This window comes from Quyinboa sediminis (genome assembly GCF_042219855.1).
In the GTDB taxonomy this organism is placed as follows: domain Bacteria; phylum Bacteroidota; class Bacteroidia; order Bacteroidales; family UBA5342; genus JBHJHP01.
Genome location: NZ_JBHJHP010000006.1, coordinates 1 through 45,927 on the forward strand (window position 1 = coordinate 1; position 45,927 = coordinate 45,927).

Consider the following 45,927-nt stretch of genomic DNA (forward strand, 5'->3'; position numbering starts at 1 on the left):
TCTTCAATACATTGCTTCGCAACACTCAGCAAGCTGTAAGTATTGATTACCAGAAATTTAGTTTAAAGATTATCTACCCGGTCACTGAGTAGAATCTGAGATTCGTATCGAAGTGACCATTCTTTTTCTTTCTTCAATACAATGCTTCGCAGCACTGAGCAAGCTGTAAGTATTGATTACCAGAAATTTAGTTTAAAGATTATCTACCCGGTCACTGAGTAGAATCTGAGATTCATATCGAAGTGACCATTCTTAAGCAGCTAGTTCCTAAAACATTAATGAATAAAAGCGGTTTAATTTTTCATCCAGTTCGCTTACACTTGTATAGATGCCACCTCTAAAAAATTCTTTACCATCGAGGAATAACAACATTGTTGGCGATGACAGAACGTTGAATTCTGCAACATACTCAGGGTAATCTGCAATGTCGAGCACATGAAACCGGATGTTTTCGTATTTTGATTCCAGCAGTTCCTGAACCTTAACGCGCAAGACCTTACACGGTTGACAGGTTTCATTTTTAAAATAGAGTAACACTGCCGGGTGTTCTCTCAGTTCTTTTTTTATATCAGTCCGCATTTATTTTACTCTGTTTACAGTAAAGTCAATAAAATCTTTTAAAGCCGTTTTAATTTCACTGTCAGGATAGGTGTCAAGAATAGAATGTGCTTTCCCAATCTCCTTTTCAATAGCATTTTCAGCATATTCAATTCCTCCTTCAAGCACCGCAAATCGGGTTACTTCTTTCATTTTCCGGGTACTGTTATTATACCGTTTAATGCTTTTTATGATCCGTTTTTTGGTGTGGTCGTTCGCCTTGTTCAGGGCATAAATCAGAGGAAGTGTTATCTTTTTCTCTTTCAGATCATTACCTATAGGTTTTCCTATTATACCTTTGGTTTGATAATCAAAAATGTCATCCCTGATCTGGAAAGCCACACCCAGAGCCATACCAATATCTTCAATTTTTTTTATATCCTCTTTCGAAGCATTAACCGAAATGGCTCCTGCCTTGGCACAACTTGAAAATAATATGGCAGTTTTCATCCGGATAATATCATAATACTCCTCTTCTGTAATGTCCAGCGTTTTTGTCTTTTCCATCTGAAGAATTTCCCCTTTGCTCAGCGTTTTACTGAGATCGGACATAATATAGAGAAAATCGTAATTGTGCGTATCTACTGAAAGCGTTAATGATGTTGACAGAAGATAGTCACCCATTAAAATGGCGTTTTTATTATTCCATATAGCATTGATAGAAAGAAGTCCGCGACGTTCATGGGTCTCATCTATCACATCATCATGAATTAATGATGCATTGTGAAGCATTTCAAGAGAGGCTGCAGCACGGGTGGTATTTATGTTGGGCTCATCGAATAAGCGAGCTGCAAGAAATACGAGTGTAGGCCGCATCAGCTTACCTTTTTGTTTAAGGATATATTTGTTAATGGCCTGAATACGTTTATAGTTATCCTGAAGAATGTCTTTGTAAAATTCTGAAAAGGCATCCAGGTCTTTCTGTATCGGTTGTTTTATTTTTTCGAGTTGATCCATCCTGATTGGTTCAAAATAAAGCCCAAAGGTATAAAATATACACAACACAATAACAGCATAATAGTTTTGTTGATTGCTGAAACATATACATTTAAGCTTTTTTAAAAAGATAACATATGGTAAAATATTGATATGAAAATATTTATTTGCGTTTTATCAAATATTAATATATTTGCATAATAGTAAATACCCCTCAAATATGATAGAAGAAAAAGACAGTATTAAAGGGTTGGACCATATTGAGCTGGAAAGGATGGCTGATACACTGAAAGTGATTGCACATCCTGTCAGGATATCAATATTAGGACTTCTGGAAGATGGTTCAAGACTGACCGTAACTGAAATTTACCAAAAGCTGGATATTGAGCAGGCTCCTGCATCTCATCATCTGGGTTTGTTAAAGTCACGCGGTTTATTGCGGAGTCAGCGTGAAGGTAAAAGCAACTTCTATTACGTTGACAGGGAGGCTGTTAGCGAGGTAATGTGCTGTTTTAAACGCTGTACCAGCTCACTCTGATAAACTTTTTTAAACCTGTTCTGTTTATCAGAAAAAAATAACATGGCAAAAATACGTGTAACAAAAGAGTTCCGGTGGGAAATGGCGCATGCCTTATGGAACTATGATGGATTGTGTAAAAATATTCACGGACATTCTTACATACTTTATGTAACTGTAATTGGTGAACCTTTGATGGATAAATCAGACGTAAAAGACGGCATGGTGATTGACTTTGGAGATTTGAGCCGTATTGTAAAAAAGGAGATCGTCAATAAAATGGATCATTCCGTTGTGTTAAACAAAGATGTTCCGGATAAAAGTTTTTTAGATGTTGAACAGATGTATGACCGTTTATTTTTAACAGATTATCAGCCAACCTGTGAAAATATGGTGATTGATTTTGCGGAACGGATAAAGCCGCATTTGCCTTCCGGGGTTGAGTTATTTTCAGTGAAATTATACGAAACAGCTAAGTCGTTCGCCGAATGGAATATGAACGACAACTAGCTCTAATTAAACTCAATATATATTCAAAAAGCGCCTTTATGGCGCTTTTTTTGGTACTCAGGGTTTCATTTTAAGTGAAGCCCCGGCTTAGATGAAATGAAATTATTTCCTTACCTTGGTCAACATTCCAAAATTGAGAAGCCATGGCAGAAAAAAAACTGTTTCTTTTAGATGCATATGCCCTGATATTCAGAGCTTATTATGCCTTTATTAGAAATCCCCGGGTTACAACCAAAGGTCTCAATACCTCCGCAATATTCGGTTTCACCAATACCCTGGATGAATTAATCAGAAAAGAAGATCCGGCTTACATTGGTGTTGTCTTTGATCCGCCCGGCCCTAATTTCAGGCATGAGATGTATGAAGAATACAAAGCAAACCGCGATGCCACACCGGAAGATATTAAGTTAGCTGTACCGTATATCAAGCAGATTCTGGATGCCTATAAAATACCGGTTATTGAAGTGAAAGGGTTTGAGGCAGATGACGTTATCGGAACACTTGCCAATAAAGCATCAAAAGATGGATTTGATGTGTTTATGATGACACCGGATAAGGATTTTGGACAGTTGGTGCATGATAATGTGCGCATGTACAAACCGGCTAAATCGGGGGCAGATGCGGAAGTCTGGGGAGTTGATGAGGTAAGGGAGCGCTTTAATCTGACTGATCCAAAGCAGGTCATTGATATCCTTGCCCTGATGGGAGATGCTGCTGATAATATTCCCGGTTGTCCCGGCATCGGAGAAAAAACAGCCATGAAGCTGGTAAGTCAGTTCGGATCGGTCGATGGCATATATGACAATATTGATCAACTGAAAGGCAAGCAAAAAGAGAATCTTGAGAACTTTAAGGAACAGGTGTATCTTTCACGCGACCTGGCCGTGATAAAGACCGATGTTCCTGTGGATTTTGATCCGGATAAGTTGATAAAAGAAGACTTTGACCGCCAAAAACTGGCAGAATTGTTTGAGGAACTGGAGTTCAGAACAATGAAAAACCGGATTATTGGTGAACAACAAAAGGATCCGGTTCAGGGAACACTGTTTGGAACTGATGATACAGAAGTGAGTGTTTCTGTTGATATGCCTGAAACCGGGCGGGAAAATATTCTCACCCGCAAACATAAATATATCCTGGTTGATGATGATATGAAACGGGCCTCTTTAAGGGCAGAACTGGCTACCAAAAAAGAGTATTGTTTTGATACCGAAACAACCGGACTTGATCCTCTCGAAGCTGAACTGGTCGGGATGGCTTTTTCATATTCCGATGGCCTGGCCTTTTATGTACCGGTTCCTGCGGATCACAAAGAAGCTACAAATCTAGTTCAGGAATTTAAAGCCGTTTTTTCTGACCCAAAGATTTTAAAGATTGGTCAGAATATAAAGTATGATATTCTGGTTATGCATAAATACGGAATCGAGATAGCCGGACCAGTGTTTGATACGATGATTGCGCATTACCTGATTCAACCGGAACTGAAACATAACCTGGATGAACTGGCGATTCAGTATCTGAATTACGATACGGTTAAAACAGAGGAACTGATCGGTAAAAAAGGGAAGAACCAGCTTACCATGCGGGATGTTGCTGTGGAAGAGGTGAAAGATTATGCAGGTGAGGATGCAGAGGTAACATTCCGTTTAAAACCTTTTCTGCAGAAGGGACTTGAGGAAGAGAAAATTACATCGCTGTTTTATGATCTGGAAATGCCATTGCTGAAGGTTTTGGTTAAAATGGAGGTTGCAGGTGTTAAACTGGATGTGGATGCGCTTAAAGCCTATTCCCTCCAACTGAATGAAATGATTGAGAAACTGGAGAAAGAGATCATCGAAATGGCCGGAATGGAGTTCAATGTTTCATCACCGAAGCAGGTCGGTGAGGTTTTGTTTGAACACCTCAGAATTGATGATAAAGCGAAGAAGACAAAATCGGGACAATATTCCACCTCGGAAGATGTACTGGTAAAATTACGTAACCGGCATGAAATAGTGGATAAGATACTGGAATACAGAGGACTTAAAAAACTTTTAAATACCTATGTTGACGCCCTTCCGGAACTGATAAATTCGCGCACGGGTAAAATCCACACCTCGTTTAACCAGGCCATTGCGGCAACCGGAAGGTTAAGTTCCACGAATCCCAATCTGCAGAATATTCCGATCAGGGATGAGGCCGGAAGAGAACTGCGCAAAGCATTTGTGGCATCTGATACCGATCATCTGTTCTTTTCTGCGGATTATTCACAGGTGGAATTACGGCTCATGGCGCATATGAGTAAAGATAAGAATATGCTGGATGCATTTAATCAGGGCGAAGATATTCATGCTGCTACAGCAGCAAAAATTTACGGGATCCCACTGTCTGAAGTTGATTCAGATATGCGTAGAAAAGCAAAAACCGCGAACTTTGGTATTATTTACGGTATTTCAGCTTTTGGCCTGTCTGAACGGTTAAATATTCCACGAAGTGAAGCCAAACAACTGATAGACGGCTATTTTGAAACGTATCCGCAGATAAAGGCTTTTATGGACAGCAGTATAAAGGATGCAAGAGATAAAGGATATGTAACCACGATTCTGGGTCGCCGGAGATATTTACCGGATATTAATTCACGAAATGGAATGATCCGGGGTATGGCAGAACGCAATGCGATAAATGCACCAATACAGGGATCTGCGGCGGATATCATTAAACTGGCTATGGTTAAAATTCAGGAGCGGTTCGATGTAGAAAATTTGCAGTCAAAGATGGTATTGCAGGTCCATGATGAACTGAATTTCGATGTGCTGAAATCTGAGTTGGATACGGTAAAGAACATCGTAGTGCAGGAAATGGAAAATGCATATAAGCTGAATGTGCCGCTAACTGTGGACAGCGGTAGCGGAGAAAACTGGTTGGAAGCGCATTAAGTTGAAAAACTAATAATGATTCATTTCTGTCCAGCGACATGATTCCGGATACTTGCGATATATGTTCTGAATAGATATTTTTGTATCTGTACATAAGAGTAATAATTCAAATAACCTGAATGGCTAAGAAATCTACGGAAGGAAAAGAGATGTCATTCCTCGATCATCTGGAGGAGTTACGCTGGCATATCATCCGAAGCCTCGGTGCTTTGGTGGTTTTTGCCATCCTCGCGTTTTTGTTTAAAAATATCATTTTCGATAACATCATTCTGGCTCCCAAAATGCCTGAGTTCTGGACCAACCGGATGATGGCCAGGGCCGCTGATTTTCTGCATATTCCGGCATTGAAGATAAATCAGGATCCGTTTCAGATTATTAATATCAGTATGGCCGGGCAATTTACCACGCATATTAAGGTATCGCTTTCTGTAGGCCTTATTCTTGGTTTTCCATACCTGATTTATGAACTGTGGAAATTTATCAGTCCGGCCTTGTACGAAAATGAACGTAAAAACTCCCGGGGAGGATTGTTTTACACCTCGTTGCTCTTCTTCATGGGTGTACTGTTTGGCTATTATCTAATTGTACCGCTTTCCGTACATTTTTTGGGAGGGTATCATGTCAGCGACCAGGTGCTGAATCAGATAAATCTGCAATCATATATAGGTACGGTAACTTCTGTTGTACTTGCTGCCGGAATAATATTTGAGCTTCCGGTTCTGATTTACTTCCTCAGCAAAATTGGCCTGGTTACGCCCAAATGGCTGAAAAAATACCGCCGGCACGCGGTGGTAGTCACACTACTGGTTTCGGCCATTATAACGCCACCCGATATTTTCAGTCAGATATTGGTTTGTTTACCGCTTATTGTCCTTTACGAGGCCGGAATTGTCATTTCACGAAGGGTAAATAAAAAACGGGAAGCCATCTGATATGTCCACGTTTTGAAGAATAATCCATGAATTTTATGCTTAGGGCACGGAAATTCCGCGAAGTGAACACATAACAGACCATTCGGTCATTTAGGAAAAAATTGCTATTTTTAAATATCAATTTACTCACTATGATTAAAGCACTAGGTTTATGGAGCCCGGTCATTGTTCCTTTTATTATTTCCGGGATTTTGCTTTTCAGTTCTGAAAGGCAGAATAAACCCAAGCTTTATCTGGTAGGGTATATGTGGCTCATTACCTTTATTTTTCTGGCTAATCTGTTTTATTTTGAGCACAATTACAATGTGTACAGTTGGTTGCACAGCCTGCATATTGCTACTGTCCTGGCCATCTATCCCGGCGCCTATATTTACATCAAGCTGCTGGTTGAACCCAATTATCCTTTAAGAAAACTGATCCCGCATTTTATGCCATCCCTCTTCTTTCTTCTGGCTTCCGGATTAATTTTTTATCCGGTATTAAATATGCAGGAAAGGGAACTGTTTTTAACCCAGTACAGGTACCATCCTGACTTTGAATATCCGGCATTGCGTATTTTATATTATGTGAGAATTTCCAATATACTGTTTCTTTTTATACAGGTTTTGTATTATCCCTTTATAACATATTTCACATTGAAGAACCACAGAAAACGCCTTACGGATTTGTTTTCCAATCCCGAAAAGTTTCAACTGAACTGGTTGGGGATTTTTAATGGTTTACTTGCGCTCTCGGCATTGATAAGTGTATTTATCTATACAGTTAATCCTGTAAAACTTTTTGGTGATGACCGCTACCTCGCATATCCTTTGCTAACTGTTGCCATAATGCTGTGGTACCTTGGAATTATGGGTAATAACCAGGCGCAGCTCCCAGTTCCGGGAGATGATCAAACCCCTGAAGATCCGGTAAAGGATATGGTGCCGGAGGATGCCAATACCTTGAAATCAAAACTTATTACCTATTTTGATGAACAGAATCCATTCCTGAATCCGGAACTGAAAATATGGGATGTGGCAAGAGAACTCGGAACCAACCGAACCTATATCTCCCAGACCATTAACCAGGAGTTTGATCAGAATTTTTCCTCCTTTGTCAATTCATACAGGATAAAGGAAGCCAGAAAACTTATTGACAGCCATCCGGATCTGTCACTTTCGGATGTGGCAGTTCAAACCGGTTTTGGTTCGGTGCTGACCTTGTCCCGTACCTTTGAGGAGATGTATCAGGTAAAACTTTCAGACTACAAAAAAGCATTGGTAAGCGTATGATTTTTACCTTTTGAAACCAAGTTTTTATCTTTTGAATGATACATAATATGGCGGTAAGGTAACTTTGAGTGCAAAGTTTAATCCCACTGTCATGAATAAAAAACTTTTCTTATTGGTCTTACTGTGCGCAGTAGGCATTTTCGCATTACAAGCACAATATAATTTTGTTGTGCAGAACGGATCCGCTTCTGTTTATAACACGCTTCAGGAAGCTTACGACAATGCCGGTGCCGGCGATACCCTTTATCTGCCCGGGGGCTCTTTTAATTTTCCGTCTGTGGATAAACCGTTGGTTTGGATTGGTGTTGGTTACCATCCTGACTCTACGGCAGCTACCTATTTCACCAGGATCAATACACCCGCATACTTTTCCGGTAATTGCGATAACACCTATATAACCGGAATGCATTTTATGAGTAATGTCACCTTCGGTACCAACGGACAGGATGTTACGGACGTTACCATATTCCGATGCAGAATATCCGGATCACTCACATTGAAGTACAACAATAATGTTGAAGTGCTGCTGAACGACAAAGTGAGTGAGTGTATTATTGATGGAAGCATTGATGCAGGAACCGGAAGCAATGTAATTATAGAGAAAACAATTCTGAGGGGAACAATGGGCCATTTTCGTAACAGCTATATGAATCACAATATTTTTACATTCGGAGCCAGAAATTCCGGAAGTGGCTATTCATATTTGCTTTACTATTCTGAAAACTGTCAGGTTAAAAATTCTGTGATAAATTATTACTCATATATTAACTGGCGTGCCGATGTTTATGGAAGTTTCAATAACAATTTTCTTAATAATATTTTCGCCGGAAACATAACTTTTCCGGATGGATCCAATACGGGTTCAGCGAATCTGTCAGGAGTTGATCTAACCACCGTATTTGAAACCATTGATGGCAACTTTCAGGATTTTTCATACCTGCATAACTTTCATTTAAAGGCTGGAAGCCCGGCTATAGGAGCTGCGACAAATGGTGCAGATATTGGCATTTTCGGACATGATGTACCATTTAAGGAGGGTGGCCTTCCTGTTACACCGCATATCAGAATGGTTACAGTGGATGATGAAACTTCAAATGGTTTATTACCGGTTTCTGTTTCTGTTGGTGCACAGGAGAATTAATGTTTTGCGTCATGAAAAATTTTCTGATAGCAATATTATGGTGCATTACCAGCATTCTCCCGGCTCAGGTTAATTTAGTCAAAGGGGAATACTGGTTCGATACCGACAGATCTGTTTTATATCCTGTAACAATGACAGATGCACCTGAAATGGTTATGTTCAGTGACATTGATGTAGATGCTTTATTCAATGGATTACATTCAATTTCGGTTCGCTTTATGGATGATAACAGCATCTGGAGTAGTCCGTTTACCAGATTCTTTGTAAAATATATGGAAAACGGATCAGCAGTAAACAGTGCAATCAAAGGATATGAATACTGGTTTGAAAACGACTATGACAAGCGTCAGTATTATGCATTGTCCGGTTCTGAAGTGTTTTCGCTGGAAGAAAACATCGATATGTCTTCTCTGTTCCAGGGTTTACATATCATTCATATCCGCTTTCTTGATAGCAGGGGAAAATGGAGTTCTGTTGTAAGTCGGTTTGTGGTGAAAACGGCTGTGCAAAATCCGCAGCCAGAAAATGAAATTAATCAAATTGAATATTGGTTTGACGACAGAATAGAGGATAAAACAGTGGGTATAACCCATCAACCGGACATCTATTTCACTAATCAGTTTGATGTATCTTCACTTTATGAAGGCTTGCATAGTTTTCACTTCAGGGTGAAAGATAAACGGAATAGTTATAGTTCTGTCGTCAGCCGCTTTTTTGTGATTGCAGCCTTAGATTCATCCCTGGAGAATCGCATCGTTTCTTACAGATACTGGTTGAGTGATTCGGTGATGTACACAAGTGATTTAAACCCGGTAGGACCAGATTTGGCCTTTCTGGATTCCCTTAATTTCAGGCAATTTTCAAAAGGAGATTATATTGTAAATCTACAGTTTAAGGATTCCAGGGGATTCTGGAGCGGTACCGTTTCAGATACAATTTCAAAGCTTAGTTATCCATTTGCTGATCTTCGGTTTATGAACAGGGAGATGTGTCTGGGCGATACGTTAAAAGGTCGTGTACTGACCGTTGATGCGGATTCTGTAATGCTGGATTTTGGTGATGGTATAACTGATACCGGAACGGTAATTAGACACCTCTACAGCAGGGATGGAACTTATAATGTTTTTGTTCAGCTGAAAGATACATCCGGGAATATTACAATGAGTTATCCCGCAGAAGAAGCTGTCACCGTGCACCCGTTGCCTGGACTAAGCCTGATGGATACCGTTGTTCTAATAGATGAGGAAACAGAAATATTGGACGCTGGATCTGGCCTTGTAAGCTATATATGGAATGGAGAAGAAGGCACACAGACCTTTGAAGTTACAGGTGATGAATTTGGTTTGGGCGAGCATTACGTAATGCTTAAAGTTGAGGATATTAATGGATGTATCCAATCTGATACGATTGTTATTCGTGTTTCAACTACTGAAAGTTCAGATGCGTTATCAGCATTTAAGCTGAAAGTTTATCCTAATCCCACGGTAGATTACATTTCGGTTAGCTGGGAAGATCCTTCTATTCAAAGGTTTAATGTTCGTTTTGTTGATATGACCGGTAAAGTTGTAACCGGTTCAAAAGAGATAAATCCGGGTGAACGGATTGCTGTTGGGCATTTATCCTCAGGTCCCTACCTGATGGTTCTTTACATTAATCAACGCATCATTTCAGTGCCAATAGTGATCCGGAACTGAGGAAATCCGGGTTTATTCATGACAGTAAGGGCATTCCAAACGAGGAATGCCCTTTTGTTTTGGTTTCGTTCAGCATATTCTCAAATTTACCTTTTGTTATGCCCATCTTTTTCTACATTTGTAAAAACCAATATAAAATTGAATAAAACAGGGAAAAAAATAATTATTCTGGGTACATCGCATCCATTCAGGGGAGGACTTGCAGCATATAATGAACGATTGGCAAGAGAATTTATTAAAGAGGGAAACCAGGTTAGTGTTTACACCTTTAAACTCCAGTATCCCGGTTTTTTATTTCCGGGAAAGACACAGTATGCTGACTGGGAAGCACCAAAAGATCTGAATATAAAGATTGCCGTTAATTCTATAAATCCTTTCAACTGGCTGAAGATAGGCAGAGAAATAAAAAAACAGAAACCGGATGTTTTGCTCATTAAGTACTGGCTCCCGTTTATGGCTCCGTGTTTTGGAACCATTGCCCGTCTTTCAAAAAAGAATGGTGTAACAAAAGTCATATCTATTCTTGACAATATTATACCTCACGAAAAAAGGCCGGGTGATACCTTATTCAGCAAATATTTTGTTAAACCGGTTGATGGATTTGTGGCCATGTCTGATGCTGTAATGAATGACCTGGGTCAATTTGATACGGTAAAACCGCGCACTTTCTGTCCCCATCCTTTATTTGATAATTTTGGGGAACTGATAGGTAAACAGGATGCTGTTAAACAGCTTGGACTGGACCCGGATAATAACTATCTGTTATTTTTTGGTTTTATCAGGGCATATAAAGGACTGGATCTTATTATTGAAGCGATGTCGGATGACCGGATAAGGAAAATGCCGGTGAAACTGGTTGTTGCCGGAGAATTTTATGAAGATGGTGAAAAATACAAACAACAGATTTCTGATCTTAATTTGTCGGATCGGGTTGTTTTAAAGACTGATTTTATACCGGATTCCGAAGTTGGAGGGTATTTCTGTGCTGCTGATCTGGTCGTTCAACCTTACAAAAGTGCTACACAGAGTGGCGTAACACAAATTGGATATCATTTTGAGAAACCAATGCTGGTTACAGATGTAGGCGGTTTAAAAGAAATTATCCCAGATGGAAAGGTTGGATATGTTGTGACTCCGGATCAAAAAGCTATTGCTGATTCTATTGTGGATTTTTATGAGAACCAGAGGGAAAAATCGTTTATTCTGAATGCGAAAAAGGAAAAACAAAAATATTTGTGGAGCCGCATGACAACGGCTATTTATGAACTTTACGAAAAGGTAAAACCATGATCATACGAAGTAAAGCGCCATTGAGAATTGGTCTGGCTGGCGGAGGTACGGATGTATCTCCATATTCAGAATTGTACGGTGGAGCCATTCTTAACGGCACTGTTTCAATGTATGCATATGCAACAATTGAACCCCGAACTGATGGACAGATAGTGTTCGATGCCGTTGACAGAGGAGTGAGGATAGCGTTTAATGCAGAAAAGGAACTTGGACTGAATGGAGAGCTTGATCTTTTAAAGGGGATATATAACAGAATAGTGAAGGATTTTACAAAGGAACCTCTCTCGTTTACACTCTCAACATTTGTGGACGCTCCTCCGGGTTCCGGTCTGGGAACTTCTTCTACCCTGGTCACCGCAATTGTAGGTGCATTTGCAGAATGGCTGGCATTGCCGCTGGGAGAATATGATGTGGCCAAACTGGCTTATGATATAGAGCGTGTAGACCTCTTGATGGCAGGCGGAAAACAGGACCAGTATGCTGCTACTTTCGGAGGAATTAATTTTATGGAGTTCGGTTCAGACGGGAAAGTCATTGTTAATCCTCTTCGGATCAAAACAAAAATACTGAATGAACTGGCTTATAATATCGTTTTATACTATACCGAAACCAGCCGTCTTTCTTCAAAAATTATTGAAACACAGCAACAGAATGTAAACAGTAATAATGTGCGTTCAATTGAAGCGATGCATGCTTTAAAACAGGTTGCTGTAGAGATGAAGGAGACCTTGTTAAAAGGTAATCTGGATAAGATAGGCATGTTACTGGATAAAAGCTGGCAGTACAAAAAACAGATGGCAATTGGTATTTCAAATCCTCTGATTGACGATATTTATAAAACGGCGATGAAGGCCGGCGCTACAGGAGGGAAAATATCCGGTGCCGGAGGAGGCGGTTTTATGTTTTTTTACTGTCCCGGAAACACTCGTCATGCCGTTATTGACGCTTTAAGTAAATTTGGCGGACAGGCCAAACGGTATCAGTTCACGAAAAACGGTATGGTATCCTGGACCATTTAAAATGAAAACAAAAGAAGCAATCATATTAGCCGGAGGATTGGGTACACGTTTAAAAAGTGTAATATCTGATATTCCCAAACCTATGGCTGAAGTTGCAGGGAAACCATTTCTGGAGTATATATTCATGTATGTTAAACGCTATAAAATTGAACGGATTGTTCTATCCGTAGGATACAGATACGAAGTGATCAAAGCATATTTCGGAACTTCTTTTTTAGATATGGAGTTGGTTTATGCCATTGAGGATGAGCCTTTGGGGACAGGAGGTGGAATACAAAATGCATTAAAAAAGGTAACGTCAGAATCTGTTTTTTTAATAAACGGGGATACCTTTTTTAACGTTGACCTGGGAAAACTGGAATCTTATTTTACCAGCCAGGATTTTGATCTCTGTTTTGCGCTCCGTCCGATGAAAAACTTTGACCGGTATGGCGAAGTCGTTGTTGGAGAAGACCGGGTTGTGGATTTCAATGAAAAACGTTTGGTTAAAGAGGGACTGATCAATGGCGGTGTCTATCTGTTAAGGGCGGATATTTTTGAAAAAACAGGATTGTCCGGGAAGTTTTCTTTTGAAACAGACTACCTTGCTGAATATAAAGATGTGCATAAGTTCGGGTACATCATCAACAATACATATTTTATAGATATTGGAATTCCTGAAGATTATAACAGAGCGCATCAGGAGATACCCCGGCTTTTTTAAAATAAAACACAGGGATATAACGTTTTAAATTCATTATGCACAAAATTGTTTTTGCAACCAATAATCAACATAAGTTAACCGAGGTTAAAGCACTGTTAGGAGACAAGTTTGATCTGGTCGGGCTGGATGATATAGGATGTACTGAAGAAATTCCGGAAACCGCGGATACACTGGAAGGAAACGCGTTAATCAAAGCCCGTTATGTAGCTGACAGGTATGGACTCGATTGTTTTGCAGATGACACCGGACTGGAAGTTCCGGCATTGAATAATGCACCTGGAGTATATTCAGCAAGGTATGCAGGTCCGCAGAAGAGTGCGGATGATAATGTAGCAAAACTTTTACGGGAGTTAAACGGACTGCATAACAGAAAAGCACATTTCAGAACCGTTATAGCGCTGATCATTGAAGGTAAAGAACATCTCTTCGAAGGCGTTGTCGATGGGTATATCACAAAAGAAAGACATGGTTCAGAAGGATTTGGGTATGATCCTGTTTTTCTTCCGGATGGAAAAGACAAAACTTTTGCTGAAATGTTGCTGACCGAAAAAAATACCATCAGTCACAGGGCAAGAGCGGTGAGTAAACTCGTTAATTTTTTGAATAAATTACAATAAACAATGAACCGGATTTCCATATCAATTATCCTCTTTTGGTTTAATGTTTTGTGTTGGTCACAGATTCCTACAGGCACATGGACAACACATTACTCTTACGATGAAGGAACTTCTGTTACCAGGGCAAAAGACAGGATTTTTGCTGTTGGATCAGGCTTTTTGTTTTCTTACGGGCTTAATGATAATGCCATAACCACGTACTCAAAAATAAACGGACTAAATGATGTTGGCATCGTAAAAGTAAAATACGATGATGCACAGGATGTTTTGTTTATTGGATATGAAAATGGGAATATTGATTTACTTTATGGAGATAAAATTGTTAATATACAGGATATTAAGCTTGCCAGTATTAACGGGAGTAAAAACATTAATAATGTAACGTTTGACAATAATATTGCCTATATTTCTTCTGATGTTGGAGTGGTCGTTCTCGATCTTCAACATAAAGAAGTCGTTGAAACCTACATTCTTAGTGATGGTTCATCACAAAATCCGGCCAATGGGGTTGCTGTTAAAAACGGGAATATTTATGTGGCAACGGATAATGGCATATACATGTGTAATCTGGATAATCCCAATATCCTTGACTTTGGGAAATGGAAGCTGGAAATGATGTTCCCTGAGTATAACAGAAGATATGCAGAAATCGTAAACTTCAAAAACAATCTTGTTGCCGTCAGAGCAGACAGTGAGACTTCTGCTTATACCGCCTATGTACTTAAGACTGATGGCACCATTAAAACCATATTAAGCGGAGGAAATAACTTTAGAAACATTAGTTTAAATGATAGTGTATTTATTGCGGTAGCATCGTATAAAGTTTATATTTTCAGTGAAGAATTAAATTTAGTTGATAACATATCGTCATACAATTTTGAAAATATGCTGTATGACGGGTTAAATAGTTTAGCCTCTTTCGATGCCGTAAGAACAGATGAAAATACCTATTTTGTATCTGATCTCAGATCAGGACTGGTAAAATATTCAAAAGCAGATTACAGTGAAATGCTCAAGCCGGACGGACCGGCTTCAAATACCATCTGGAACATGAATATTAATGATGGCATTGTCAGAATGGTACATGGAGCATTGGATGGGTCATCAAATAACTATATTCGACCTGCGGAAGCTTCTGTAATCAATACGGATGGTTCATGGACAATTATTAATAAATATACTGTTCCGGAAATAGGTAACAACGCAATTGATTTTGTTAGCATTGCTTCTGATCCTTTTAATCCGGATAAGTTTTATGTAGGATCTTTTAATTATGGACTATATGAGTTTGAAGGTGGTAGTTTTCTGGAAAGGTATACCGACGCAAACAGTCCGATAACCAACATCATTCCTGGTAAAGTGTTCTACAGGGTCCACAGTCTGGTATTTGATGATAATGGAACGCTGTGGATGAGCAATTCTGAAGTACATAATTCAATTCTAACTCTTTCTCAGGATGGTGTTTGGAATACGTTTAATTATCCTCCGATAGATGATGCCGGCTCGGATAGAAAAGTGGCACTTGGGAATATGATAATAGCTCAGAACGGCACGAAGTGGCTGGTTGTTCCAAGGGCTGATGGCGGTATATTTGCGTTTAACGAAAATGGAACCCTTGACAACAGTGCTGACGATAATTACCGTATGTTAAGCGTTAACATGGATATAGAAGGTAAAGAATTTGCAATTGCAGTTGCCTGTATTGCTGAAGATAAGGATGGTTCCATATGGTTTGGTACAAATAACGGTTTAGGGGTTTATTCCGCGCCGGAGAATGTATTTGACGGAGATGCATTTTTACCTTCACGCATTAAACTACCCCGGGAAAATGATGAGGATGATGCCGCAGATTACCTTCTTGACAGTGAAGTGGTGAAGGCAATAGCAGTAGACGGAGGAAACCGTAAATGGTTAGGGACAGGTTCTTCCGGGCTTTTTCTTGTATCTCCGGATGGATTAACAACGATACATCACTTTACTAAAACCAACAGTCCGTTGCCGTCAAATTCCATCAGTTCAATTGCTATAGATCCGGAGTCGGGAGAAGTATTTATTGGAACCGGTGCCGGACTCGTTTCTTTCGGTGGTGATGCAACTGCTGGAAACAGTGACTTTTCGGATATAAAAGCTTTTCCAAACCCTGTTCGTGAGAATTTTACAGGTGTTGTAACTATCTCCGGACTTGTGGAGGAAACAATCGTAAAAATTACGGATATTTCAGGAAATCTGGTTTTTGAAACCGTATCAAATGGGGGATCAGTTTCATGGAACAGGAAGAATATGTTTGGTGAATATGTCGGGACAGGAGTCTACATGATCTTCTGCGCTACCAAGGATGGAGAACAGTCTGCCATTACAAAACTGCTGGTTATCAATTCAAAACAATAAGTATGAATTATCTCGACATTATTATTCTGCTTCCTTTGGTATACGGAGTATTCAGAGGTTTCCGAAAGGGGTTTGCAATTGAACTTGCTACATTGGCCGCTTTGATTCTTGGAATCTGGGGGGCATACAAATTCTCGTATATTACCACCATTTTTCTTCGCGATAAATTTGATATGACCGGCGATTACCTGCCATATGTCTCATTTTTCCTTACATTTATTTTGATTGTATTTCTGGTTAACCTGTTGGGAAAGATGCTGGATAACCTCTTAAAAGCAGTTTCTCTTGGTTTTATTAACAGACTTGCCGGTGCCGTACTCGGTTTTGCAAAACTGGCTGTTGTTACCTGTCTGCTGGTCTTTCTGGCGCATAAACTGGATGACAGGACCGGTATGATTCCCGAAAAGGATAAGGCGGGAAGTTTGCTCTATGAGAGAGCTTATGAATTGACTCTATCGGTTCTTCCTTACATTGATATCAAAAAGCTGGAAGAAAAAATTAACCAAAAGAAGACCGGTGATAAACCGGAGAAAATCGCCAGAATCCTTTAAAATTTATATTTTACCCCAACAAGAACATTAAATCCGAATGAAGGATAACCGTTCCAGTAATAGTAATTGGATGACAGAATATTATTCAGATTTAGCGATGCAGACAGGCGGTTATTGTACTGGTACTCTCCTGATAAAGACAGATCATAGACCGCTTTAAGGTCATTTGTCGCTGTAATCAGGCCATCCTGTATCAATGTTTTACGTTTGGAAAAGGTGGTGAAATCAACATTCACATTGACGTTTCTGTAAGGTATAAAACTTCCGTAAACTTTAATTTCATAATCCGGTAAATGCCATGCATTTTCAAGGTTATCCATCGCATAGTTGTAATATGCACCACTCACACCGAAGCTGTATCTGTCGTTGCCGGCATAATCAATGGCAGCTTTTACTGTGAGTACATTCATATCGTCATAAATGGCTGTGAACTGATTGGCATATGCGTCAGATGTGAACTGATTCACAGAATCCCTGTAGAATTTATTGATGTAAAACGGATTGTTTTTCACGATAGAAAAATTGACACTTCCGTTAAAAACAATTTTGGGAGTCAGCTGTCCGGTTAATCCTGCCTCCAGTGAGAGAGGAATTTTTGTTGGCATGACATTAAGCTCTGGCGTCATGAATGGATTCATTTGCACGCTGTTTCTGTAATCGTTTAACCGGTAGTTTCCGCTTGCCATCAAATGTGCGGTGAAAAGTTTCTCAATCAGGTTGAAATTAAAATCAATATCCGGTGTGACCAGATAGTCTGTCTTTTCCTTGTTAATATTGAAAAATGCATTGAGTCCAAGTTTCAGGTTCCATGTATTCCGGTTCAACTTGTAGTATGGACTGAAATCAATAAATGTAAAGTTATTGAAGTCAAGGAAAAGAGCTGTGTCCGGCACATTATACATCCCATACTGCGCATGCAGTGCTCCACCAACCAGGTTATCTCCGACAGGCTTCTCAAAAAAACCTTTTAAACCAATTACATCCTCTTTCATGTCCATACGGGTAAAAAAGTGATCGTAATAGAGTACTGCCTTGTATGCTGTTTCATCGTAAATTGAGGGATTGGTTGCAAACACGAAATTAGCTTTAAAAGATGCATATCCGGGTTTTGTTGTGCCATGTATATCCCTGTTGTTTATGGCTACATTATTGGTGTCATTCAGCGCATAATACGTCATGGAAGTATCCATGTTAATGGTCTGATATCCATAATACCTGTAATTGTGGTTGCTGAAACCGATGTCAGCTTTCAGATAAGTGCCCCAAAACTGATGTTTGTAAGATAACAACAGATTGTTTTTAACAAAAGTGGCATCATTTTTACTACCATCCTGCAGCTTTACCTTTCCGAATGATGAACGGTTGCTGGCCAGAAACGATAAACTGTGCTTGTCTGAATGAAAGGCATTGTAGAAAAGTTCTCCGAAGAGCGAGCTGTAATTACCACCTCCCAGGGTAATATAATTCTGATCATAATCCCTTTTGGGTTCTGAGGCCAGTGAAGCAGGTGTTAACGGAATAATCTCAAAACTGGTTTCAAGCGGGTGCGTGAAAAAACTGTAAGAAAATGACGGTGTTTTTATCTCCGGTTTCTGAATTTCCGGGATCAGATTAATTTTATTGGCATCGGATATCGTTGGATTATATTCCCTTACAACCACAACATTTTTGTTGATGGTCGTATCGGTCTGTGCCCAGGTTGTAAATCCGGCTGCGGAAATCAGTAATGCGAATATTATATTCCTTTTCATGTTGTTATCTTTTCAGTCAGTTTTCAGTTATCGAATGGAATCACTTTGTAATTTTTTAATGGAATCTACCCGTTGAAAGTAAGTTTTCAGAGTATCCCGTTTTTCCATTTCCTTGCGTTTCTCAATGGCTTCTATTTCCCTTAATTTTGTTTCTACCATTGGTTTTATGTCATCATTGTTATTCTGATAATTTTCTTTCACGCTCAACAGGTACTGTTTGGCCTGGAATGCATCATCACGCTGAATGTAAATGTCTGAAAGCAAAATAAACGCTTTGGCTAACCAATACTGGTGTGGTGTATTGGTATTGATAAATTCAAATATCTCTTTTTCAGCTCCCTTTTCATCCCCCTGTTCATAAAGCATTCTTGCAATTTCATATTTTGCTTCTGCACCTTCTTTCGATCTTGTGTCCTGAGCCAGAATTCTGAAAGCTGTCATTGCGGCTTCCTTATTACCCAGTTGCATATATGATTTGGCCTTTTTGTAGGTCGCTTCGCGTTTTAACTCAGGTTCAAGTACCGGTTCCTTAAGCAAATTATCTGCTGCAAGAATGGTTGCTCCTGCGTTATTCAGATTGTACTGGCAGCGTAAAATTCCGACTTTTGCGGCCTTGATATTTTCCTTCATCTGTGCCTGTTCTTCCAGGTCGGTATAGTATTCCAGGGCTTCCTGATAATTATTCTTTTCAAACAGCAAGGTGGATAATGCCGTTAAAGCCTGTTCCGTAAAGGTATTTCTGGGCTGCGAAACAACGAATTTTAAATCTGTAATTGCAGCATCCTTATCGCCAAGTCTCAGGTTACAGTCAGCCTTATAATAGTGTGCTGTCAGCTGGTATGCACCGTGTGGAAACTTCTCGAGGTAATTTTCGAAATACCGTCTGGAATCGTTTATATTTCCTGACATGTACAGCTTTTCTGCTGCAGCAAATGTCAATGAATCTTCTTCGCTGTTTTTAAGTGTGGCAAAACCGCCGACTTCCTTTGTATAATCAACATATTTGTCCACTTCGTTTTTCTCTACAGAAATATTTTTTAAGGCTGCAAGTGCCGTTCTTGATTCTTCTGTTCCGGGGTATTTCTGAACCACTTCCTTATAAATCGAAGTTGCCCTGTCCACATCCTGAATATTATAATATACAAGAGCCATATTTACCATGGCCTGACTTGCAAAACTGCTGTTCGGGTATTTCTGAATCAATGCATTGTATGAACCAATTGCATTTTGCGGATCATCTAACACGACCCATGTTTTTGCCATTTCAAACCATGCATCATCAATAAAACGGGATGTTGGAAATCCGGAAATCAGACTTTTAAGGTCCGTAATTTTCTTATTATAGTTTTTCTGCAAACCTTCACTGTACGCCTTTTTAAACAGGCCATAGTCTGCATTACTGCCTCCGTTTTGATAGGCTGCCTGGAAATAGGTTATCGCATCACGGAAGTCGCGTTTCAGATAATAACAGTCGCCAACCCGGTTGTTTGCATCCGTAATAAGATTCGGATCCTTGACTTTTGCCAGGGACAGAAATTTTCGGAACCAGTTAATCGAAGCGCTGTAATTTTTCTTTTTAAAGAAGGCATAACCCATATTATAATGCGCCATATCGAAGACATCCTTGCTGTAGGCTCCAGGAAGGATAATAAATTTATTGTAATCGCTGAGCGCCTTGTCGTAGTCCCCCATTCTGTAATATGTTTCGCCACGCCAGTAGTATGACAGAGCCTTGATGTCCTGATCAAACTGTGAATTATCAATCGCAGTATTGAAATAGGGAATGGCTTCGTTGTACCTGTTGTCAGTAAACAGTTCAATGGCGCGGTAATACGATACCCGTTGCAGGGCCTTTAGAACTTTCGGGTTACGGGTCCGGATCTTCATAATGGACTGGTAAGCCCTTTCATAGTTTTGCGTGGTCATAAATACGTTAGAGAGCATGTTGTAAACTTCATCTCTGTATTTTGAGTCCGGGAATTCCTCCAGAAACTTCTCGAAAGCTGTGATGGTTTCATTAAAAGGAGAGAAAGCCGTTTCATAAGTCAGTTTCGAATAGTTGTATAAGGCTTCTTCCTGAAGAGACTTGTCAAACGCCATACGAGATGCTGCTTCAAACGCCATGCGTGCAGCATTTTTATCGTCCAGCTTCAGATAACAGTCGCCCAGATAACCGTAAGCACTTTGTGTCAGTTCATCTTCAACGGTTGCTATTTGCGAAAATGTTTCTGCTGCCTTTTCATATTGTTTGGTATTGTAATATGCTACCCCTAAATGATAAATGTCCGGTCGTGATATCGAAGGTGTTTCTTCCAGATACCGTTCCAGGAAAGCTATGGATTTTTCATATTCCTGACGGGCATAATAGGCATCGCCCACAATTCGGGCAATTTCTCCGGTACGGTTATTTACGGTTCCACTTATCAGTGCTGATCCATACTTTATAACTTTGTCGTATTCCTTATTCTGGTGATAAAGCTGAACCAGGTAATACGGAATAACATCAGAATACTGGGGTGAATTTTCCAGCATCAGGAAGTTATCCAGGGCTGTATTGTAGTTTCCTTCTTCGTACTGAATATGCGCATAGTAATAAATGGCTGCTTCCCGGTACAGGTTTTTTTCTTCTTTGACCTCATAAAAAAGGTTTTCGGCCTCTTTAAACTCCCCCTGTTTAAAATAGCAGTAGCCCTTTTTGAACTGATATTCTTTCAGTTGATTTTTGCTGAGCTGGTTGGTTTTGACTTTGCCATAAAGATTACCGGCATATCTGAAGTTTTTCTGGTCGTATTTGAAATTTGCCAGGATAAAAATGGCCTGGTTTCCAAAGTAACTGTCAGGATGGTTATTGATGAACCGTGAAAGTTCTGTCTCCGCTGTTTTATCCTCCAGTCTTAAAGAAGATACGATGCGGTAAAAGTCTGCTTCTATGCGTTTCCCTTCTGATTCCGGTGTGTTGTTCAGAAACAGGGTAAAGTTATCTTTTGCTGCGGCATACTGGTGTTCATCGAAAAACTCCTTTCCTCTTTCAAACCAGTTTTGAATGTCGGTTTCAGAAACGGACTCCTGAGCAAATAAAATGACGGATGAAAAAAGGAAGATTATACTTAAAACTGCGGTTCTCATATTAATTACATTGGGTTTACGATTGGCGCGAAATTACTAATTTCCCAGTAATCAGAACGAAAGATGCATTCAGATATTGTAAACAAGTTCTCCCAAAACAGAAATAGTTACCGGGTGAATATTTACAATATGGTTATATTCATCCGGGGATTAAATTAATAATTATTGAGAAATCTCCCGTCCGTCAATTGACGGACACCCTCTTTTGAAAAAGAGGGACACTCTACATGTAAATTCCAATGTATCAATGTCTTTCTTGCACAAAGGAGGTGTAGTAGTAGTAATATTATGACGGTGGATTTGATTGGGAGCGCAACTCTGAGTAGCTCTATAACTAATTTATCCTTTGTAAATAGGTAACTTCACAATCTTTGCCTTCAATGCTTTATTTCTGACCCGGATATAAATCTCCGAATCAATTTTACTGTAGGGCGTGGCTATATATCCCAGACCAATGCCCTGTTTCAACATGGGTGACATGGTGCCGGAGGTGACTTCTCCGATAACATCTCCGTCAGCATTTTCAATAGCATAACCATGTCTTGGAATACCACGGTCTTCAAGGATAAAACCCCGTAATCTTCTTGATGGTCCGTTTTCTTTTTGTTCAAGAAGAAGCTCTTTGTCGATAAAATCCTTGGTGTCAGTAAATTTTGTGATCCATCCCAAACCGGCTTCAATAGGAGAGGTAGAATCGTTTATGTCATTACCATACAGGCAAAACCCCATTTCAAGGCGCAGGGTGTCCCTGGCACCCAGACCAATAGGTTTAATATCCGCTTCTTTGCCTGCTTCAAAAATCGCATTCCATATATTTACTCCGTCTTCATTATAAAAATAAAGTTCAAATCCACCGGCACCGGTATACCCTGTATTGGAGATGATAACCTCGGGCACTCCTGCAAATTCTCCGGTTGTAAAGCTGTAATAAGGTATTTCACTCAGATTTACATCCGTAAGTTTCTGAAGAACTTCCCTGGCTTTCGGGCCCTGTACAGCCAACTGTGCAATACTGTCCGATGCATTTTCCAGTTCGGCTCCCATAGTATTATGTTTTATACACCAGTCCCAGTCTTTTTTTATGTTGGCTGCATTTACTACCAGCATGTATTTCTCAACCTCATAGCAATATACCAGCAGGTCGTCAACTATACCACCATCTCCGTTTGGAAAGCAACTGTACTGTGCCTTCCCCGGAATGAGCAATGAAACATCATTGCTTGTGATATGCTGTAAAAAACGGAGGGCGTTAGGGCCTTTTACCCAGAACTCTCCCATATGACTTACATCAAACACCCCAACTCCGGTTCGCACCGTAACGTGTTCATCGTTAATTCCAGTATATTCAATGGGCATATTATAGCCGGCAAATTCATGCATTTTGGCACCCAGATCAATGTGATGTCGGGTGAATGGTGTTGTTTTCATTCAATAAGATTTTTTTGTGACGATATCGATAATTTCTATGATCACCTTCACTGCTTTTTCCATAGAGCTGACGGGGACATATTCAAACCGCCCGTGAAAATTATGTCCGCCTGCAAAGATATTCGGGCAGGGAAGCTCCATATATGAGAGACGAGCTCCGTCAGTACCACCACGAATAGGTTTTATGTTTGGCGTTACCTCACAATTTTTCATGGCCTGTTCTGCGATATCCACGATATGCATGACCGGTTCAATTTTTTCGCGCATGTTATAGTACTGATCCTTCATCTCAATGGTGCAGGTTCCTTCGCCAAACTCATTGTTTATTTTGTTGGTCATGTGGATCAGTTCTTTTTTGCGCTCTTCGAACCTTGGGCGGCTGTGATCGCGAACGATATACTGAAGTGTGGTTTTTTCCACATCGCCTTCCATAGACATAAGATGAAAGAATCCTTCATAATCTTCGGTGTGTTCCGGTGTCTGAAATCTTGGCATTAAGGTGATGAACTGGTTGGCAATCCGGATGGAATTCCGCATTTTGTGCTTGGCATATCCCGGATGAACATTGCGGCCTTTAAAATGAATCTTGGCAAAGGCGGCATTAAAATTCTCAAATTCAAGTTCTCCGATTTCACCTCCGTCCATGGTGTAAGCCCATTCTGCTCCGAATTTTTTCACATCAAAATGATCTGCCCCGGCACCGATTTCTTCGTCGGGTGTAAAGCCAATACGAATTTTCCCATGCTTTATTTCGGGATGTTGTATCAGGTATTCCATGGCCGTTACAATTTCAGCCAGCCCGGCTTTATCGTCCGCACCCAATAAGGTTTTTCCATTTGTGACGACAATGTCTTCTCCGATATACTGCAGGATTTCCGGAAAATCTTCAGGTGACAGAATAACATTGTCTTCGGCGTTCAATACAATTTCTTTTCCATCGTATTTGCTTACAACACGGGGTGAAACCTTTTTGCCACTCATGTCCGGACTGGTGTCCATGTGGGCGATAAATCCAATAACCGGAATGTCATCCCCTGCGTTTGAGGGCAGGGTTGCCATCACATATCCGTTTTCATCAATAGAAACTTCATCCAGTCCTATCCTGTTGAGCTCAGCAACCAGCTTTTCCGCAAAAAGCATTTGTCCCGGTGTACTTGGGGTTAAACCTGTCTCATAGTCTGACTGAGTATCTTGTTTTACATATGTAAGAAATCGTTCTAATACCTGGCTCATAATTCTGAATTTTGCTCAAACTTACAATTTAATTCCAAAAAATTAAATGATCTATTTCAGCAGTTAGACAATATTAAGGGATTCCGGTATAAAGTTATTATTTTTGAGTTCAAATAAACACAATGAAGAAACTTGCTTTACACTGGCAGATTTTAATTGCACTTGTGCTTGCAATTCTTTTTGGTATTTTTTTACCGGAACAGGTTTCCTACATCTCATGGATGGGGGATGTTTTTTTAAGAGGTTTGAAAATGGTGATCATTCCCCTGATCCTTTCATCAATTATCACCGGTGTGGCTGGTATCGGAAATTCGGCTAATCTGGGAAGAGTAGGTGGAAAGACCATGGGGTACTATCTTTTAACCAGTACCATTGCCATTGTTACCGGGTTGTTTTTGGTAAATATAATTAAACCCGGCGTGGATTCAGGGATTGAACTGAATTCATCTGTAAATTCTATTCTGAATCAGCATGATTCAATTGGACAGACCCTTATAAAAATTATACCTGAGAATATTTTTCAATCCTTTGCCAGTGGTGATATGCTTGGAATAATATTTTTTGCGCTGTTGTTTGGATTCTTTCTCACAAAAATTAAAGCAGAATACCGGGAGCCCACTCTTAAGGTCGTGAATGGAGTGTTTGAGGTTATGATGAAGATCACGATGTTTATTATACGCTTTACACCGCTGGGCATACTGGGGCTCGTAGCTGGTGTTGTCGCTGATCAAAAAAATATTATGGATGTGGCAACAGGATTAGGAAGTTATTTTCTTACCGTTTTGATTGCCCTGGTGATTCATGGCACTGTAACCTTATTGTTGATTACCTATTTTGTAGGCAGGGTTAATCCCTTTAAACATTTCAGGGCAATGTCAACACCCTTACTGACCGCATTCTCTACCAGCAGTTCCAGTGCTACACTGCCATTAACCATGGAAGCTGTTGAGAATAACGGTGGAGTTTCGCAAAAAATATCTTCATTTACACTGCCGCTGGGAGCTACAATAAACATGGATGGAACGGCACTATATGAATGTGTGGCAGTTATATTTATTGCCCAGATATACGGCATGGAACTGAGTATCGTTAATCAGGTGATGATTGTGTTATTATCTCTCCTGGCATCTATCGGTGCAGCCGGTATACCGATGGCAGGACTTGTGACGATCACCATTATTCTTTCCTATCTGGGATTGCCCCTTGAAGCCGTTGGTTTAATTTTAGCCGTTGACCGCCCGCTGGATATGCTGAGAACAACCGTTAATGTATGGAGTGATTCCTGTGGTGCTGTCACGATTGCGAAGAGTGAAGGCGAAAAATTAAAGTATTAATTTTATTGAATTAGTCTGTTTTAAAACAACTTTGTTTAAAAAATTCATTACTCAGGGTTACAATTTGCTTTAAAAATCGTTACTTTTGTCCATTAATTTAATTCAGTTTAAAAATGAATAGTAAAGAAGTAAAGACAAAGGACGCTGTAAAACAGATCTTTACTGAATATCTTAAGAAAAAAGGTCATCGTAAAACACCTGAGAGATATGCTATTTTGGATAAGGTGTATTCTCATGAAGGCCATTTTGATATTGAGTCGCTCTATATTTACATGAAGAACAAAAATTACCGGGTTAGCAGAGCAACGCTTTACAATACAATTGATTTACTGCTGGATTGTAAACTCGTTGTCAAGCACCAGTTTGGGAAGAATATGGCTCAATATGAAAAGGCCTATAATATTGATCCTCATGACCATTTAATCTGTACAAATTGCGGATCTATAAAAGAACTGAAGGATCCTGAACTGCAGAAACAAATTACAAACAGATCGATTGACGATTTTCAGGTTTCACACTACTCGCTTTATATTTACGGGCTGTGTAAAGACTGTGCCGGGAAAAGTTGATAATTGTTAGCAATTATTCATTTCTTTTATCCACCATCTCATTGATTTATTCTATTTTTGAGAGTCGAAGCGGCATCTCACGGGATGATTATGTCTTTTGCGGATGTCTTCCATTTTTTGTTGTTTGATAAATATAAAAAACGAAAAGTATAATGAAAGTTGATGTTCTTTTAGGTCTGCAATGGGGTGATGAAGGTAAAGGTAAGGTAGTTGATGTTTTAACGCCCAAATACGATATCGTTGCACGTTTTCAGGGAGGACCTAATGCAGGTCATACGCTTGAATTTGATCACAGAAAATATGTGTTGCATACGATCCCTTCCGGAATTTTTCAGGGAGACAAGGTCAATATTATTGGTAATGGTGTCGTGATTGATCCTGCAATTTTTAAGCAGGAAATTGATGAGCTAAAGGCAAATGGACACGAAATTAAATCAAAACTTTTCATTTCAAAAAAGGCACATCTTATTCTGCCTACCCACAGGCTTCTTGATGCCGCGTACGAAAAAGCAAAGGGGAAGGACAAGATCGGTTCCACACTTAAAGGTATAGGCCCGACTTATACAGACAAGGTTAGCAGAAACGGACTCCGCGTAGGTGATATTTTTATCAACTTCGAAGAGAAATACAGCCGTTTAAAACAACGTCATATTGAAATTTTAAAAACGTACTTATACGATTATAGTTCTGAGCTTGAAAAATATGAAGCCGAATGGAGGAAGGGGATTGAGTTGATAAGTGCTTGCAATGTAGTTGACAGTGAGCAGTTTATTAATGATAATATCTTGTTGAAAAAATCTGTTTTGGCTGAAGGAGCCCAGGGAACTCTTCTTGATATTGATTTTGGTTCCTATCCGTTTGTAACGTCTTCAAATACGGTCTGTGCAGGTGCTTGTACAGGGCTGGGCGTAGCTCCGAATAAGATCGGAGAGGTTTTCGGTATTTTTAAGGCATACTGTACCCGGGTTGGAAGCGGACCATTTCCTACTGAATTGTTTGATGAAACAGGACAGATGTTACGTGACAAAGGCCACGAATACGGTGCAACAACCGGAAGACCAAGACGCTGTGGCTGGCTCGATCTTGTTGCACTCAGGTATAGTGTTATGATTAACGGTGTAACACAGCTTATCATGATGAAGAGTGATGTAATGGATGCTTTTGAGAATATAAAGATTGCTGTAGCCTATGAGCAGGACAACCAGGAGATCAAACACTTTCCCTATGAACTTACTGATGATGTAAAACCTGTTTTTAAGAATTTTAACGGTTGGCAAACCGATATGACCAAAATGACGGAAGAATCACAATTTCCTCTTCAATTTCAGGAATATCTGACGTTCATAGAAAATTACGTTGGGGTACCAATTAACATTGTTTCGGTAGGGCCCGACAGGAGTCAAACAATTGTACGATAGTGAATTGAGAGTTTTTATTTAAAATCATTATTAATAAAAGCACAAATCGCTGTTAACCTTCGATTAACAAATACCGCATTAAATTGAAAATATTAACAAAATTATAACATTCAATCCATAAAATAGTTATACTTTTGTCCCAGAGCATTTTTAACAAATGTTTACAGTTTGTTTGTTGGCCACTGAAAATTGAGAATTGAAATTTGTAGTATGCAGGATTTTACGCGCAGATTTTACATATTCAGTGGGTACAGAAAGGTCGTATTGATTGGGTTGCTTTTGACATTTATTCCTTCAATTAATACTTTTTCTCAGTCCAATGTTAGTCAGGAATCGTCAGATATTATCATTTATGGTGACGTCAGGATTTTTATTGACACATTGGAACAGCTTACTACCCATGGGTCATTGACTGGAATTAACGGTGCCGTGATAGAAAATCAGGGTTCGCTGGTGTTTGATATCAATGACGATTACCAGTCTGTTTATAATTATTCATCGGATAATTTCTTCACAGGTAACGGTAATTACTATTTTAGTGGTAATGCCGATTTCTATACCGGAGGTGATTTTGAAAACGCATTTTATAATTTATGGTTGAATAAAACAGAAGGTTCAAATCTTTTCCTGGAAAGTAATCTGAATGTTCGCAACAGGCTCTACCTTGAATCGGGTCATGTTGTAACCGGTGATAACAACCACATTGAAATAAGCAGCAGGGACAGCAGTTCTATCCATGTTGCAAATTTTGCCAGTATGGCAAACCAGTCTTATATTGAAGGAAATCTGAGAAGACATATTACATCAGGTACTGGTTACCATTTTCCTGTTGGACTGACCAATACCTATTATCCGGTAAGGATTGCAAATAGCATGGAAGGGGTGGAGTACCTTGATGTAACGTTTAGCGACCTTGTTCCTTTAACCGGAAAAGTTGACATACAGCAAGCCTTATATAACTTTAACGCATTAAACCAAACCGGAGCCTGGAAAATTACCGGTAATGCCAATCCTTCATCAGGCACGATGGATATTACAGCGTTTATTTTCGATTATATTGAGAAGCCACAGTTTGAAACCAATATGTTCGGTTTGGTTTATAACCGTGATCCGAAAGGCTATGAAGATGACTGGACACTTGAAGGTAAATTTGCACTTCCCGGATCATTGCCACGATTGGCAGAATCAGATTCAGCACAGTTGACTGGTACGAATAAAATGGGTTACTATACAATTGCTGTAGCCGATATAACCAAACTCATCAACTTTATCTCTCCGGGAGGAGACAGAGAAACCAGATTCATCATTCCATCTATAGAAAGGTATGAAAGCACAGAGCTTATTGTTTACAACGCGATGGGAAGGGAGATATTTAACGCGAAACCTTACAATAACGATCTCGACATGAAAGACTTTAAAGATGGTACTTATTACTACATCTTTAAATTTAACCGGAATGGAAAGCCGGGGGTCATCCAGTCGTTTATCGACGTGAAAAGAGTCTACTAGTGTAATGAAGAAACTACTATTAACCATATCACTTGTCATTTGCAGCCTGCTAGGATCTCTTGCCCAGACTCCACTGCAGTTTACACAGGTATTTAAAACACTTGAGTTTGTAAATCCTGCATATTCGGCATTTGAAGGATCCCTTTCCGGTAAAATGATGTACCGCTCCCAGTGGGCCGGGATGGACGGTGCGCCAAAAACAATGGGATTTACAGCCTATTCACCGCTTAGTAATTATAAACTGGGAGTCGGAATACAGGGGATAAATGTCAGTTCAGGAAATATGAACCTCAGTAATCTGGCAGCCACTTTTAATGTTGATTTAAGGGTTAATGAAACAGATTTCCTTGCTTTCGGCTTACAGGCTGGTGGCGAATACAGCTTTTTTGACAGGGATAAACTGATTAGTTATTACGATATCGATGCAACCAGCATCGGTGGTATGGGGTATGCGGCAATTGATCAGTACAGTTTTTTTAATCCCACATTCGGAACCGGTATAATCTATTACAATCCTAAGTTTTATGCCGGAATCAGTTCGTTTATGATGATCAACCAGAATAAGTTTGTTGCACAGGATTTTTACCAGGGCAGCTACCTTATGGCTGGTTTAACTCAGAATATAGGTTTAGACTGGTATTTAAAAGAGACGATGATGTACAAGTGGTTATACCGCGACCGTAACATCGGAGAACTCGGATTATACCTTATGTATAAAGATCTTTTCTGGGTAGGGACAAGTCACCGTTATCTTGAGTCTCAGTCTGTGATTATGGATGTCAAGCTTACGGAGACTCTGCGTATCGGTATGAGTTATGATATTCAGTTATCGCAACTAAAACGCTATACCTACGGTAGTTTTGAATTCAGACTGGAATACAGGGGATTCAGCAAATACCGCTATATGAACAGCAGGAAAAAACGATTTAATGAATTTTAAATTTGAGTAGCATGGGAAAAAAGACCTTTACTTTTTTTCTTTACATAGTATTATTCATAACTGTTGCCCAGGCTCAGGAGAAATATGTACAACGTGCAATGAAGTACGTTGAAAAAGGGAATGTAGAAAAAGCAAAAGCAATACTTAACCGTATTGACCTGGAGAACTCAGAATCGTATATAACGGATTACTATCTTGTAAAAGGTTACGTATACGATGCTGAAGATAAGGTTGACAGTGCAATGATTTGCTACCAGAAGGTTCTTGATAGCAGAAACATGAATGATATTCCCAATAAAGTAATTGTGGACTATGCTACATCACTTTATAACGGTGGTCGCTACGATGAAGCCATTGCATTTATTAATAAAGCAGATGAAGACCTCAATGATACGAAGTATCCGGTAATTCTTGACCGGATCAAAGAGAAAGCCGGCTGGGCCATCGACAACATGTATAATTATTCCTCAACACTGGGAAGAGATTCTATTGTTGACGTGGCTTTAGGATCCAATAAACTTGTTATTGATGTACCTCGTTTTGGTGCTGCATTTTATAATGACAGTCTGGTTTTTGCTTCATATACAAATTATAAAAAACCGGACAGATTGCAGGAGGAGGCCAATGAATATAACCAGATTCTTCAGGATTACCAGAGAACAAACACGGATCTTTATATTGCTTCGCTCAACGATGATTTTGAAAGCAGAAAATTATTTGCAAAAGATATTGCCTCGCTTGAAAACGAAGGCGCTCTGACATTCAGTAAAGATAATACTCAAATGTACTATACGCGTAATGTGTATAAAAAGGGTAAGGATCGGTATATGATCTATTTCGCCAAAAAAATTGGAAAGGACTGGGTTGATCAGGGACCACTGAATTTTAATTCCGAAGACTTTAATACCATGCAACCGGCCTATTCCCCTGATGGGAAAGGCATATATTTCGTATCGAATAATCCGGGTGGTTATGGAGGTTACGATATCTATTTTGCCGAAGGTTCAGGTGCAAACTTTAAAAAGCCAGTAAACCTGGGGCCTACCATTAACAGTGCAGATAATGAGATTTTTCCTTATATGCAGAATGATACCGTTATGATTTATTCATCTAACGGTCTGCTTGGTTTTGGTGGTTACGATATTTACTGGGTCGATTTGAACTCAAAAAACAGAATACCAAGAAACCTGTTACAACCGATCAACTCAAACAGCGATGATTATTGTATTGTAGGAAACAGGAATAATCCTGAACAGATGTTATTCTTTTCTGACAGGGATTTATCCATGGGAAATCTGGCGATGAACGTTCCGCATGATGATGTTTCGGGTGAAGCACTGTCTTTTAAAATCAGTTTGTTGCCTCCCGGAAAAAAACTGACGGATGAACAACGGCAATTGCTTGCATCAGAAAACAGTTTGTTAAAAGATAAAGTAAAGGATAACGGATCTAAAAATGGTTCTGAAACCAGCGTTGCTGATGCTTCAGAACTGTTTGTTTTACTGGATGGAAACGGAGAGCCTTTGCTTGATGAAAGTGGTTTCCCGTTAATAGTGCCCAATGGAGTTTATAAATTAGGTGAAGACGGAAAAACTGTTGTTGATGCAAATGGGAATAAGATTCTCGGATATGATGGAAAACCGATCAGAACATTTGAAGGTGCTGTGGCATATAATGAGTCCGGAAATCTGATAACCGCTGATGCATCAGACTTTTTCGATTCTGTTATTGATCCATCTTATTTGAGTGCCGGTAATTTAGTGTTGCTTGATGAAAACGGAAAACCTGTAAATGATATTAATGGCAATCCGATTATCCTTTCTGACGGGACATACGCTGTAGGAAAAGATGGTCACACATTGCTTGATAATAATGGATACCCGGTTCTGGGAGCCGATGGTAAACCGGTATCTTTACCGAATGATGCTGTAGCATTAAACGATGATAAAACCATTGTAACAGCTGATGCATCTCAGTTCTTCGGAAAAGGCGATCAGGGCTTACCGGTTACAGAAACTTCCGGATTTGCAAGCCTTTATTTCGACCTGAACAGCAGCAGCCTGTCTGACGAAGCCAAGCAAAACCTGATGATGGTGGCAGAATACCTGAAGGCTAAAAAGGCAATGAAACTTGTAATATCCGGTAATGCCGGACTCCGGGGAAATGAATCCTATAACCTTGTAATATCAGCATACCGCGCATATCAGGCTTATGAGTTCATGACAGAAACACTCGGTTTATCAGACCAGAGCATTCTGCTGGAAGCAAATGGTAAATACTTCCCGACAGTAAAAACATTTGATATAGAAAAAGGGCTTGAAAACAGAAGAGTGGATCTGAAAGCACAGTGGGCTGAACCAAATAAAGGATTAAAAGTGCGGTTTAAAATTACAAGTAAACCCCGGGAAGAACTGTTGACAAACCTGATGGATCTCTATCTGGAACAGCATCCTGATGTGGATTACCTTTACCGCGTGAAAAACAATGAGGGCTTATTCAGAGTAGCGATGAATCATAGTCTGGATACATCAGCTCTGAAACAGATAAACCATTTGGGAAAAAGGGATTACCTGCTGAGTAAGGAAGTGATTTTCGTGAAAGAGCATAGTGAAGCATTAAAAGATATGGTATTTGATGTAAGGGTTAAAACACTGTATTACGTACCAAAAGACGTGGATGTTCAGGTTATTGCTGACAAGTTTAATGTGAGTGCAGATGAATTGAAACGCATTAATAAATTGAAGGATGGTGAGCAGATTAAAGCAAGATCCAGACTGATAATACCTATTAATAATTGAATAACAGAAAAAGAAGATATATGAAACGGCTGGTTTTTATATTGTTTGCATTGCTACCTGTTTTAACTGCTTTCGGTCAGGAAGGTGTTTTAATCGGGAAAAAAGAAGGAACTCCCAATAAGTATGCAAAACTTGAGATTTACTCCACAAACAGTGGTTTGCTGGTTCCAAGAATGACAACCGAAGAGCGTCTGGCTATCAATCCCGATGAATCTGCTTTGAGTTTGCTGGTTTTTGATACAACGGATAGCACATACTTTTTTTATAACGGTGCTGAATGGGAAAAGATGAGTGCCAACAGGGACATCGTTCTTTTAACCAGTCAGATGGATACTCTGCGTATACGCCTGGAAGAATCACTGGATAGTTTAGGAACCTTATTGATTGATACACTGGAATCACGATTGCCCAGAGCTGAAATGGTGGATTCAATGAGTCAGCTCAATGCCAGCGGAGATAATAATGGTGATGTAACGGTAGTGGAAGATAACGGTGAAGGATACCGGGAGACATTTGTCTGGTCAGATACAAACGGTGACGGGGTTGCTGATACCTGGGTTGGAGTTACAATTCGTCCAAGAGCTTCAGGTTATGCTGTTTACTGGTTTCAGGATGATGGGGTTAATTCACTGAATTCTGCAGATTTCACCTCAGATAAAGAAGTAGCAACCGGGTCCGATAATTTCAGCGGTTCCGGTTATGCCATTGCAAAACCATATGACGGATATTATGTACTTGCTTTCCCATCCGTATGGGGAAGACCGGAATTTTATCTGAATGGAAATGCGGTTTTTGACGGTATTTCAAAACAGTTGGTGGTTATCGATGGCGTACAATACCAGGCATGGTCATTATATGTTCGGATACCGACCACATATACCGGTCCCGATCTGGTATTAACAGCAGTTAAGTAAAGAATTTAGAAGATTAATGAAATAAGTATATCATGAAAAAATGTAGCGTTTTATTGCTCCTTTTTCTCCTGTCGACATTCGCAACTTTCGCTCAGGAAACCTATTTAAATACTACACTCCGTAAGCAGGCGTGGAGTGATTTACCGGTAATTTATGTGAACGAGGCAAAAGGTGGTTTACAGACCTTACAGATCGATCTTGATGGTCTGGCAGCATCTGAAGTGAACGACACACTGAATGCCCTGATTTTACCAAATTTCAGGGAGGAAGGAATGGTAGTGGTGGTCACTGACGGAACCGGAAATTCACGGTTTTTCCAATTGCTTTTACCGGATAGCTGGCGAGAAGTATTTATTATAACAAGCTGGCAGTCAGGTGTTAATTATATTCCGGGTCAACCCATATTGCATAACGGAAACCTGTTTATTGCAAAAGATACAGTGTCAGGAGTGGAACCATTGGTTGATACCAACTGGAAAGCATCATGGGCCAACCTTGGTGGTCTGGATTCCACAGATCTGGATTTTGCTTTGAAGAATCTCGGTAATCTTGAGGATGTTGCGATTAATCAGGATTTAACGCCGAATCAGACCGATACGCTGGATCTGGGTTCAGCACTTGAACGATGGAGCAATTTTTACCTGGCAGATACTTTGTTTTTAGGTCAGGATACTGCAGCTGATATCGCTGTGATTTCTGACTGGACTGAAGGAGATACACTGAACAGCACTACGTTAAGTTCAGTCGGATATACTCATAAAGCCATTAAAGAAGGTGGTAACGAAGTGGCATTCCTTTACGGAGCCAAACCTGTTACACGTACCGGTTTACCCGGTGTAACCGGACAATCGATGGATGTCAATAACCTGGAGGATTTTCTGAAGAAAATATTTTTCCCGGTGACCAGTCCCAAAATCCTGTCATACAATTACAATGGAGTGGTGACTGCCGGCAACTATTCATACCAGAATGAGGATGCACAGGGATTATTAGCCGATGTGGTGGGATCAATAAATGTTCCTTTTTCAACCTGGAGTGTGAATGGTTTTGATTTTAATTATGAAGTGGAAAACAGAAGTGTACGTCCAACAGATTCCAGTGAAGATACACCGATTGACAGCGTGGTTATCTATAGTGGTTCTACCCGTCTGGATCAGAATGTCCATGGTGTGCTGGATGCTACAGTGACAGGTTCATTTAATTTTGACCGCAATGCATTTGTAGTTGATACAAACAGTATAAGTACGAATGTATTAACATTAACGGTTTACGATGCATACCCCAATGCTGTTCCACTGAACCTGAATGTAAGCTTTCAGCCTGCTTTGGGTGTACTGGTAAATTCTGCGGAAGTAACAGCTAACGGAGCAACTGCCAGGTATACAACAGCAGAAGGTAACGGTGCGGTGGCTACACCCTATTTAGTTGAGCGTACCGGTGCTGATATTGACCTGGATCTTTACTGGACTTTTAATGAAAGAGATGATGCAGGTCAGATTACTGATGTTGAATTTGAAACAAATGGCGGGCCATCCACACCGGCTACGATTTCAGGAACGAATATTACCACACAACGTGAAAACCTGATCATACCAAACGATCATTTAACAGCTTTCCGTTACAGGGTACGTGCCCGTGGTGCTGTGGCTAACGATTTCAGTCCGTATACCAACACTGTGTATTACCAGTTGATGGACGGAAGTTATGCCGGATTTCTACCATCAGATGTACTGCCAACCGAAGCACAGGTTGAAGGTTTACAGGACAAGCGCATGAACAATTCACAATACTATGAGCCACTTAACGGTATAACCTTAACGAACGGAACCGGAGGTTCTGGTTTCTTTGCCTGGGCTATTCCTACCTATGTGGATGGCGCTCAACCGGCACCAACAACGTTTGCAGCACCAACACCTTTTTACGAAGCTGCCGGTACCTGGTATATCAACGGTAACGTCAATACCTATTTTGTGAAGTTAATTCCATCAGGTGGAGGAAACGGATCATGGTACTGGGTGTGTGTTTACAAGGCTTCTGTTGCTAACGGAGGTAACATCAAAGTAAAATTACAATAATAATCATAAACGAATGACGATCATGAAACAAATGAATTTAAAGAATAAGCTGCGGTTATTTACAGCCATATTCGTCATCCTGTTTTCTTTAAACGGAAATGCACAGGTGGTAATGCCTGACCAGTTACAACCCGGTGACTCATGGGGGCTTATTGATGTCAATAACCTCTATGGTGGTTTTATGCAGGTTGCAGATTACAATGCTTTATTAAACATTGATGTGCAGTTTGTAAAAAAAGGCATGGTAGTAATCGTTTATGACTACGATGGAATAAATGCAAATGGTATCGATACACGTTCTTTCATGTTCCTTCCCGCAGCCGGAACCTGGAATTACACATCGCCATTTGATATTCCCGCAGCGAATCAAAACGATGTTGTGGCTCCTGAAAACTGGGTGGAAGTCAGTATTCGCCCGGTAGCCGGTGTAAGCCAGATTGATACTGTATCTGTCAAAGCACTGATTTTTGATGGCGATACAATAAGAGGGTTTAGTACAGATCCCAGCTTTGCAAATGCAACAGATTCTCTTTTCCCTTCACAGCTGGCGGTTTCATTATATGTTGATTCTTTGATGACGGACCTGAAGCAGTATGGCGTTTTTGATACAATTGTTGTTGATACGGCATTCATTAATGGTTTGGCTGTTAACTATTTTTCTCTGAATAACAGATATATCACAGATATTTCAAATGACTCAACCTTAACGGGTGCAGACTCGTTAAAGCTGATTACAGAATACTCGGTTCAGACAAGGATCGATTCTGTTCTGGCGTACGTAAACGGACAGTTTTCCGCTCTGAGCCAGAATATGATTGAAGATACACAGGATGGAGAATCCATGGTAAAAGTTACGGACGGAGATTCTGTTATTGTACGTGTAGCTAACGATACAGCTATAGTGGTGGATCAGAACCGTAATGTCACCTTCAATAACTCCAACCTGATTATTAATGGCGATTCTTTAAATGCTGTAGCAGATAAGGGTGAAACTTTTGCAAATGAAGCTGATTCCGCCAAAGCGGTGACTTCACTGGCTACGGTAGACAGCATGATCGTTGAGGGTGGTAACAATATCAATTTTGCATTCGGAACCAAAACCATTACCCGCGCCGGTTGGGATGGCGTTACAGGGGCACAGATGAATGTGGATAATCTGGAAGACTTTCTTAAAAAACTCTTCTTTCCTGTTTCCTCTCCCCTGATTCAGTTTTTTGGAATCAATGGTGAAAGCAATACTGCATTGTATTCCTACCAGACCGAAGATGCCGTTTCTAAAGTGGTTACGAACCATGTTGGAACAGCAACCGTACCCTACAGTAACTGGAATGGGGCCACCAACTATACCCTGGGTTACAATGTATATAACAGAAGTGTGAATGACGAAAGTGACGATACTGCTCTTGATAGTATTGTATGGTTACTGAACGGTGTTAGACAGGGAGTGGTTGCTGTTGGGAACCTGAATTCAAATAACTCCGGAACACTTACACTGAATAAAGCGGACTTAAATGTCAATGCTACCGGAACCAGCACCAATAATCTTGAAGTAAAAGCTTATGATGCTTATCCTAACATGAGCTCAATCAGCTGGATTTTAAATACAAGTGCTGCTCTTCAGTCGCTGGTTCAGAACAACATAACAATTACACATCCGGCATCGGAAGGGAGTAATCCATATCTGATTGAACGGAACGGTGCAACCCAGACATTTACAGTTTCTTACAATGTGGATGCAAGAGATGAAACGGTTACCGATGTTGTTTATACTCCTTACGGAGGTATTACTGCACCAACCAATGAAACAGGTCTTACAATTACCGGAAACGGTGTGGCAAGAACAACAACCATTGATGTGGCTAACACAAACCTGAGTGTTGTTCAGTTAGGAGTTCAGGTTCGCGGCAATATTTATAACACTGCAAGTGCAGAACAGCGTTCGCCAACAATTCAACTGGCCGACAGAGGTTATGTTGGTTACCTGACAAACGCACAGCGTCTTGATATTTCAAATCAGGGTGCAACAATAGCAGCGTTCTCAAATGCAAGCTGTTTGATGAATTACCAGTTTAAAACCACAAATGGTGTGACATTAGCAAACGGAACCGGAGAAACGGCTTATCTGTGCTTTGCCTTACCTGTTTCCAAAGAGTCAACAGGAAAATCATATAAAATTCAGACTTATGACCTCGGGGTATGGAGTGATGTAACCACAGGTCAGGTTGTGTATGACATAACTACAAACGGTGCTACTGTTTCGTATTATGTGGTTTATATTAATTCAGGAACTGCTAATACCAGCGATGGAGGAACTGTGCAGGCAAGAATAATTGAAAATTAATAGTTGAAATAAAAATATTTTGGAGATGAAAACTTTTAAAACCGGATTAATAACAAAATGTCTGCTCTTTATAGGGTTAGTCTTTTTGCCGGCCTTAACGAATGGCCAGATTAAGCTGTCGCAATCGATGAGCCCGGGAGGTACTTTTGGTTTGGTTGATGTGAACGAACTGAAAGGGGGTTTCATGATGGTTGATAACCTGGAACAAAGGGATTCAATTTTTATGAACCGTACCAAAAGAGGTTTAATGGTCGTTGTTATTGATGCCAATGATGTTCAGGTCGGGGATCAGACAAAAACATACATGTTTCTGCCTTCCGAAAATCCGGCTGACTACAGCGACGGGGGTAAGATCTGGAATACATATGATGAATATTCTGTTCATATGGTGAGCCAGTTCATGAGCAAATACAGTCTTAATCCCTGGGTTGAAGTTTCCCTGGGTTTAAAAGATCCTGATGGTCCTGGTATCGATACAATTTTCATCTCCACATCATTCATCGATACTATTTATTCCAATACAGGTGACACTTTGTTCCTTATGGATAAGGTAAAAACAGATTCATTGTATGCCGATTATCTGAACTTATCCGGTGTTCAGATTCTTGGAATATCAACCGACGAAACATTTGCCAATGCCAGCAACGACAGTCTGGTAACACAACTGGCAATAAAAACTTATGTACAGAACGAATTGGCAAACCTGAGTAATAATGCCAATATCTCTAATCTGAGCGTGGATACACTGACTGCAGATACCGCTTTTATTTCAAGACTGTTAAATAATACACTGGTTTCTGATTCTATTAATGTAGATACGTTGATTGCATTGTATTCCACCATTGATACAGCTTCTATTAATAAGGTAAGTGTAAATTATTTTACCCTGAATGGTTATTGGGTAGGATCTGTTTCAAATGATACATTATTTACCTCTGCTGATTCAACCGCACTGATAACAGAATTTGCTGTTCAGAACCGTATCGATTCTGTTATGGTTTACGTGAACGATCAGTTTAGTAACCTGAGCCAGAATTCTATTGAGAACCCGCTTAACAGTGCGACAAAAATTGTGGTCAACGAAAACGACTCACTTGTATTTACAGTAAACGGCGATACCGCCATGGTTATTAATCCTGACGGCACAGTTGTGGCAGATACCCTTGCTGTTCAGCAGTTAACATTAAGCGGTGATACCATTACCGGCATTTCAACGGATGTGAATCTTGGCGGAATTGCCGCCAGCAATGACAGCCTGTCAACTCAGCTTGCTGTTAAAACATATGTGGACAGTGAGATCGCAAAACTCTCCGGTAGCACAACAACAGATACGTTAAGAGCTAATGTAGGATATATCAACCAGGCCAACCTTGATACTCTGATGGCAGACACGGCATATATCGCAGAATTAAAAGCTGATACCCTTGTTGCTGACCGGGCAGAGATCGATACCTTATATATGGATGGTGATACCATTTTCAGCATCGCCAAAACAGGGGATACTGTTTCTGATTCGGTACAGGATAATACATTGGTTACTGCAGGATATGTTAAGAACAATGCTTCTGCATTTCCTGACGGACTGAACCCGATTACCCGTGCAGGATGGTCCGGTGTTTCAGGTCAGGATCTGAACGCGGACAATGTGGTGGATTTCCTGAAAAAGGTCTTCTTCCCGGTTCCTGAACCGCAGATTTCCGATTTTCGCTATAATGCAACGTACCGTTCTTATGAAACGGCTTCGGGTGGAGATCCTAACGGGGCATTAACTGAAACCATCAGTCCAGCACTGCAAATCCCTTATGCAACATGGAAGAATAGTGCATTTACTCTTGCCTTGAATTATGATGTTGATAACAGGAGCGCACTTGATGCCAATATTACAACAACGAATATTGCGACTGTAAATTTGGCTTCATCTCCGGGGTCATTTAATCAGACCGATAACATCAACAACGCAAATGCCAATATAACAGGGTCGTTTACGGTAAACAAAGCAGATTTTGGAACACCTTCTGCAACAGTGGATAATAACTATACTTTCACGTTAACGGTGACAGATGATTATCCAAATGTCAATACCCTGACTTTCCCGGTATTGCTTAAAAATGCAGATCCGTTAACGATTTCATATTTCAGAATTAACGGCGGTAACGGGCCGGTTATCGTAGAGGGTGACGGAACAGATAGAACACCGGTGTTTTCGTGGAGCATAAATACCCAGGAAGATACAGTTACATCTATTACGTTGGTTCAGGAGCTTCCTTCAAGTGCAACCTATGCAACCGGTTCAACTTCTGCAACAGGTACATACAACCATACGATTACCGCACCTGCAGGCCAGGGTACCTATACTTACCGTTATGATTTAAGAGTTGGAAGTGAAGTGTTTGGTTCAAATGTAAATACAAATGTAAACAGACAATATATCATTACAGACCGGCATTTCTGGGGTTATGTATATCTGACCCAGAAACAGGCCATTGATGCCATGGCAAGCGGAACAGCGGTGGATTTATCAGCTTTCTTCCCTGATGCTCCCTCAAGGGGTGATCAGTTAAACAAAGACTGGGAAGGATCGCAACCGAATGCAGGTATTGCCTCCGGGGCATCTGTTGGTGATGGTATTGCATTTTCAACAACTACCTCAGGCGATGTTTATGCATGTATTGCCATCCCCAGAACTACAGGTTCTGTTGAATTGCATCAGTGGGATGATTTAAATAAATATTGGGTTGATCAGTCAGGTGTGGTGGCAAAACCGGTAACCTATACTGTTGGATCTTTAACTAAAAACTATTGGTTGGTATACAGTACTACAGCATTTTCCAATACTGCAGCACCAATCTTCCGTGTAGTAGAAAAATAAGAATAACGATAGCTTTAAGATTATGAAAGCAAAAGCATTAGGAAAGATTTTTATTGTTTTAAGTTTACTGTTCGTTGGCGCAGGCACCGCCAGTGCACAGTTTGTGTTTCAAAACTACTTGAAACCTTCATCCTCAACATTCCCTATTGTGGATCAGGATCATATTAAAGGGGGGTACCATGTTCTGGACAGTTGGGCCCAGCTTAATGATGGTTCCGATATTGCAGGATTACATAAATCAAAAAGGGAAGTTGGTATGATCGTGGTAATTCTCGATGAAGGAAAGACTTATGTTTTGGTGAGTCTGGGGCTTGATCCGGAAGATCCTACCGATGACATCTGGCAGGAAGTAATTTCCACAACGGTTTATCGGAATTTTCTTCCGTATAAAGCAGGATTTTTGGCCGTACACGAGAATAACCTGTATATCTGTACCGCCGATTTTGTAGGATTATCCAATTATGTGGGCCAACCTCTGCCGTCAACAAACTGGGTAAATTTAGGCGGGGGATCCGGTGGTGATTTCGCCTTAAAAGATCTTTCCAATGTTGACAGAGCAAGTGTGGTTGATACCTTGATTGCAGCGAATGCCATTGCAGATACAGCCATACAGAACTTTGCTGTAACAACAAATAAACTTGCAACCAATGCAGTAACAGGTGCCAAATTAAATAATGCTGTTGCTGGTTCCGGTTTGTTATTCGATAATCTTCATAATCTTAAAGTCGCAGTTGACAGCAACACTATCGTATTCAAAAATGACAGTTTAAGCATTAATAATGGAAGTATACAGACTGAAAAACTGAGATCGAACTCAGGAACAGCTCTTAGTAACGGTACTGCCGGTCAGGTTCTTTCCTCTGACGGATCCGGAAACTTTCAATGGTTAAATTCGAGCAGTCTGTCTGTTAATCCTGATAATCTTAACCTGGGTAACGACAGTATTTTTGTGGGAAGCAGTTCAAAAGCTACCCAGATGATCGTTGGTGGTGATATGAATCTGTCTGTAGTCAACGGAGATTCTGCTGTCTTTACCATCGAAAATAACAGTGTGAATCTGGCTAAACTGGATCAGGCTAACATTTCAATCGCTGATCTGGCTGCTGCCAATGCTACTGTAGATATGAACGGAAATAAAATCGTTAATGTGGCAAATCCACTGGATAGTGCTGATGCAGCTAATTTTTATACCGTTAAAAAGCAGATTAATGATTCAATACTATCAAGGTTAAACGATAACAGTTCTTCATATGCACAATGGTGGAGTGCTGGAAAAATGCAGGATACACTGGCAGATTACCCTGTGATTTACTCTACAGGAAAAATCAGTAGTGCTGTGATCCCTTCACTTTCAATAAATACAACATACGTGGTTTCTGATTTGTATCAGATCCGGCTTCTGGACACAAACCTTGATACCATTATATATCGTGGCGATATTGCTATTGATACGACAAACAGTACTTCATATATGTTTATCGGTTACCAGGACGGATTGAACGATACCCTGGAATACGGACAACATATTGACTCACTTTCAGTTTCGGGTAACCTTTGGGTTCCCATATCATTTGGTAACGTAATTTCTGTAAACGGACAACAGGGTATAGTCAACGTTGATATCAATGACATGCCTTTAGCTCAGGCTGAGATAGACTCAAAAGAAGATGCATTGGGCAATCCCGCTACTAACGGAGAAGTTCTCACATCAACAAGTACCGGAGCGAGATCATGGAAGACCATAGGCAGTCTGTTGAGCTCAACAACAATGGATAACCTTGGTGATGTGACTGATTACACCGGAGCCGGTGACAGTACAATTCTTGTGTATGACGGAACCAACTGGCAGGCGGTAAAACTATCCGGAGACGTGGTTATTGGCAATTCAGGAACAACTGAAATTACCGAAGATGCCGTAGAACTGGGAACAAACACCACCGGTAATTATGTAAGATCGGTTAATGACCTTGTAGCAGATGGATTAAAGGTAACGGGTAATGGAGAAGGTGGCGATTTGAGTATACAGCTTAACGTTGATGATTCAACCCTTACTATAATTGACGATACCGTCCGCCTGATGAATGGTGCCGTAAGAGCATCGAATATGAAAGCCATATCCGGATCGCTTGGAAACGGTACTGATGGACAGGTTCTGAGTTCAGATGGTTTGGGTGGTTTTGAATGGATGAATGCAAGTGCTCTTTCTGTGAATCCGAATAATATTACCCTGGATTCAGCAAATATCCTGATTGGTAATGCTTCTGATCTGGCACAGGCACAGGCTTTAAGTGGCGATGCTTCAATTGATCATAACGGCGTTCTTACAATTTCGGACGGCGCCGTTACAAAAGCTAAACTTGCATCAGATGCTGTTGACAGCGTGCGTATTATTGATGGTTCTGTTACGTCATCGGATATTAAAAACGGAACAATTACCGCTCTGGATATTGCCGATGACGGTGTAAGCGCAGCAAAAATTGATGCGGGTATTGCAGGAGCTGGTCTGAAGAAAAATACTGGTAACGATTCTGTTTATGTTTCTACAGACGATGTTACACTTGAAGTCGTAAATGATCAGGTAAGAATTAAAGATGACGCTGTTACATCAGCTAAAATCAGTGACAGATCAATTTCAGGAATTGATATCAGTCAACTGGGCGCAACTGCAAATCAGCAGCTGACATGGGATGGATTTAACTGGGTAGCCAGAACGGATTCCGCAATTTACACCGGATTCCAGGACACAATTGGTCTGGATGCAACGACAGTTCAGAGAGCAATTGAAAAAGTTTATGGTGCTGCAAATGCAGTGAATACCTCTATCCTTGATAAAGTAAAAGCTGACAGCATTTACTTTGAAACAGCCCTGGATGCAGACAGCATAGCCATATGGAATAAGCGTTATACTGATTCACTGGCAACCGTTGCAGTCTTATCAGCCCAACGTGCCTTACTCTTTGCCAAACTTACCGGCGATAGTCTCTATTTTGAAACTATGATGGATCAGGACAGCCTGTACTTTGAATCACAGATGGATCTTGACAGTGCATATTTAGCCGGTTTGATAAACACAGGTAATTCAGATCTTTTATCAAAAATAAATGCAGACAGTACTGCAATCTGGAACAAAATATATTCCGATTCTGTATCAGCTGCTGCAACACTTGCCTTACAACGTGCCCTGTTGTTTGCAAAACTGACAGCAGACAGCATGTATTATGAGGCTCAAATGGATATTGACAGTACCTATTTTGATGGTCTAATCAATACCGGTTCGGCAACGTTGCTTGCTAAGATAGCAGCCGACAGTACCTATTTTGAAGCACAACTTGATGCCGACAGCACAGCGTTGCAGGCAGAACTGGATGCTACACAGGCCGGTTCAGGACTGGGAACAGATGGCAGCTATACAGCAAACGGATCAACCAGTTATATAGGTGGTGCAACAACGCTTAAAGGCGCAGACGATCTTCTGGATGCAGCCATCAGGGTAAATGCAGACTCGGTAGCTAACTACGCAGCTTACTTTGCCTCACAGTCGGACAGCAATCAGGTTTACCGCGACAGTATCAATGCACTGAGCGCAGCCGTTGCAGCTGCAGGAACAGACAACACAGTCCTTCAGGGCGAAGTTGATGCGACACAGGCCGGTGCCGGTCTTGGAGCCAATGGAACATATAGTGTCAACAGTACGGCAAACTATATCAATGGAGCCAGCAGCCTTGTAAATGCAGATGATTTACTGGATGCAGCCATTAAAGTGAACAACGATTCAGTATTGAACTACGCAACATATATCAGTGCCCTGCAGGACAGCGGACTGGTTTACAGGGACAGCATCAATAATCTGAGTGATTCAGTTCTGGCTTTACGCAATGATCTGAATGCATTTGATGCACTTCCGGTACAGGCAGGCTCAGCCAACCTGATGTTAACAACCGACGGAACAACAGCCAGCTGGGATTCAGTAAGAACCGTGGCCATTGCCAGAGGTAACGTAACGGCTTCAAAGTTAGCTGCAAATTCAGGATATCTACAGAATGGCATAGCAGGACAGGTCTTATCATCCAGTGGTAACGGTAACTTCTACTGGCAGGATGCCAGTTCACTTTCGGTTGACCCGAGCAGCCTCACACTACCTGATGGTCAGATTTATGTCGGAAATGCCAGTGATCAGGCTGAAGCACATGATATAACAGGCGATATCGCCATTTCAAATACCGGTGTTGTTAGTCTGAATGATACAATTTCTTCTATCAACGAATTATATGTTGGCGATTCACTCAGCACAACACAGCTGGAGGTTTCAGACAGTGCAGTTTTTAAAGGTGCAGTTGTTGTAGGCGGAACCGGAATCAATGGCATCACAACTTCCGTGAATGCCGGTGCAGATAATGACTCACTGGTGACCGCGGGTGCTGTAAAAACCTATGTTGATGCTGTAGCGACAAGTGCAGGCACAACACAGGCAGAACTGGATGCTACACAGAGTGGTGCCGGTCTTGCAGCCAACGGCGCTTACAGTGCCAACAGTTCAACAA

At 40.5% G+C, this 45,927-nt stretch carries 30 protein-coding genes; 24 read left to right on the forward strand and 6 right to left on the reverse strand.

Annotated elements, in window-relative coordinates:
* Positions 1–267: 267 nt before the first annotated feature.
* Positions 268–579 carry a thioredoxin family protein gene (locus tag ACE1EF_RS14525; RefSeq protein ID WP_375721405.1) on the reverse strand — a complete coding sequence of 104 codons (312 nt, stop codon included), beginning with the start codon at positions 577–579 and terminating at the stop codon, positions 268–270.
* Positions 580–1,554 carry a polyprenyl synthetase family protein gene (locus tag ACE1EF_RS14530; RefSeq protein ID WP_375721406.1) on the reverse strand — a complete coding sequence of 325 codons (975 nt, stop codon included), beginning with the start codon at positions 1,552–1,554 and terminating at the stop codon, positions 580–582.
* A 199-nt stretch (positions 1,555–1,753) separates the two neighbouring features.
* On the opposite strand from ACE1EF_RS14530, the gene ACE1EF_RS14535 reads away from it, so the two are divergent.
* The 13 genes from ACE1EF_RS14535 (at position 1,754) to ACE1EF_RS14595 (ending at position 17,081) form a co-directional block, all read left to right on the forward strand.
* Positions 1,754–2,071, forward strand: a complete 318-nt coding sequence (locus ACE1EF_RS14535; RefSeq protein ID WP_375721407.1) for an ArsR/SmtB family transcription factor — start codon at positions 1,754–1,756, stop codon at positions 2,069–2,071.
* 42 nt (positions 2,072–2,113) lie between these two features.
* Positions 2,114–2,560, forward strand: coding sequence for a 6-pyruvoyl trahydropterin synthase family protein (locus ACE1EF_RS14540; protein WP_375721408.1), 447 nt, complete (start codon positions 2,114–2,116; stop codon positions 2,558–2,560).
* A gap of 143 nt (positions 2,561–2,703) precedes the next feature.
* Positions 2,704–5,475, forward strand: coding sequence for a DNA polymerase I (gene polA, locus ACE1EF_RS14545; RefSeq protein WP_375721409.1), 2,772 nt, complete (start codon positions 2,704–2,706; stop codon positions 5,473–5,475).
* A gap of 119 nt (positions 5,476–5,594) precedes the next feature.
* Complete coding sequence (tatC, locus tag ACE1EF_RS14550) at positions 5,595–6,407, forward strand: twin-arginine translocase subunit TatC (protein ID WP_375721410.1); 813 nt, start codon at positions 5,595–5,597, stop codon at positions 6,405–6,407.
* A gap of 131 nt (positions 6,408–6,538) precedes the next feature.
* Positions 6,539–7,678, forward strand: a complete 1,140-nt coding sequence (locus ACE1EF_RS14555) for an AraC family transcriptional regulator (protein ID WP_375721411.1) — start codon at positions 6,539–6,541, stop codon at positions 7,676–7,678.
* 91 nt (positions 7,679–7,769) lie between these two features.
* The gene (locus ACE1EF_RS14560; protein WP_375721412.1) at positions 7,770–8,819 is read left to right on the forward strand and encodes a right-handed parallel beta-helix repeat-containing protein; all 1,050 of its coding nucleotides are present in this window, start codon (positions 7,770–7,772) and stop codon (positions 8,817–8,819) included.
* An 11-nt stretch (positions 8,820–8,830) separates the two neighbouring features.
* Entirely contained in the window at positions 8,831–10,513 is a 1,683-nt protein-coding gene (locus ACE1EF_RS14565; RefSeq protein WP_375721413.1) for a T9SS type A sorting domain-containing protein, read from the forward strand.
* A 138-nt stretch (positions 10,514–10,651) separates the two neighbouring features.
* Entirely contained in the window at positions 10,652–11,803 is a 1,152-nt protein-coding gene (locus ACE1EF_RS14570; RefSeq protein WP_375721414.1) for a glycosyltransferase, read from the forward strand.
* A complete protein-coding gene (locus ACE1EF_RS14575; RefSeq protein WP_375721415.1) occupies positions 11,800–12,822 on the forward strand; it encodes a GHMP family kinase ATP-binding protein in 1,023 nt (340 codons plus the stop codon). The genes ACE1EF_RS14570 and ACE1EF_RS14575 overlap by 4 nt, the downstream gene beginning before the upstream one ends.
* A gap of 1 nt (position 12,823) precedes the next feature.
* Positions 12,824–13,525, forward strand: a complete 702-nt coding sequence (locus ACE1EF_RS14580; RefSeq protein ID WP_375721416.1) for a nucleotidyltransferase family protein — start codon at positions 12,824–12,826, stop codon at positions 13,523–13,525.
* Between the two features lie 35 nt (positions 13,526–13,560).
* A complete protein-coding gene (locus ACE1EF_RS14585; RefSeq protein WP_375721417.1) occupies positions 13,561–14,142 on the forward strand; it encodes a non-canonical purine NTP diphosphatase in 582 nt (193 codons plus the stop codon).
* Between the two features lie 3 nt (positions 14,143–14,145).
* Positions 14,146–16,530, forward strand: coding sequence for a type IX secretion system anionic LPS delivery protein PorZ (gene porZ / locus ACE1EF_RS14590; RefSeq protein WP_375721418.1), 2,385 nt, complete (start codon positions 14,146–14,148; stop codon positions 16,528–16,530).
* A gap of 2 nt (positions 16,531–16,532) precedes the next feature.
* Positions 16,533–17,081, forward strand: coding sequence for a CvpA family protein (locus ACE1EF_RS14595; RefSeq protein ID WP_375721419.1), 549 nt, complete (start codon positions 16,533–16,535; stop codon positions 17,079–17,081).
* Here the strand turns inward: ACE1EF_RS14595 and ACE1EF_RS14600 are convergent.
* The 4 genes from ACE1EF_RS14600 to pepT form a co-directional block, all read right to left on the reverse strand.
* Positions 17,078–18,832 (reverse strand): porin family protein, encoded by a 1,755-nt coding sequence (locus ACE1EF_RS14600; protein ID WP_375721420.1) that lies wholly within the window; start codon positions 18,830–18,832, stop codon positions 17,078–17,080. The two genes, ACE1EF_RS14595 and ACE1EF_RS14600, sit on opposite strands and share 4 nt — an antisense overlap.
* Before the next feature lie 27 nt (positions 18,833–18,859).
* Positions 18,860–21,958: a tetratricopeptide repeat protein gene (locus ACE1EF_RS14605; protein ID WP_375721421.1), complete on the reverse strand. Its 3,099-nt coding sequence runs from the start codon at positions 21,956–21,958 to the stop codon at positions 18,860–18,862.
* A gap of 339 nt (positions 21,959–22,297) precedes the next feature.
* Complete coding sequence (gene gcvT / locus ACE1EF_RS14610) at positions 22,298–23,386, reverse strand: glycine cleavage system aminomethyltransferase GcvT (protein ID WP_375721422.1); 1,089 nt, start codon at positions 23,384–23,386, stop codon at positions 22,298–22,300.
* Positions 23,387–24,619, reverse strand: a complete 1,233-nt coding sequence (pepT, locus tag ACE1EF_RS14615; protein WP_375721423.1) for a peptidase T — start codon at positions 24,617–24,619, stop codon at positions 23,387–23,389. It lies immediately after the preceding gene.
* Positions 24,620–24,741: 122 nt separating this feature from the next.
* On the opposite strand from pepT, the gene ACE1EF_RS14620 reads away from it, so the two are divergent.
* From ACE1EF_RS14620 to ACE1EF_RS14670, 11 genes are all read left to right on the forward strand, one after another.
* Entirely contained in the window at positions 24,742–25,953 is a 1,212-nt protein-coding gene (locus ACE1EF_RS14620) for a dicarboxylate/amino acid:cation symporter (RefSeq protein ID WP_375721424.1), read from the forward strand.
* A gap of 113 nt (positions 25,954–26,066) precedes the next feature.
* Positions 26,067–26,522, forward strand: coding sequence for a Fur family transcriptional regulator (locus ACE1EF_RS14625; RefSeq protein WP_375721425.1), 456 nt, complete (start codon positions 26,067–26,069; stop codon positions 26,520–26,522).
* A 152-nt stretch (positions 26,523–26,674) separates the two neighbouring features.
* Entirely contained in the window at positions 26,675–27,940 is a 1,266-nt protein-coding gene (locus ACE1EF_RS14630) for an adenylosuccinate synthase (RefSeq protein ID WP_375721426.1), read from the forward strand.
* A 210-nt stretch (positions 27,941–28,150) separates the two neighbouring features.
* On the forward strand, positions 28,151–29,449 hold the full coding sequence (locus ACE1EF_RS14635) for a T9SS type B sorting domain-containing protein (protein ID WP_375721427.1): 1,299 nt from the start codon (positions 28,151–28,153) through the stop codon (positions 29,447–29,449).
* Between the two features lie 4 nt (positions 29,450–29,453).
* Positions 29,454–30,389 carry a PorP/SprF family type IX secretion system membrane protein gene (locus tag ACE1EF_RS14640; protein ID WP_375721428.1) on the forward strand — a complete coding sequence of 312 codons (936 nt, stop codon included), beginning with the start codon at positions 29,454–29,456 and terminating at the stop codon, positions 30,387–30,389.
* Positions 30,390–30,400: 11 nt separating this feature from the next.
* The gene (locus ACE1EF_RS14645; RefSeq protein ID WP_375721429.1) at positions 30,401–33,187 is read left to right on the forward strand and encodes an OmpA family protein; all 2,787 of its coding nucleotides are present in this window, start codon (positions 30,401–30,403) and stop codon (positions 33,185–33,187) included.
* Positions 33,188–33,207: 20 nt separating this feature from the next.
* On the forward strand, positions 33,208–34,101 hold the full coding sequence (locus ACE1EF_RS14650; protein ID WP_375721430.1) for a hypothetical protein: 894 nt from the start codon (positions 33,208–33,210) through the stop codon (positions 34,099–34,101).
* A 32-nt stretch (positions 34,102–34,133) separates the two neighbouring features.
* Positions 34,134–36,176, forward strand: a complete 2,043-nt coding sequence (locus ACE1EF_RS14655; protein WP_375721431.1) for a hypothetical protein — start codon at positions 34,134–34,136, stop codon at positions 36,174–36,176.
* Between the two features lie 22 nt (positions 36,177–36,198).
* Positions 36,199–38,517, forward strand: a complete 2,319-nt coding sequence (locus ACE1EF_RS14660; protein ID WP_375721432.1) for a hypothetical protein — start codon at positions 36,199–36,201, stop codon at positions 38,515–38,517.
* Positions 38,518–38,542: 25 nt separating this feature from the next.
* Positions 38,543–41,386 carry a hypothetical protein gene (locus ACE1EF_RS14665; protein WP_375721433.1) on the forward strand — a complete coding sequence of 948 codons (2,844 nt, stop codon included), beginning with the start codon at positions 38,543–38,545 and terminating at the stop codon, positions 41,384–41,386.
* Between the two features lie 22 nt (positions 41,387–41,408).
* Positions 41,409–45,927 (forward strand): beta strand repeat-containing protein (locus ACE1EF_RS14670; protein WP_375721434.1); only part of this gene is annotated, 4,519 nt, incomplete at its 3' end.

Coding starts and splice junctions, on each gene's coding strand:
- ACE1EF_RS14655 (WP_375721431.1), top strand. CDS start 34,134: ATGAAAAAATGTAGCGTTTTATTGCTCCTTTTTCTCCTGTCGACATTC.
- ACE1EF_RS14605 (WP_375721421.1), bottom strand. CDS start 21,958: ATGAGAACCGCAGTTTTAAGTATAATCTTCCTTTTTTCATCCGTCATT.
- ACE1EF_RS14620 (WP_375721424.1), top strand. CDS start 24,742: ATGAAGAAACTTGCTTTACACTGGCAGATTTTAATTGCACTTGTGCTT.
- ACE1EF_RS14625 (WP_375721425.1), top strand. CDS start 26,067: ATGAATAGTAAAGAAGTAAAGACAAAGGACGCTGTAAAACAGATCTTT.
- ACE1EF_RS14645 (WP_375721429.1), top strand. CDS start 30,401: ATGGGAAAAAAGACCTTTACTTTTTTTCTTTACATAGTATTATTCATA.
- ACE1EF_RS14595 (WP_375721419.1), top strand. CDS start 16,533: ATGAATTATCTCGACATTATTATTCTGCTTCCTTTGGTATACGGAGTA.
- ACE1EF_RS14535 (WP_375721407.1), top strand. CDS start 1,754: ATGATAGAAGAAAAAGACAGTATTAAAGGGTTGGACCATATTGAGCTG.
- ACE1EF_RS14530 (WP_375721406.1), bottom strand. CDS start 1,554: ATGGATCAACTCGAAAAAATAAAACAACCGATACAGAAAGACCTGGAT.
- ACE1EF_RS14555 (WP_375721411.1), top strand. CDS start 6,539: ATGATTAAAGCACTAGGTTTATGGAGCCCGGTCATTGTTCCTTTTATT.
- ACE1EF_RS14660 (WP_375721432.1), top strand. CDS start 36,199: ATGAAACAAATGAATTTAAAGAATAAGCTGCGGTTATTTACAGCCATA.
- ACE1EF_RS14540 (WP_375721408.1), top strand. CDS start 2,114: ATGGCAAAAATACGTGTAACAAAAGAGTTCCGGTGGGAAATGGCGCAT.
- porZ (WP_375721418.1), top strand. CDS start 14,146: ATGAACCGGATTTCCATATCAATTATCCTCTTTTGGTTTAATGTTTTG.
- ACE1EF_RS14580 (WP_375721416.1), top strand. CDS start 12,824: ATGAAAACAAAAGAAGCAATCATATTAGCCGGAGGATTGGGTACACGT.
- ACE1EF_RS14525 (WP_375721405.1), bottom strand. CDS start 579: ATGCGGACTGATATAAAAAAAGAACTGAGAGAACACCCGGCAGTGTTA.
- gcvT (WP_375721422.1), bottom strand. CDS start 23,386: ATGAAAACAACACCATTCACCCGACATCACATTGATCTGGGTGCCAAA.
- ACE1EF_RS14640 (WP_375721428.1), top strand. CDS start 29,454: ATGAAGAAACTACTATTAACCATATCACTTGTCATTTGCAGCCTGCTA.
- pepT (WP_375721423.1), bottom strand. CDS start 24,619: ATGAGCCAGGTATTAGAACGATTTCTTACATATGTAAAACAAGATACT.
- ACE1EF_RS14575 (WP_375721415.1), top strand. CDS start 11,800: ATGATCATACGAAGTAAAGCGCCATTGAGAATTGGTCTGGCTGGCGGA.
- ACE1EF_RS14665 (WP_375721433.1), top strand. CDS start 38,543: ATGAAAACTTTTAAAACCGGATTAATAACAAAATGTCTGCTCTTTATA.
- tatC (WP_375721410.1), top strand. CDS start 5,595: ATGGCTAAGAAATCTACGGAAGGAAAAGAGATGTCATTCCTCGATCAT.
- ACE1EF_RS14565 (WP_375721413.1), top strand. CDS start 8,831: ATGAAAAATTTTCTGATAGCAATATTATGGTGCATTACCAGCATTCTC.
- ACE1EF_RS14560 (WP_375721412.1), top strand. CDS start 7,770: ATGAATAAAAAACTTTTCTTATTGGTCTTACTGTGCGCAGTAGGCATT.
- ACE1EF_RS14600 (WP_375721420.1), bottom strand. CDS start 18,832: ATGAAAAGGAATATAATATTCGCATTACTGATTTCCGCAGCCGGATTT.
- ACE1EF_RS14635 (WP_375721427.1), top strand. CDS start 28,151: ATGCAGGATTTTACGCGCAGATTTTACATATTCAGTGGGTACAGAAAG.
- polA (WP_375721409.1), top strand. CDS start 2,704: ATGGCAGAAAAAAAACTGTTTCTTTTAGATGCATATGCCCTGATATTC.
- ACE1EF_RS14630 (WP_375721426.1), top strand. CDS start 26,675: ATGAAAGTTGATGTTCTTTTAGGTCTGCAATGGGGTGATGAAGGTAAA.
- ACE1EF_RS14585 (WP_375721417.1), top strand. CDS start 13,561: ATGCACAAAATTGTTTTTGCAACCAATAATCAACATAAGTTAACCGAG.
- ACE1EF_RS14650 (WP_375721430.1), top strand. CDS start 33,208: ATGAAACGGCTGGTTTTTATATTGTTTGCATTGCTACCTGTTTTAACT.